Raw genomic sequence first — 57,525 nt, 5'->3', positions numbered from 1 at the left:
ACGAGCTTGTGCTTATCTACTACCCGGAAAAAGGCCTGTTGAAGCTGAAAGTGGGCGGCAAGGGCATGCGGAAAGCGGAGGCCATTGCTTCGTTATTTGCCACCAATATACTGCATCAGCGCGGCGACCACTTCAAGGCGGAGGAAATCGTCTGTTTTAATCCTTTATTGCGCCCCGGCTTTAATTTCCCCGTTCGGCCCACGGACGAGTTTGAATGGGCGAAAGTGGTCGGCATGAACTATACGCATGCGGGCGATAAAAACTTCCGGCACCAAATCACCTGCAAAGACACGATTGGAGGCACGCAGGATGTGATTGGCAAATTGCAGACTGGAGGCGTGCGGTTACAGGATGCGGATATCAAATCACTGGCAATACAGTTTCAGTTCAAAGGCGGCGGGCGCAAGAAACGCAAAACGGTAATGCTGACCAGACCGCATTACTACACGCTGGACGAAACGCCGCGCGACCGGCATATCGAAGAAGTTCTTATGCGCTGGGGGTTTATCAATGTCAACGCAAACCGCACTGTTGCTGTTGCAACGGCTTGACAGGGCTTTTTCGGCCCAGTTCCGCAGTAAAGAGCTGTCTGCGCTATTGCCCCAGACTGCCGCAGACAAGCTCTTTGACAAAGGCGTGCTGGTTATGGAAACCGAACCCGATACCGCGCCGTGTCCGCTTGGCGAACATGAAGGTGACGGTCTTGTGGCGGTTGCAAAACAGAACGACGGCTCTTTTACCGGGTTCTGTCTAGAGCATGGCAAACACGTCAAACTGCTTCCGGAAGAAGCGGAATGGGTTAAATTCGCCCCCGAGGCTTGGGTGGCCGCTCTGGCCAGCGCGAACGGACTTATAGAAAGCTCGCAGAGGCACGAGTCCGGTTTTCTATTTGCCGGGATACATAGAACCGGAAATAGAAAAGCGGGCGTGGCGATTGTGTCGGCTCACGCACAAGGAAACGCGCACGACTACAGGCCACGCGCCGTGGAAGCTGACGACTGGCTATATATTACATTGGACAACAGCCAGCCAAATAATGGCGAACGCTATGCCTATATCCCAGCCAGCGCGGCGTTTGGCTTGGACTTGCTGGCATTGGACAAATCGGCTCTCGGTACGGCGTTGGGCCAGCTTAAAAAAGCAGCCCCCGACGCTTATTGCCTGAAATATACCAGCGGGAGCAAGCAAGCTGCATGCCAATCGGAAGCAGAATATCAAAAGGCCATTGCGTCCGGCGAAACCAAGAAATATGCGCTGGTTGTAGACCTTATGGGCTGCAAGGCTTGGCGCTCCGGCAAGCGGATTACGCACATGGCGCAGAAAAAAGATAAGGGACGGCGAAGCGTCTTATCGCCGACTGGTCTGAAGCTCCTTGCGGAGTATCTGCGGCAACCGCGCATGCCATTATCGCCGTATAAGGTGGGACCGTATTTAGGCGACCGCGATTCGCGCGAGAAAAAAAGCGCGCAAACCATGCTCCTGAATATGTGCAGTACGCTTGCAGTAAAGGAAGTCTTGCAACTGACCAACAATCCCACGGATACAGTCGGCGACGGCTTGTATGAATTCAATCCGCCCGCCAAGTTCAAATACCTGCTGCTCGCCCCTCCTGACAACGAGTGACTCCCCCTACCAACTAACGCAATCAACCGCCCGGACCTAAAATCCGGGCGGTTTTTTGTCCATTCCTCCGACGGGATAAATTTGGATAAATCCGCGCTCCCTTGGCAGATAAACCGCGACTGCGAAAATAGTTTTGGAAGGGCAAAGACCCTCCCACAACTTATGCCAAGGAGGCAATCATGCAAAACGAAAACGCTGCCATTTCGGACTGGCGTTGCCACGCTTGCGGCAAACTGCTCGCAAAGCGGCAGGGAAACCAACTGCACATTCAAATCGGGGACAAGCACCGCTATGTGATAGACGGCAAAGCAACAAGCATCTGTCCGCGTTGCGGCGCATTGAACTCTGCGCAGACCGCAGAAATAGTTTCCGATAAGCAGTAATCGACAGAAAACAGAGGCGCGCGACGCCCATAAAATAGGCCAACAGGAGGTGCATAGACGCCCGGCCATCAGGAGGGCGTCATGCACAAAGCCTATAAGGCAGGAAGCAGTAACAGGTTCAGCAAATGGGAAATAGAACTGGCACAAGGCAAAGCAAAAGGGCTGGTCGGCAAATACGGTTTTACGGCAGCCGACCTGCCAGATATTGAACAGGAATTGCTGTTGGAAATACACCTCAAGCGCAATGTAGCAAGCAAATGGAGCAAGCGCACTGCCACAGACCGCACAATCCTCAGCCGCATTCTTGATAACCGCATTCGCCAAATAATCGAAACGGCTTCCGCAAAAAAGCGCTGCGCAACAATAACGGACTCGTTGGAAACTCCTGTAGGACTCAATCACGAGGGTGAAGAAGTCACGTTTGGCGATATTTTGGGAGACGACAGGATTGTGCGGCGCAGCCGCGTGCCTTCCGCAATCCATCCACAGGACCTACGGATAGACCTTTCGCTAAAAACCGGCAAATTCTCTTCGCTACAACTCCGCCTGAACGTGCTGTTCATGGAAGGCCGCAGCATCGCAGAAGCCGCCCAAATTCTGGGATTGCCGCGCACCACACTGCAGCATGAGGTGGCGCGTATGCGCGAGCTTTTCCGCCGGGAGGGATTCGATGCTTATCTTTGATTTTTTACGGGTTTGGTCACTTTTCCCGCGTTTCCGGTTTGTTTGTGGTGGAGGTGCTTATGTCTGAAATCTGCAAATTCAGTTTCAAACACCACATCAGCAGGAAAACGCTGGAGGAACGCATCGCGCTGGCTATCGTCACTGCGGAATGCGTCTACGGACAGGCAAAAGTCCGGCTGCACGCCGGTTATACGGCGGCGGACGGCAAGGCCGTGATAGATGTGTCCAGCGATGTCGGCGAGCATGTCGCGCAGGTCTTCACCGGCCTGATGATAAAACTGTTGGGCGAGGACAGCTTTACGCTGGAACGCATCGCCAAGGAGCCGCGCCATGACTGATATTCCTTTATACCGGCATCAGCGCGAGTCGGTTAGCTTCGCGGAAACGGTTGGCGGCAACTGCGCGCTGTTCCACGAGCCGGGCCTTGGCAAGACGCGGACTTGCCTTGAGATATTCCGGCAACGCCGCATCCGCCATCCGCAACTGCGGCTTTTGGTTGTCTGCCCGTTATCGCTGGTCAACGCCGCATGGGGCGAGGATATAAAACGATTCACCGGCTTCACTTCCGTGCCGTTCAAGGAAATGGGCGCGGCGGTGCCGGATATCGTGATTATCAATTATGAGGCATTGATATCCAAGCGGTATCTGGCTGCAATCCGCCGACTGATAACAGCACTACCGTTCATGTGCGTTTTGGACGAAAGCTCGCGGCTTAAAAACAACAAAAGTATCACCACCAAGACATTGCTGGAGCTTGCGCCGTTTTTTCAACACAGGATTGTTTCTTCCGGCACACCTATGCCGAATAGCGAGCTGGAACTATGGGGCCAGATTAATTTTCTGCGCCCGGAATACCTCAACAAGTCCTTCTACGCCTTTCGCAATACCTACTTCCATCTTGAGCGCAACGGGCAAAGAATGCGGCTGTCCGGGCAGAGCCTTAGCCGCGAGTATATGCGCGAAATTCTCAGCTCCGGCTGGCGTTACGCAATCACTGACGAGAACCGCCAGCGGCTTATGGAGCGCATCCGCCCGCTTGCAAGCTGGGTAAAAAAAGACGACGCGCTGGACCTGCCGGAAAAGATTGACGAAATCCGCGACGTGGTTTTATCCCCCGAAGAGCGCAAAGCCTACGAGGACATGCGGAAATATCTGGTCGCCGAAATCAACGGCACGGAAATCACCGCGCAGGTCGCGTTAGCAAAACTTATGAAACTGCGTCAAGCCACCTCCGGCTTTTTCTATGCGGCGGATGGCAAGGTCGCGGAAATCGGCAAATCCAGCAAGCTGCGCGAGCTGGAAAATGTCATTGAGGAGCTTGGCAGCCAGCCGGTCATTGTATGGGTGCAGTTTCACCAAGAGGTGGAAGCCGTCCAGAAAATGCTGTCCGAGAAATACGGCGCGGAGCAAGTCGTCACGCTCTACGCCGATGCAAAGGACAAGGACGACTCCATCTGGCGGTTCAAGACAGGACAGGCGCGGTATCTTGTCGCGCATCCGAAATCGGCTGGGCACGGGCTTACCTTCGTTAATTGTTCTGTCATGGTGTTTTACAGCCTTGATTATTCCTACGAAACCCACACGCAGTCGCGGGACAGAATCCACCGCATAGGCCAGCATCATAGCTGTCTTTACATCTATCTGCTCGCCAAAAAAACCATAGACGGTCATCTGCTGAAAGTTTTGCAGAAAAAGCAGGGATTGCAGGAGGCGGTGCATGCGCTTATCCGAAACGAGGCTTAAGCAGAAGGTGCTGGCGTTTTTGAAAGCTGAGTATCCCCGCGCGTGGGTCTATAAGGCGGCAGACAGGTGGACCTCCGGCATCCCGGACATTCTGCTGTGCGTGGACGGGCGGTTTATGGCGATAGAGCTTAAGGTCGGCAACAACCAGCCGACAAGGATTCAGAAATACGTGCTGGCAAAAATCCGCGCCTCCGGCGGCATGGCAACAGTCTGCCGGAGCGTGGAGGAAGCCAGAAACTTCATGAAAGGAGGTGATAGCGATGGTCAGAATCGGCGATAAGGTGCTGGTAAAAGTCGAGGTATACAGAATTGTCGAAACCAAAGACGGCGTAACCTACGGCGTGACGCTTGTGGGCGACGATACTCTCTGCAATACCCTCGGCATCAAAGACAAACACATAATCTCGCTCGCGGAGCGATAACGGAGGAATCATGCCGGACGAAAAAGTATGCGAAAAAGACTTGGTAGCGCGCTTCAAGGAAGCGAAAGAGCGACGGGACCACCAGAAAAAAGAACTGGAACAGTCGCAGAAGGAATACGAGGCGGCGGAAGGCCGGCTCATAGAGTATCTGGAATCCAGCTCCGCGACAGCCACCGCCACTTACGAAGGCATCGGCTACGCGCAGTTGCAAAAACCCCGGCTCTACGCCAACTGCAGGCAGGAGGACATGGACAAGTTGTTCTCATACCTCAAAGAGCGTGACCGGGCAGACCTGATAAAGACGGTCGTCATGCCGCAGACGCTTTCCAGTTTTATCTCGGAATGCGTGGAAAGCGGCAATGCCGTGCCGGAGTTTATCAGCTACTACCTCAAGCCGTCGCTACGGCTTTACAAATAGGAGCAACACAATGGCAAAAGACCTCGCAGTAAAAAAGAAACTGGCAATGCAGCCCGCCGGGCAGCAGCGCGGCTTTGAGGCGGGCGTGACGCAGGAAGACCTCATCATCCCCCGCGCCAAGCTGATACAGGCGTTGTCGCCGGAGCTTACGCAAGGCGTGGAGGGTATAAAGGTCGGCTCAATAATCAACTCGCTGACCAAAGAGCAGCTTCCCCAAGAGTTCATCCCGGTGTTCATGTTCAAGAACTTCATCCGGTTCAACCCGCGCTCAAAGGAGGACCCGAACTACGATGCGGATTACGAGCCGGGCGCGGTCATCTGGAAATCCGGCGATATGGACGATTCCAAAATCGCGGAAGCGGCAAGGTTCGGACCCAATGGCGAGAAGCCGGTGGCGACGGCGTTCCTTAACTTCTTCTCGTACTTCCCCGGCGTGCCGATGCCCGTCATAGTCAGCTTCTCAAAGACTGGCTACAAAACTGGCAAGCAACTGCTCTCGCTGGCGCGGTTCTGCGGCGGCGATATGTTCAGCCGAAAATACAAGCTCTACTCGCAGGCCGAGTCCAACAGCGTGGCGACCTATTGCGTGCTGAAAGTGTCGGCGGCGGGCAGCGCCAGCCCGGAGGAATACAAGACCTGCGAAAAGCTGTGGCGGGACTTTTCCGCTAAGGCAAAGGATATACAGGTGCATGACGATGACGCAGCCGAGGAAGCGCAGGACTCCCGGCCTTACTGAACCTCAAGGGGGCGGTGGCAAAACTGCCGCCCCTTCCATTTTTTCGCGGGAAGGTGCGCATGATAGAGCAAGCGTTGGCTTATGCGGCAAGAGGCTGGGCGGTATTGCCTTGCAAGGGCAAGATACCGCTAACGCCGCATGGCTATAAAGATGCCTCAAAAGAAGCGGAAGCGGTGAAGCGGCTGTTCGCAAATCACTACGCGAATATCGGCATAGCCACCGGCAAAGTGTCCGGCATTTTCGTGCTGGATATAGACATCAAAAACGGCGCGGGCGGCGCGGAATCGCTTGCGGAACTGGAGCGTGAATACGGCGCGTTGCCGTCCACCGTGGAGGCCAAGACCTGTTCCGGCGGGCGGCATCTGTATTTCCGCTATCCCGAGCAGGGCATAGGCTGCAAGACCGGCATCCGCAAGGGTATCGACGTGCGCGGCGACGGCGGTTATGTGGTCGCGCCGCCAAGCGTTATTGATGGCAAGTCCTACGACTGGCTCACCGGGCCGGATGCGCCGATAGCCGACGCTCCGGCATGGCTGCTGGATATTCTTTCGCCCAAGGATAAAACGCCCGACCTGTCCGACAAAGACGCGCTCATCACGCAGAACCGCAACAACACGCTTATGCTGATGGGGGTGAACCTGCGGAAAATGGGTCTTGAGCAAGCCGAGATAGAGAAGAACCTCCAGTCCATAAACGCGGCTCGTTGTTCGCCGCCGCTGGACAAGGCCGAGGTTTCCAAAATCGCCAGAAGCGTGTCCCGCTACGACAAGGACGGCAATTTGTCCGGCCCGCTTACCGATACTTGGAACGCGCAGTTTCTTTACTCCGGCTACGGCGGCGAGTTGCGTTACTGCGACGCGCTTGGCGGCTGGTTTATTTGGGACGGAACGCGCTGGCAGAAAGATGAAGCGTTCCAAATCATGAAGCTGGCGCAATCGGCTGTGCTGGATATGCGGGGCAAAGCTAAGTCGGCTAACGACAAGGATTTAGCCAAGCACGCCGTGCGATGCGAGGCCGAGTCGCGGCTCAAGGCGATGGTGAACCTTGTCCGGTGTGAAGACGGCATTACGGTAACGCCGGATACTTTTGACGGCGATGTTTACCTGCTTAACTGCCGCAACGGGACGCTGGACTTGCGGACCGGCGAGTTGCGCCCGCACAGCAAGACGGATTATATCACCAGGCGGCTGGAGCTGGACTACAAGCCGGAAGCGCAATGCCCGGAATGGCTCAAGTTTCTTGATAGCGTGTTCCTCGGCGACAAGGAAATTATCGGCTTCATGCAAAAAGCCGTGGGATACTCGCTGTCCGGCTCAATGAAAGAGCAATGCGTGTTCATACTTTACGGCGTGGGCATGAACGGCAAGTCCACGTTCCTCAAGCATATCTACCGGCTGCTGGGCGAATACGCGATGAACACGCCCGCCACTACGCTGATGGAAAAATACGGCGAGTCTATTCCTAACGATGTGGCGCGGCTTAAAGGGGCGCGGTTTGTTACCTCCATAGAATCCGGCAAGGGCCGCGCGCTTGCCGAGGCGCAAATCAAACAGTTGACCGGCGACGACCCGATATCGGCACGGTTCCTGCACCGCGAGTTCTTCGACTTCTTCGCCACGTTCAAAATATTCCTCGCCACGAACCATAAGCCGAATATATCCGGCACAGACAAGGGCATCTGGCGGCGCATCATGACTATCCCGTTTGAGAAAGTCATAACGCCGGAGGAGCGCGATGCCGTGCTGGACGACAAGCTCGCCAAGGAATATGAGGGCATACTGGCGTGGGCGGCGCAGGGATTCAAGCTGTGGCAGAAGGACGGGCTTGGCGAGGTAGCCAAAATCGCGCAGGCGACAAACGAATACCGCGAGGAGTCCGATATCATCGGAAACTTCATCACGGAAAACTGCGTTGTAGCGGAAGGCCAGCAGGTATCCGCCAGTGAAATACTTAAGGCCATACAGCTATGGGCCAAGGACGGGGGAATGCGCTCCATAAAGCGCACTGAGTTCATTGATTACATGCAGAAGCGCGGCTTCAAGCGCGACAGGATTACGGGCGGCAAGACCTGCTGGTTCGGCATAACGCTGAAAGGAAGCGAGCAGGAAACACTGCCTATGGACAATGGCGGCTATGAGCCGGATGCGGACGAAAGGCCGTTTTAAGCGGTTTGCGGCCTGTTGAGGGCATTATTACGCCCGGTTAGTGACGATAGTGATGATTCAGTGACGAAACTTTTAAGGCATTATCACTGCGGTTTGTATTGGAGGAAACTTAAAAAAGTGACGAAAGTGATGAAACTTTTCTTTTTAGCTCAATTAGGAAGAAAAAAAGAAAACAAATATATAGCAAAAAGGAAAAAGGACAATCGTCACTAAGTTTCGTCACTAAATGCCGGGAGGGTTATGGATACGCATGAGAATTACAAGCGGCTGTTGAAACGGAAACTGGAAGGCCTACGCTGGCTCAAGAAGCAGGAGGCTTTGGGCAAGGACACGGCCCAAGACCATACTGTGTTTGAAAACGAGGTCCTGAAGCCGTTGGCGGCCCTGAGGCAGGGCTTTACGCAGGAGGACGCCGCCGCATGGGACAGGGTGGAGCATATCGCCGAAATGTTCAACGGCAAAATCATTCTGGAAAACGGAGGCAGGGTATGAAACGGAAAAAGCGGGTCAAGAAGCCGGGCATCCGGCTGTCCACGCTGATGCGGGACAAGGAAATCCTAAAGCGGCTCAAGCAGGGCAAAGCCCCGAAAGAGGTCGCCTATGAGATGGGCCTAACGTCGGTGTGGATAGCTTACGATACCGTAAGACGATTCAAAAAATCTAGAACGGCATGTCGTCATCTGGAGTAGTTTCTGGTGCCATGTTCTCAACTGCTGGCTCTAACTCTTCTGGTATAGATGCTAATTCTAAAACTTTTGCTGCTTCTGCTTCCGGCAACTGTTCAACCTGCTTTAGCTTGCGTTCCATTACTCTAGTTCTTGTGCTTGTTTCATCAATTGTTTTGGTGGCAGTAGCAAGTTGCTTTTTTACTTTATCCAGCACTCCACCGAACTTTTGAAATTCGGTTTTGACCGCTTCCAAAATCTGCCAGACTTCACTTGCGCGCTGTTCAATAGCCATAGTTTTGAAACCCATTCTAAAACTATTGAGTATCGCAATAAGAGTGGTTGGGCCAGAAAGAATTACATGATATTGTCGTTGCAATTCTTCCATAATATCTGGATATCTTAACACCTCCGCGTATAAACCTTCTATGGGGAGGAATAATAAAGCAAAATCTGTTGTGGTGGGCGGATTTATATATTTATCATGGATGTCTTTCGCGGATTTTTTTACAGCAGATAATAATTTTTTCTTTTCCTCTTCAATTTCCGCGACATCGCCTTTATCAAAAGCATTGAGAAGTCTTTCGTAACTTTCCCTTGGGAATTTTGCATCAATCGGTAAAACAACTTTATTTGAATCGCTGCCGGGCAAAATAACAGCGTATTCTACGCGTTCCGCAGAATCAGATTTTACTTGGACATTTTTATCATATTGTCCCTTGGCCAATATCTGCTCTAGTATATTCTCAAGTTGTATTTCCCCAAGAACTCCGCGCGCTTTAACATTAGAGAGTACTCGTTTTAATCCGCCGACATCGGTTGCTAGGTTTTTCATCTCCCCTAAACCACTATGCACCTTTTCAAGCTGTTCGCTTACGGTTCTGAAGGATTCCCCAAGCCTTTTCTCTAAAGTGCCCTGAAGTTTTTCATCAACCGTTTGGCGCATTTTCTCCAGTCGCTCCTCATTGCTTTTTTGCATGGCTGTAAATTTTTCTTCAACACTCTTTTGCAGGTCGCCCATTGTTTTTTGATTTGATGCCAGCAACTGCTGCAATTCGTTTTTTAGCTCACCCTTAAGTCTATCCAGTGTGCCCTGAACCGTGTCAGTGTTTGTTTTCAAATTGGAGGAAAGCGAGCCTCGCGATTCTGCAAGGTTTGTATCTAGCTTTGTCTGAAAACTATTGATGGCCTCCTGTGTCGCGCGTTTAACTTCGCCCAACTGCTTGCCCATATCGGAGAGTGTGGTTGTTTGTACATTTTGAACGCTTTCCAAAGTTGTTTTAATCAATTGAGTATTTGCTTCTAGCGCAGATGCCATTTTGGTGTCTACAACATTGCGGATAGCATCTAGTTTTTCTTGAGTTTTGTCGACATTTGTTGTAAGACCCATCGTGATTGCGTTTTTCAATTCGCTAGCTTGAGTGGCATATTTATCCATATCTTCTTTAAGATTATTTCGAAACTCGGGCACAACTTTCCAAATCAAGTAAGCCATCATTGCTAAAACCAGAGATAGTAGTAATATCGTCATAAAAACCTCCGCCTTGCGTTCTGTCGTGAGCTATATCGGAGAAGAAGCCTCTATCTTCAATTATATGTCCAAAATTATCCAAAGTAAAACTCGTGACTTAAAAACAAACATCCGCTAGACTATTAATGTCGAGGTATACGCCGGGAGAACTATGGCGAATACCTCGATTTCTTTTTGCGTAAATTTAGCGTATACCTCGACAATATACGCCCTGCTCTGCGCCCTGAAAAATGGGCGCAGGGCTTCTTTTTTAGGCGGTAGCGCGGGCACACACATACATAAATGCTCGGCCCGGACGGATGCCGCCTCTCTTTGCGCCGGAGGGATATATGCTTAAGCCGGAATATATCCCCGTCGGCAAAATCAAACCCAACCCGCAAAATCCGCGCGTTATCAAGGACGAGGCGTTCAAGCGTTTGTGCGCCAGCCTCTGTGAAGACCGCGATTATTTTGAAGCGCGGCCCATACTCGTCAACAAAGACATGGTGATATTCGCGGGTAATCAGCGTTACCGCGCCGCCGTAGAAATCGGCATGAAGGAAGTGCCGGTTATCGTGATGGACAACCCGGAAATGGAAGCCAAGCGGATGCTGCGCGACAACATATCGGCGGGCGACTGGGACATGGATATACTTGCCAACGATTTTGACGCTGACTTCCTGCGCGATGTCGGGTTCTCGGACGACGAGTTAGGTGCGCTCGGCAACGAATCATTGCTGGACGAGGACAAGTTGGACGAAGTACCTGACAAGCCGGAGACAGCTATCACCAAGCCCGGCGACCTGTGGTTGCTTGGCGACCATCGCCTGCTTTGCGCTGATTCAACCAGCAACGCTGCCATTGCCCGCCTGATGGGCGGTGCCAAGGCCGACATGATATTCACCGACCCGCCGTATGGTATCGCCTATGTCGGCAAAACCAAGAAACGCCTGACAATACAGAACGACGCGATGTCCGACGCGGACTTCAGCGCCTTCCTCGGCAAAGCGTTCAGCGCCATGCGTAAGGTCTGCGATGGCGGGACGCCTTATTATGTGTGCCACGCGGACGGCAAGACGATGCTGTTCCGGCAGGCGCTCATGGACAACGGCTTTGAGGTCAAACAGACCGTTATCTGGGCCAAACAGAGCTTTGTGCTGGGCAGACAGGACTATCAGTGGCAGCACGAGCCGATACTGTACGGCTGGGCGGCAGGCGCAAGTCACAAGTGGTATGGCGGACGGGCAGAGACCACCGTCTGGGAAATCAACCGTCCCACGCGCAGTGAGGAACACCCGACCATGAAGCCCGTGGAGCTTTGCGCCCGCGCGATACGCAACAGCAGCCGCAAGGACGACACAGTGCTGGACCTCTTCGGCGGGTCAGGCAGCACGCTCATTGCGTGCGAGCATACTGGACGCAAAGCCTGCCTCTGCGAGATAGACCTTTTATACACCGATGTCATAGTCAAACGCTGGGAGCAGGCGACGGGCAAGAAGGCCGAGGTGCAGCATGCCGCATAAGCCTCTGCCGCCTTGCTCCTATCCCGGCTGCCCTGCATTGGCGGAGGAAGGCGTGCGATACTGCGCGGCGCACAAGGCGACGGCTGACAAGGCGGAGCGGGACAGGCGCGGCACTTCAACACAACGTGGCTATGGCTCGCGCTGGCAGAGATTAAGACTGCTCATCTTGGCGCTGGACCCGGTGTGCAGGCATCCGGGCTGCGGGCAGCTATCAACGGACGTGGACCATATAGTGCCCAAGTCCAAGGGTGGCACAGATGAGGAAAACAATTTGCAGGGGCTGTGCCACGAACACCACAGCCTCAAGACGGCGCAGGAAGACGGAGGATTCGGTCGATACAGGCCATAGGCCTATGAAATCCTCCCAGCTTTTCGGTTATAGACCGATGCGCGGCTACGCGTGAACGCGTCCATAATTCGCATAGGGGGGTAGGCAAGGAAAATATGCGCGGAAGAAAGCCGATACCGACGGAAATAAAGCGGAAAAAGGGCACTTTGAAGCGGTGCAGGACGAACCCTGCCGAACCGAAGCCCGGACCCGCCAACAGCGAACCGCCGGAATTCATGGACGACGAGGCTAAAGCCAAATGGCGCGAGCTGTTCCCGGAGCTTGCCGCGCTGGGCGTTATCAGCTCCATAGACCGCGACCTGTTCATGCTTTATTGCTCGGCGTATTCCAACTGGAAGCGGGCGAACGATGTCATCAAGACCAACAAGCAGGTTTACAAAACGCCCAACGGCGCGTATCAGCAAATCCCGCATGTGTCTATCGCGCGGGGCTGGATGCAGATGATGACGAAGCTGGCGGCTGAGATGGGTATACCTGCCACCATGCGCGGCAGGGTGATACCCAAAAGCAGCGATTTGCAAGACGAGGACACTGAGTACTTCGGCGAATGATTATGGCACAGGAAACGCAAGACTTTTATTTTGACAAGAAAGCGGCTGACAGAGCGGCGCGCTTCTTCGAGCGTTACCTTGTCCATATAAAAGGCAAATGGGCGGGCGAAGCGTTCACGCTGGAGGGTTGGCAGAAGGAAGACATTGTATATCCGCTTTTCGGCTGCAAACGCCCGGACGGCAGCCGCCAGTACCGCACCTGCTATATAGAAATCCCGCGCAAGAACGGCAAGTCCAGCCTATGTTCGGGCATCGCCCTGTATCTTCTGTACGCCGACAAGGAAGCCTCGGCGGAGGTCTACAGCGCGGCGGCGGACACCAAGCAGGCGGCGATAGTGTTCAACGTTGCAAAAGGCATGGCGATGGCTTCCAAATCGCTGATGTCGCGCGGGCAGGTATACCGCAATTCCATATTTATCCCCCGCACCGCGTCCACATATCAGGTTTTAAGCGCGGACGCATATACGAAACACGGGCTGAACGCGCACGGGATTATCTTTGACGAGCTTCACGCGCAGCCGAACCGGGAACTGTGGGATGTGCTGGCAACCAGCACAGGCGCACGCAGCCAGCCGCTCACTGTGGCGATTACCACGGCGGGATTTGACCGGAACTCAATCTGCTGGGAGCTGCACGAATATGCCCGCAGAATCAAGGAAGGCGTTATAGAGGACGACAGCTTTTTGCCGGTCATTTACGCGGCGGACGAGCAGGATGACTGGCGCGACCCGAAGATATGGCGCAAGGCCAATCCGAACCTCGGTGTTTCCATCAGCGAGGATTACCTCAAACGCGAGTGCGCCAAGGCCGGGAATGTCCCCGCCTACGAAAACACCTTCCGGCGGCTGCACCTCAATCAGTGGACGCAGCAGGAATCGCGCTGGCTGCCTATGGCGGCGTGGGAAGCGTGCGGCGGTCAGGTTATCCCCGAAATGCTCAAGGGCAAGCCGTGCTACGCCGGGTTGGACCTGTCCAGCACGACGGACATCACGGCTCTGGTGTTGGCTTTCCCCGTGGACGGCGCGGTGAAGCTGCTGTCTTACTTCTGGATACCGGGCGACGACCTGCACGAGCGTTCCAATCGCGACCATGTGCCGTATGAATTGTGGGTCAAGCAGGGGCTTATAAACGCGACGGCTGGCAACGTGATTGATTATGGCTTTATCGTCGCCAAGATAACCGAACTTCGCAAGCAATACAACCTCAAAGAAATCGCATTTGACCGCTGGGGCGCGGCGAAAATCGTGCAAGAGCTGACCGAGCTGGGCATCACTGTGGTGCCTTTCGGTCAGGGTTTTGCCTCAATGGCCGGGCCTAGCAAGGAACTGTTGCGGCTGGTGCTGTCCGGGAAGCTGCACCACGGCGGCAATCCGGTGATGCGCTGGATGGCGGACAACGCCGTAGTAAAGAGCGACCCCGCCGGGAATATCAAGCCGGACAAATCAAAAAGCACGCAGCGCATAGATGGCATCGTAGCCGCTGTCATGGCATTGGACCGGGCGATGCGCCACGGTGCGGGACACAGCGTCTACGAGAATCGCGGGATGGTGATTTTATGAATTGGCTTAAAAAGATTTTCAGTTTCGGCGGGCGGAAGATGCAAAGCATGCAGCAATTCTTTGCCGACGTGTTCCTGCCGCTTTCGGACACGCAGAGCGGCGTAATGGTGAACGAAACGCTGGCGTTGAATCTGTCGTCGGTATACGCCTGCACGCAGGTGCTGTCGCAAACGGTGGGCAGCCTGCCGCTCCACGTCTATCAGCGCACGGCGGACGGCAAGAACCGCACTGCTAATCACCCGCTTTACCGGCTGCTCCACGACGCTCCGAATCCTGAGATGACCTCCATGAGCTGGCGGCAGGCCATCATGTTGCACCTGTGCATGTGGGGCAACCACTATTCGGAGATAGAGCGGCGCAACGGTGAGCCGGTTGCATTGTGGCCTATTACGCCTTGGCGGGTCGCCTTAAAGCGCGTGAACGGGCAACTGGTCTATGCGGTCGCGCTGGATTCGGGCGTGGTGAACGTGCCGTTTGCGGACATGCTGCATGTCAAAGGCTTGTCCTATGACGGTCTTATAGGCCTGCCGCCGATGCGCGCGGCGAAGGAAGCTATCGGTTTGGGTCTGGCGGCGCAGAAATACGCGGCTAAATTCTTCGCCAACGACGCTCGTCCCGGTGGAATCCTTGAACATCCGGGCCAGTTGTCGGACGAAGCGTCGGCAAGGCTCCGCAAATCTTTTGAAAAAACGCACGAAGGACTGGACAACAAGTTTCGCGTTGCGGTACTTGAGGAAGGCATGAAGTTCAACGCGGTGGGCGTGCCGCCGGAGGACGCGCAGCTTTTGGAAACCCGCAAGTTCGGTGTGTCGGAAATAGCCCGCTACTTCCGCATGCCGCTGCACAAGATTTCGGACCTTGACCGCTCGACGAACAACAACATCGAGCATCAGGCAATTGAATTTGTGACGGATACGATACGCCCTTGGCTGGTGAATATCGAGCAGGAGCTTTCGTTCAAGCTGTTTTCCGGCGACTTCTTCCCGGAGTTTCTCATCGAAGGCCTTCTGCGCGGCGACATCAAGACGCGCTACGAGGCCTACGCCATAGGGCGGCAATGGGGCTGGCTGTCGGCGGACGATATCCGCGAGCGCGAGAACATGAACAAGCTGCCGAACGGTCAGGGCGGTCAATATCTTGTGCCGCTCAATATGGGTTCTGGAGGAAACAATGGACAGGCAATTCAAAATACTGCCGATTGAAGGCGGCAAGATAACGCAGGAAAACGGCGCGGTCTTCTTGGAAGGCTACGCGAACACCAAAAATCAGGCCGACAGATATGGCGATATCCCGACGGTCTATAAGGCCAAACGGGATTACGTTTACGACTTAAAAGAGTATCTCAAAAACCCGGTGCTGCTGGTCGACCATGTAAACGCGGTTGACCACATTGCGGGTTCGATGACCGAAATCCGCGAGGACGGCAAAGGTCTTTACTTCAAGGCCAAGTTCTCGGCCTCGGATTTCCCGGTGGTGGAACACGCCCGCCAGATTTACACCGAGGGCCACGCCAAAGGCATATCTATTGCCGGGCGGTTCCATTATGAGAACCCCGACGCGCCGAATCAGTTAACCCTCGCCGAGATATACGAGATTTCGCTGGTGGCGGTGCCCGCCGACCCTGACGCATTGGCTGAGGCGGTGAGCAAAGCCCTGAAATCGCTGGAAACAGCAAAACCCAACGGAGGTATCAAGATGGAAAACCAAGAAGCGGCAGGCTCCATAGCGGAGCTTCGCAAGACCTTGGAGTGCAGGCTGGACGACTGCCTCACCAAGGAGAAAGCCGAAAAGCTGGTGGAGGACGTGGTAAAGCGTCTGCATCCCCAGCCGAGCGGCAGGCAGGTCCCGCCCCAGAGCCCGGAAGAAGTGATGGAACGGGCGGAGGCGTTCAAAAACTCGCCCAAAAACACGGCTGAAAAGCCTTGGACGAGCGAGTACGGCAGAAAATTCGGCAGCATGCGTAATTTCCTGCTCGCGGCGAAGGAGCGGCACCCCATGCTGGCGGACGCTAAAGCCATCATGACGGAAGGCACGCCCGCGACGGGCGGCTATGTCGTCCCGACCGAGTTCAGCTACGAGGTTATGCGGCTGCTCAAGGACGCTTCGCCCATAATGCAGCTGGCCAACATTCTGCCGATGTCCACATGGAAACGGCAGCTGCCGCGCCAGTTGACCAGCGTGTCAATCGGCTGGGTGACGGAAGGCGGGACAAAGCCGACCACGAACCCGACATTCGGGCAGCTGGAGCAGGTCGCAAAAGTGATGGCGGCGGTCATCAAATGCACCGACGAACTGCTGCGCGACAGCGCCATCAACCTGACGGCGTTCCTGTCCGAACTTATCAGCGAGGCTATGGCGCTGGAAATCGAGCGCGTGGCTTTGCTGGGCGACACAGGCGCAGGCGACCCGTTCACCGGCATCATCAAGGCTTCGGGCGTGAATGTGGTCAGCATGGCGGGCGCGTCGGTCAGCTTCGACGATATCGCGGAGCTGATATTCTCGCTCAACGCGGCGAACTCGCAAGGCGCGACAATCGCCTTGAGCCGCACCGGCCTCAAGAAGCTGCTCAAGCTCAAGGACAACCAGAACCAGTACATCTGGCAGCCGCCGACCGGCAATATCCCGGCGACAGTGTGGAACGTGCCGTATGTGATATGCCCGACGATACCGGGCAACCTCGGCGCGGGGACGGACTGCACCGTTGCGATATACGGACGCTTCAACCGCGCTCTGCTGATATCGCCGCGCGAAGGACTGGCGGTGAAGGTGTCGCAGGACGCATACGACGCGGGCGACAACAGCAACGCGTTCATGCAGGACCAGACCTGGCTGCGCTTCACGCAAGCCTTGTCCATCGACGTCGCGCAGGGCTCGGCGTTCTCGTACATGCTGTTCAAATAGGGAGGCAAGCAAAATGGAAACGAAACTCTACAGGGTGAAAAAGCCGTTCGGCGGCTACGCGGAAGGCGCGGTGATACAGCTCAGCGACGCCGACGCGGAGCGGCACAAGGACTTCATCGAGCCGCTCAAGAAGGACAAGAAAGCGGACGCGCCTAACGGGAAATAGTCTATGGGGACATTGCTTCTGGCGGGGCCTGCGGTGGAGCCGGTGACGCTTTCGGAAACGAAGGCGCACCTGCGGGTGGAGTTTGCCGATGACGACGCGCTTATCACGGGGCTTATCAAAGCCGCCCGCGAGTGCGCCGAGTCCGCGACCAACCGCAAGCTCATCACGCAGCGATGGCGGGTTTTTGAGGATAAAATCCCGTCCCCGCCGGAGTTTTGCCTCCCCTTCGCGCCCGCGCAGTCGGTTGATTGGGTGCGCTTGTGGGATTCGGCGAATAACGGCATTGTCCTACCGACGACAGCGTATTCCGTGGACGCGATAGGCGAACCGGCGCGGGTGTATCTGAAAGACATTCCGGCGGCGACGCTTCGGCGGTATAACGCCGTGGAAATAGCGTTCACCTGCGGCTACGGCGCGGCGGCAACCAATGTGCCGGAGCCGATAAGGCAGGCAGTGAAGCTGTTGGCGGCGCACTGGTATGAGAACCGCATCGCCGTTGGCGAGGCCAGCCAACTGAAGTTCGAGGAACTGCCGCTAGGCGTGCAGTATCTGCTTGCGCCGTACCGGCTCTGGGGGCGGCAATTATGAACCCCGGCAAGCTGAACCGGCGGGTAACGCTCCAGCGTCAGGAAACAGCGCGGGACGAGATGGGCCAAGCCAAGTCGGTCTGGACGGATGTTGCGACGGTATGGGCGGCGGTGCTGCCTTTGCGGGGTCGGGAGTATTTCGAGTCCGCTAAGGTGAACAGCGAAATTACGGTGCGGGTGATAATCCGATACCGCGCGGACGTAAAACCGAGCTGGCGCGTTGTCTCCGGCGGGGACGCATACGACATCGTAGAAATCATCAACCCCGCAGACGGGAAGCGGGAATTGCAGCTTATGTGCAAACGGGTGGCGTGATATGGGCGACATGGTGACGATACAACTGGACGGCATACCAGAGCTTGCGCTTGCGTTGAAGAACATACGCGGCGCGGAGCTTCGTAAGGCCACCATGCGTGCCGCCAAGAACGGCGCGGAAGTGATTCGCGCCCAAGCTGCGGCGAACGCGCCGCTTGATGCAGGCACGGACAACCTGTTCCCTGAAGGCCACAAGAAAGCGGGCTCGGCGGCGCATCTCAAGGACAACATCATGCTGACGGTCAGCACCGACCCGCTCAAAGGCGAAGTGCGGGCAAGGGTCGCGCTTCACTGGCGCGTCTGGTATGGCCGCCTCGTAGAGTTCGGCCATGCGCTGGCTGTCCGTTCCCATAAGTCCGGCAAGCGATGGGTCTACAAGCTCGTGGGCCGCGTTGAAGCCAAGCCATTCATGCGCCCGGCGTTTGATGCGAAGAAGGAAGCAGCAATCCAAGTCTGCGACGCGGAATACCGCAAACTGGTGGCGAAATACGGAGGCGAAAATGCCGATTGAGCGGACCTTGTATGACCTGCTCCGGCAGGACGCGGCTGTGTCGGCGACAGTCGCCGACAGGATATACCCGGTCAGGCTGCCTGACGAGGTAATCCTGCCCGCTATGGTCTACGCCAAAGCGTCGTGCATCCGGTACGCCTCGCACGGCGGGCCGTCAAAGCTGGCGTCGTCGCGGTTCCAGTTGGACTGCTACTCGGCGGATTACTTGGAGGCGAAGCGGCTGGCGTTGGCGGCGGTTGCCGCGCTTCACGGCAAGAAGGGCGGCGACATACAGGCCGCGTTCAACGATAACGAAACGGACGGATTCAGCGCGGACGACGGAATATTCCGCGTCACGGCTGACATCCTGATATGGCACAGGGAGGATTAATATGGGCGAAGGAATAAGCGCGTTCGGCACAACGCTTAAAATCGGCGACGGCGCGACGCCGGAAGTATTCGCGGCGATAGCCGAAGTGACCAATGTGGGCGGACCCGGCATGAGCATGGACACGGTGGACATCACCAGCCACGGCTCCGCCGGAGGCTGGAAGGAATACGCGGGCGGATTGCTCGACGGCGGCGAGATAAAGCTGGAGCTGAACTTCCTGCCGGGCAATACAAGCCAGCAGTCGCTTTCAGCCGCGCTCGCAGCGCGGGCAAAGAAAAACTTCAAGCTCGTGTTCCCGGACACCCCGGCGACCACATGGAGCTTCGCGGCGTTCGTGACGAACTTCGAGCCTAGCGCTCCGGTGGACGGCAAACTGGGCGCGAGCGTGACGCTTAAAATAACAGGCCAGCCGACGCTGGCATAACGGAGGAAGCAATGCTTCTCAACAAAGAACAGATAAAGAGCGTTTCCGACTTGGAGACGCAGGACGTGGAAGTCCCCGAATGGGGCGGCACAGTCAGGCTTAAATCGCTGACTGGCGCGGAGCGCGACAGGTTTGAGGCGGGCGTGGTGCAGGGGCAGGGGCGCAACACCACGGTGAACATGCAGAATCTGCGCGCGAAACTGGTGGCGCAGTCGGCAATCGGCGAGGACGGCAAGCCGCTGTTCACCGAAGAGGACGTGAAATGGCTCGGTGAAAAGTCGGCGAAAGCGCTGAACCGGCTGTTCAATGCGGCGCAGCAGCTTTCGGGACTTAGCGAAAGCGATGTGAAGGAGCTTGCCGGAAATTTCAAAGACGCCCGGAGCGAAGGTTCTACTTCCGCTTAGCCCTTGCTCTGGGCATGACGGTAAGCGAGTTGTTAAGCCGGGTCAGCTCGCGGGAATTGACGGAATGGCAGACGTATTACGAGCTGGAGCCGTTCGGCGAGGACAGGGCGGACCTGCGGGCCGGGATAGTGGCCTCCACGGTGGCGAACGTGTCCCGAAAAAGCGGTACGAAGCCGTACAAGGCGCAGGATTTCATGCCGAAATTCGGCAAGGAAAAACAGGACTGGCGGGAACAGTTGGAGATGGTGAAGGCGATAAACGCGGCACTCGGTGGAACAAATGGCGACGATAGGCAACCTGATAGTGAACCTGACGGCGAGAACAGCCAGCTTTGAGGAAGGCATAGCCAAAGCTGAGAAGACGCTTGCCCGCGCGGGCAGGCGGTTCACGACGCTCGGCAAGGAGATAACCTACGGGCTGTCGCTGCCGTTCGCCGGTGCCGCGCTGTCAGCCGTCAAATTCGCCACCGAGTTCGACGACAGTCTGGACAAAATAGTCGCCATACTCGGCGTGAGCCGCGAGGAAGTGGACGCATGGCGCACGGACATACTGAAACTGTCCACGCAGACCGGCAAAGGGCCGAAAGAACTGGCGGACGCGATGTATTCCGTGGCGCAGGCGGGCTTGCGCGGCTCGGACGCGCTGGAGGCATTGAAAGTGTCGGCAATGGCTTCGGCTACAGGCATGGGCGACACGAAAACAGTCGCTGACGCGGTAACCTCCGCGCTGAATGCCTATGGCCCTGCCAATCTTAGCGCGGCTACGGCTACCGGCGTTCTGGTTGCCACTGTCAAGAACGGCAAGATGCAACTGGATGAGCTTGCGCCGGTCATCGGGAAGCTCTTGCCGGTATCGGCCCAGTTGGGCGTCTCGTTCGGCGAAGTATCGGGCGCGGTGGCGGCGATGTCCCGGCTGGGCATGGGCGCAAGACAGACGGTATCCGCGTTGCGCGGCGTATTCATGACGCTGCTGAAACCGACGGACCAGACGCGCACGGCTATGGAATGGGTCGGCCTGTCGTTTGACGGACTGCGCCGCCAGCTAAAAGAGGAAGGCTTGTTGTCCGTACTACAGACACTCAAGGAACACTTCGGCGATAACGAACAGGCGATGGCGCGGGTGTTCCCGGAGGCCGAAGGGCTTGTCGGGCTTTTGAACCTCATCGGCAAGAACGGCGAGGCAGCGCGCGCGGTAATCGCCAGCGTGGCGAAGGCGACGGGGCAGGACCTCAAAAACGCCTTCAATATCGCCAATCAGGACGCCAGCCAGCAGTTCGCCAAGGCGCTGTCCGTGCTGCAGGTCGCGCTGATAAAGCTGGGCGATATAGCGTTGCCGACGGTAATCAAGCTGACCCAAATGCTGACTTCGGCGGTGCAGAAAGCGACGTCATTTATCGCCGGGTTGGATAAACCGACAAGGGACTGGCTGGTTGCCTTGGGCCTGATTATCGCGGCGCTCGGCCCGGCTGTCTGGGCTTTGGGGCTGTTTCTGTCCGCGCTGAGCGGGCTTGCGCCCGTGCTTGGCTGGGTAATCGCGGCGTTCAAGGCGGTTATCACGGCAATAGGCGCGTTGACCGGGCCGGTGGGATTGATTGCCGTTGCCCTTGTTGCCGTCGGGTTGATTGTCATAGACAAGTGGTCGGTAATTGTAAAAACATGGGAATCGCTTATGCGGACTTTCCGCGAAGTCTGCAAAAGCTACATGGACGACGTACTGACCATAGCGGACTTCTTTGTGCAGTTCTTTCAGGATAAATTCCAAGCCCTGAAGGACTATTTCAAAAACTGGGTGCGGGATTTCATGACCGTGGCCGAGTATCTGCACCTCGATTCGGCTGTCAGCGCGATAAAGAAATTCGTTGACGACACTTCGGACGCGCTGGGCAGCTCGAAAGTCGGTCAGTCGCTAAAGGGCGTGGCGGATGACGTGAAAAAGTGGGGCGGCATTATCGGCGAAACCGCGCTCAATACGGGCAAGGACATAGCGCAAAGCGTCGCCGACGGCTACGGCAAGGCGCAGGACTTTGTCGGCGGCAAACTGGACGCGGCGAAAAGCGTGTTCACCGGCACAGTGGCCGCGCCGAAACTCAATATGCCGCAATCCCCGGAGATGCCCAACCTCGCGGCGGACGCGCCTGAGCAGGCCGGGCAGTTCGCGCAGGCGTGGCAGGACGCCTACAACCAAGTGTTCGTGTCGGCGACCATGCTCAAGGACAATCTTGCCGCCACATTCAACGCGGCGATATCGGCGCTGTCCGGAGGGTTCGAGGAACTGTTCGTCGCCATAGAGCAGGGCACGGTGAATCTTGGCGACATTATGGAAGGCGTGTGGCAGGCGTTCAAGGCCAGCATTTACAAGATACTGGCGGAAATCCTCGCCAAGAAAGTCGTGATGTGGACGCTGGAAAAGGCGCAGGCTGCCGCATTGGCCTTGTTTGAAACCAGCACGACTACGGCGGTATCGGCGGTCAAAAGCGCGGCGACGGCAAAGGAAGTCACAGAAAACGCGGCTGCGGCCCATGCCGAGATAGCGCAGGCGGCGGCTGTTGGTCAGGCGAAGGCGGTCGCGGCGCACGCAGGTATCCCGTTTGTCGGGATTGCTATCGGTCTGGCGGCAGCGGCGGCAATACTGGCGATTATTCTCGGTTTTTCCGGCGGGTTCGCGGCTGGCGGCAGGCCGCCGGTGGGGCAGGCCGCGCTTGTCGGCGAGAACGGCCCGGAACTTTTCGTGCCGGACACGGCGGGAACGGTGATACCCAATAGCGCATTGTCCTCCGGCGAGGGAGCGAACCAGCACAACGTTTTCAATATCAACATGACCCTGCAGGTGTCGGATTTGAACGCCTCCGAGCGCGAGCGCGTGCTTGGCGAACTGGCGGAACAGATACGCAGGCGCACGCCTAACGCTTTGGCGTTTGCGGTCAACAGCCGGGACGCGGCCTCGGACAACAAACGGAGGGCGGTATGAGCGATTATCCCGTCTTTTACGGTCCGAACGCAGTCAACGAGAACAACGCGATAAGCGTTTCCGGCGGCGACGCGGTTAAATACCGGCTCTATGACCGCGACTATAACGCGCTCTGGAAAACGGCAGGACAGAACAGCGACGCCTCCACCGCGTACATTGAAATCCTGTTTCAGGAAAACGGCGTATCCGCGCTCAAGACCGTAGACACGGTGATACTGCAAAATTGCAACGCGGTGACCGCCGTGGTCGAGTTCTACACCGGGTCTGGCTGGGGCAACGCCATAACGCTTAACGCAATCAATCGAATCGGCATATCGCTCAAGGCGCAGTTTGCGGCGAAGCAGGCTTACGGAATCCGCATAAGCTTCAGCCAGACGCAGACCCCGAACCAAGAGAAACAAATAGGCGAGGTGTGGGTTTTGGAAACGCTGCTTGCCGCGTCAAAAGGTTTTTATGGCTACGAGCCGGGCTTCTCGGCGACGGATATTTCCACGCAGATGATGGACGGCGGCGTGAAAACCGCGCTGGTTAAATGGTCGGGCGACAGGGTAACGCGCTGGGGCGCAAGCCTTGCCTTCGCGGGACTCAGCCAAGCGGAGGCCGACGCATTGCTGGCGGTCTACAGCCTCGGCGAGTTTGTCGTTTACCCGGAACCGGAGGCACTGCCGCAAGCGATATATAGCGTCTCCGCGCTAAAAGACAGCCTGTCCTGCGGCTATGTGAGCAAAAGCAAATCCGGCGGACTGACGGTCAGTTTCAAGGCGGCGGAGTCATGATAACGCTATCGCAAGGAATACTGCAGGCGCAAAAACTGAACACCGCCAAGGTGCGGCGGCTGGTGGCGTATCGCCGCCGGTACTGGGATATTGAGGCGCAGGCATTTGCCTACGAGACGCAATGGACTGTCATCCCAGAGAAGAATATCCGCGACATCAGCAAAACCAAAGAGGAGCTGGACGCCGTCCGCCTAAACGAGTTCCGCACCGGCTCGCTGACGATGCGGGTTTATAACGGCGCGAACGAATGGCTGGAGCGCGCGGATTACGGCGTGTTTAAGAAAGACACCCTTGCACGGTTGGGCTACACGGCATACCGGACAATGTTCAAAGTCGCGGCGGTCTACCAATTTTCCGACGGCACGGAATCCGAAGAAGTCCGGCTGTTCACGGGCTATGTGTCCGGCATATCTTTTTATTCCGACGACAAGACGGCGCAAATCAGTCTCGACGCGCCGCATATTTTGCTGGACGACGCTGACGCGGAAAACTATTCCACCGCAATCACCGGCGAAGTCTTGGGCATCGGCGACGGTGTCACCAAAGAGTTCACCACTTCCGGCAAAAACGTGGGCCGCATAAAACGCGTCACGGCTGGCAGCGTGTTCAAAGCGCCGGGCACGGATTACGAGATTTCCGACCTCAGCACATACGATACGCCCGCCAAAATTGCCTTCGTGTCCGCGCCGTCGTCCGGGCAGGCGGTTGTCGCGGATTACCTTTGCTGGCACACGAACCTGCAAATCCACGAGGTTGTGAACGGACTGCTGGACATGGCAGGCATAACCGACCGCACCGTTGAGGACGTGATATTCCCGAACAGGGTGTTCAAGAAAATAACGCACGCGCACTCCGAGGACAATATCCGCTACGAATGCGACGATTTGCCGCAGAACTCCAGCCCCGAATGGGAATTGTTCGAGGACACCGGCTCTTACACGGCGGAGATAGACACTTACTGGCCTTCCGGGACCGGCGGCGGTAGCAACATTCTGACGGTTTACACGCCTAATTATACTGCCTCCACCAAACGCTGGCGCAGGACCATAGGCGCGGCGGGAAGCGGCTGCGTAATGGCATTCGGCGTTATATCGGGCTACGCCAACGAATACGCCTATTTCGCGCTTTCGCACGGCGCGGACAGGGCCGAAATCCGGCAGGGTTACGCGGTGGGCGGCTCCGGCATCCACTGCCAAGTATTGCTTAACGGCGCGGCGATATGGGGCGGCGGGGCTCCCGCCAACGCGCAGTATGTGCTTTACCACAAGCCGGGCCGCGTGGTGGCGTTTGTCGGCGGCGTGAAGGCAGTGGATTACACCTACACGCCCGGCGCAGGTGCGGTTCCTGTGGCCGAGTTCGGCTGCTGGACTACCGGTACGCCCAGAAACGCGCCGGTCTACATAGATTATGTGCGCGTCTGCGGCGAGTTCGGCGACCTGCCAGCGTTGCCCAATCTGCCTTTGCTGGGGAGCAAGCTGTACGACGCGGACGACTTGTCGGCTGACGTAACGGCGTTCGAAAGGCTGGACGAAACAGTTACCCAGTACAACGGCAGCTCAACGAGCTACAGAACGCAGACCTCGCTCAATAACGCGGCATATACGTCGCTGGAGGCGGTGGAAAACGGGCGCATCGCAAGTCCGGCGTTGCGGTATCTCCGTATCGAACTGACGCGCAAAAGCTCGGACAGCGGTCAGGATTTCCCGGCGGTGGCCGAGCATAGCGTAACTTACGCCACACTGACTACGAAACTGCGGCTGGTGGATTGCTCCGGCCTGACGGTTCTGGACGCTATCGAAAAGCTGGCGGAAATCGCCTCCTACGAGTTCGGATTCGACCGCATGGGCAAGTTCTTCTTCCGGTCGCGCGAATCCGGCGTAGCGGCTTTGTGGCTGTGGGGCGACGAGGGCGTTTACTGGGGCGACGAGCGGGTATTTTACTACGACCAAGACATAGCCGGAATGTTGTCCACGCGCATAGCGTTCCCGCACATTACGCTGACGAACCGCGACATCAAGGAGATTTCCCGCGTAAACGACGGGCTGAAGAACGTCTACAACAAAATCATCTCCAATTACGGCGATTACAGCGTCATCGCGGACCCGGACACTTTCAACATGCCGAGGCCCAATTCGCAGACGCTCTATGGCGTGAAGCAGCTCTCCGTGGGCGGCTCGCAGTTCCTTTTGGAACAGGACGCGGATATCGCAACCGGTACGGCGCACGGATACTTCCGGCTCTACTCAAAACCACACAAGGAATATGAGTTCAAAACCTGCTTCCTGCCGCAGTTGGAAGCCGGGGATATGGTGCGGCTGCGCTACACGGACAAATATCCGGGCAATCCGAAAAAAGCGTGGCATATCGGCGACACAGCGGCGTATATCGGCAAGCCGGACATACACCTGTGGGGCCATGAGGGACAGTCGGCTTATGACGTGGTGGGCAAGGTTTTAGAAGCGGCGCATGACTGCGTCCGCATGGAGTCCGAGCTTACGGTAAGGGAGGCGGCGTAATGGGCGACAAGCGGATTCCGGTTATCTTTCAGGACAGCGCGGCTGAAATACCGTCGGCGTCGAAGTTCAACAACAATTTCAGCCATTTGAATCTTGTCCCGTGGAACCTGATAAACAACGGCGGCATGGAGCAGTGGTCCGGCGGTGCAAGCGTCGCGCCGGACGACTGGACGCTGTTCGGCAGTGGCGCGTCCATAGCCAGAGTGACCGACAGAAAGCAGGGCGATTACGCCGTCGCGCTGACCTATGGTTCGGCAGACGCGTATCTGAAGCAATCCAGCGCGGAACTTGCCGGGCTCAAAGGCCACACGGTGAAAGCATGGGCTTGGGTTAAATGTTCCACGCCGAACGCGGCACGACTGCGGATACGGGACGGCGTTGGCAGTTCCGTTTCGGCATTCCATAACGGCACAGGGCTTTGGGAGTTCATCTCGCTGACGCACGAGGTGGCAAGCTCGGCGACGGAGCTGTCGGTAGAACTGCACATGGAATCCGGAGGCACATCGTATTACGATGCGGTGGTACTGGTGGATTACGACGATATAACCGGCTTCTTTCCCAGCGGAAAGGATTTGAGCGGCGAGCTTACCGCAACCGGGCTGGCGAGCCTTTCGGCGGACCAGACCTTTACCGGCGCGAACGCATTCAACGGCGCGGTGAATCTCAACGGGCAGGGAAACAACGTCCCCGCTTGGGAGAAATTCACCAAGAGCTATTCCGATTTTGTATCGGCGGGGTACTCGAACACGATTACGCTGTTCACGCTTCCGGCTGGTGGGGTTATACACGGCGTGAAGATAAAGCACAGGAACTGTTTTTCGGGCAATTCCATAACGGGCTACACGATAAGCGTCGGCATAGACGGCGCGCTGGCCAAGTACGCCTCGCCTTTTGACGTGTATCAGGTCTACGGCGACGACGTGTTCGAGATGGCGGTGGGCCTGTTTTCGGAAAGCCACGCCAATGCCACGCTGGTCAGGGTTACAGCCGCGTCGGTCAACGGCACGCTGAACATGGGCACGCAGGGCGTGGTCGACATCTGGGTTTTGAAATCGGTGGCAAAGTGAGGTGATTTATGACGGTTTCGGTTTTGAACATGGTCGGCAGAATGAAAAGCCAGGTATTCGCGGCTTCCGGGACATGGACGCGCCCTGTGGGCGTGGATTACGTCCGCATAACGCTGGTCGCTGGCGGAGGCGGAGGCGCGGGAGGCGGCAATTCCGGCGCGAACCAGTATGCGGCAGCTGGCGGAGGTGGCGGCGGAGCCGGAGGGATTTATCAGGGCATTGTCGCGGTCAGCGGGAATGTTGCGGTTACAATCGGCGCGGGCGGAACCGGGGGTACGCGCGGAGCTTCGACCCAGAAAGGCGGAGACGGCTCGGACGGAGGGAACTCGGCATTCGGGTCCATAACCGCTTACGGCGGGAAAGGCGGTCGCGGCGGGATGCCCAGCAACAATTCCAGCTATCCCGGCATAGGCGGTCAGGGCGGGGCCGGTTCCACATACGGACAGAAAGGTATGGACGGTTCCGAAGGCGGTGCTGCAAATACGCAATATGGCGGCGCAGGCGGCGGCAACAGCGTTTCCGGTCAGTTGGGTGGAAACGGAAGCCCCGGTTGCACTGCGGGAGTCGCGGCATCGGCAAACAGCGGCTGCGGAGGCGGTGGCGGCGGTTCTGGATGGGAATACACGAGCTATATTCCCGGCGCTGGCGGGGCGGGCGGCTCCGGCTACTGCGAGGTCGTCTGGTGGGAATGATTTATGGCTAAACCGGCTGACATAGAAAACGGGCAGAAGCCCGACGCTACGAAGCTGATGGCGTGGCTCAGTTGGCTGGCCGCTGGCAAAGGCATCGCGTCCGGCGCGTCGGCGGCTAAAGGCACACCGGAGGATTGCCAGCTCTACTGGGCGACGGACAGCAAGCAGCTGTTCTTTTACACGAAGGATTCTTCCTTGGGGGCGAACGGATGGATAATCATAGGCTGAAAATAATAGCCGTTCTTGTAGTCGGGTTCGCGGCTTTGGCGGTCGCGGCTAACTCGCCGTATTACGGCGTGAAGCCGGACGAAATAGCGGGCACGGCGGAAGGCCATATATCCGGCAAATGGGGCATCGCGGCAAGCTCGCAGACGGCGGACAGTTACACCATAACGCTGGACGGGCCTGTGGGCAAAGGCACCTTCTACACGGTGGAATCCGGCACGGCGACGGCAAACCATGTCCAGTCGTCCACGCTTCAGACCGGCACGGCTGCGGTTAGCAATACGCTGACGGTCGGGCAATCGGCGACCATCGGAGCAAGCGCGGCGATAGGCGGCAACGCCAGCATCGGCGCGGATGCGAATGTCGGCGGCAACACTTCCGTCACCGGCAATATATCGGCACAGGGAAATCTTTCAGTTCAGGGCACGGGCAACGTAACCGGTGCGTTCACCGGCAGCACCGGCACATTCAATAACGCGCTCGGCATCGGCATTGCTCCCACGGCACGGTTTAACGTGCATAACGGCAACATGGTAATGACCGGCGTGTCCGTCCCGTTCCAGTTCCCGTCCACTACGCGCATAAGCCTCAACCTGAATACGGATTTCTCGGACGCGCTCGGCTCTTGGAGTGGGTCAAGCGGCGGCAGCCCGACTATAAACTCCGGCGATTACCGGTTCGGCGGCGGGTCCGCGTTCTTCCAGCTCTATCGCGGGTTGCGCCAGTCGTGGAGCGGCGACTACAAGCTGACCCCGCTCACCGAATTCACCCTGTCGTTCTGGGCCAAACGGTTGTCCAACGACGATTCATTCTTTTTCTACTGGATAGGCAATCCCGACAGCTATCGCTGGTTCAGCTTCGAGTGGCGCTACAACAATAACAGCCCGTATTTCACCATGCACCTGCGCGACTGGTACTCCGGCACCAGCACCCAGCAGGCCAGCGAAGTGACGCAGCGGTTCACCGCCAACGAGTGGCATTACATCGTCCTGCAATATAACCACCAAAGCTCGCGCAGGACCACGGTCTGGATAGACGGGACCCGGCTGGCCTGCTCCGGTTCCACTTCGGATGGCGGCGTGCCCAATTTTCTTAGCGGGTTCATGAATATCGGCGGGATGACCGATGTGCGCGGCTGGTGGGGCAACACCTCGGCGGGGTTCTACGGCTATATGGACGAAATCCGGCTGGAATACGTCGCACGCTACGACTACAACGCCGCCAGCATCGCCGTTCCCACAATGGAATGGGGCACGCCCACTATAAACAGCAAGTTCGGCATACATACGACCAACCCGCAGGCGCGGCTTCATATCGGCAATGTTGACTCCAAGACGGACCAGATACTGGTTGAAGGCGGACGGCATAGCCTGTTCAACCAGTCCGGTGGCGTGGGCATAAACGTCGGCACCGTGGAACCCACCGCCAAGCTGGACGTGGTGGCGGACGCGCAATATCCGTATGCCCTGCGTGTAAGTTCTACCGCGCAACAGAACCTGCCGATACTGTCGGTCAGCACGGGGACATGGTTCGTTGGCGTGAGGAAGGCCAACCCGCAGGCGGAGCTGGACGTAAACGGCACCGCCAAGGCCAACCTGCTGTCGGCGACAACAGCGCAGGTGTCGCTTATCCAGTCCACGACGGTTCAAGCCGCGCTGTCGCAGGCGACTACAGGCCTATTCGCGGTCATGAACGCCACATCCGCCATCCAGCTCAACGGCTCGAATATCAATACCGCCGGAACGCTGGGCAACGTGGCCTACAGGAATCAGGACAACGGTTTCACGGTTACGCAGACCTTCCAGTCCTCGATGACCGTGCTGTCCGATTTCGAGGCCAGAGGGACGGCGAAAGCCGCTTTGCTTTCTGGAACGACGGTCTACGCCGGGCTGGCTCAGGCGACTACCGGACAATTTACCGTGGTGAACGCCACCAGCGCAATTCTGCTCAACGGCGCGGACATAAACGGCACCGGCACGCTGGGTAATATCGCCTACAAGGGGCAGGACAATAACTTCACCGCGCCGCAGACCTTCCAAAGCTCGGTCACGGCTAAGGACGTATCGGCTGACAGCGTAAAAGCCAGCGCGGGCATGTTCACCTCTATGGGTATCGGCGGGGCAGCTGTTCCTGAGGCCTATGTCGTGGATATCACGACCAACGCCTCAATCCCTCTCGGCGCAGTGCTTCACGTAGAGAACACCTACCCCAACCAGACCGCAATTGCCGCCAGAGGCTCGGACAACGACGGCATGGGCGTATCCGCGCGGGCCAAGACGGCTTTCGGCGGCAGCATGCATGACGGCGGCGCAGGGCTTAGCCTTACCCAAGACCCCAACAGCAGCCATGTCCGCTACATCCGTGCGAACCTGACCGGCTATGGGACGGATTTACCGATATACGACACCTACCAGTACACGGCGAACGCCGTATCCTCGGACGTGTACCACGCAGAGATGGGTATAAACGGCCCGTTCACCGGCAAATTCGTCAACTTCATAAGCACCGGAACCGTCCGGTTCGCGGTGGAGAACACCGGTGCGGTTTATTCGGCGGACACCATTACCGCCGCCTCCGGTGTTAACGCTTCCACCATCGCGGTTTCGGGCATGGCGTTGCTGGGCGGTGTCGCGTTCTACGGCGCGAAGACGCACACCGAACTGCAAACTTTGGCCTGCGAAACAATGCCGTGCATGGCGGTGTCGTCCGATTCGCCGTATGAGTTGTTCGTAGCGACGGGAACGGAGTCGGGGCAATGGCAGGGACAAACCAGCGGAGGAGGGCCTTAACATGGGCAAGATAGACGAAGTCATAGAGCGGCTTGCGCGGATGGAAGCCAAGCAGGACGCGCATCTGCAGGCATACGAGGCCGACAAGGCTCGCATAACCAAACTGGAGCATACGGTCAATGGCAACGGGCAGGTCGGGCTTGCCGAGGAGCTTCGCGCCGTCAAGACCAAGATTTCATGGATAGTCGGCGGCATAACGCTGGCGGTCAACGCGCTGTTCCAACTGGGGCTTAAATGGAGCGCCAAATGAACGACTTCAAATTAAGCGAGCATTTCACGTTCTTCGAGCTGACGCGCACCGACCGCGCCGGATTTCAGGAACTTAACCGACGGAAGGGGCTTTGCTATCCCGCCGAGCTTACCGGCCTGTGCCGGATAATCCTTGAGCCGGTGCGGGCGCATTACGGCAAGGCAGTCATAGTGCATTCCGGGTTCCGGTGCTTCGAACTTAATACCGCTGTCGGCGGTAGCGCAAACAGCCAGCACATGCTGGGCCAAGCCGCCGACTTCCATGTGGAAGGCGTGAGTATAGACGATGTATTTGCGTGGCTCTGGCACGAGTCCGGCATCCCGTTCGGGCAGCTTATAGACGAGCGGCGCGACGGCGAACGCTGGATACACGCAAGCACCGGCGGCAAGCGCGAAGTGCTGGGCTTCAGGGACGGCGTATATGCCCGGATGGCTTGAAAGAATTTTGTCGCTGGTCATCGGCAAAAGCGGCGACACTAAATGGCGGATAAGCTGGAGCTTTGATTTGCCGCTATTCAAAAACAGGAGGCAGTATGGACTACGAAAAGAAGGCGAAGGAACTGCTGGACAAGCTGGGCGCGGTGAAGGACAAAATCAAGACGGTCAAAAGCCTTAAAGACGCGGCTGAGGCCGTGCCGGACGTCGTGAAGCTGGTGGAAGGCGTCGGGCAGGACGAGGATATCAAAGGCTCGGACAAAAAGGCGCTCGCGGTGGCGATACTCAACGCGCTTATCGACATCCCGTTCCTGCCGGAAAGCGTGGAAGGCATGCTTATCGGCTGGGCGATAGACGCGGTAATCGCCGCGCTCAACAAACTGGTCGGCAAGGACTGGCTGGCGCAGCTCGCCTGAGCATGAAAATGCCCGTCCGGTTTATGGGGCCGGACGGGCAGAAAATAAAGGGATTCCGCCATAAAGTCAAGGGCTGTTTCTCAGACGGTAAAATGGCCTCCGGAAAGGACTGGATTAATCGCCGAACTCATTGTATGTTCATGATGACAGCAGAAAGGGCCAGACGAAAGGGAGGCATTATGAAGACCAAAAAGCAGGCGGGGTTCGAGCTGATAGCGATAATACCGAAGACGAAAACGGACTGCACCATACACCGGGAACTGGGAAGCTTCAAAACGCTGGAGGCCGCTACCGGAGCGGCAAAAGAAAAAGCATTTTTGCCGGAGATAGCCCGCATAGACATCTGGCACGGCGACACGATGGTCGGGCGCGTATACTCAAAACAACGGAGGACTATATGAACGGCAAAACGCTGAAGTCGCGCTACCTGAGTCTCAAACAGGACGGCGAAGAGATGTATGTCGAGGACGTGCCGGTGACCGGCAAGACGGAGGACTATATCCCGCTTGCCCTCAAGAAACTGGCGGCGGTCCGCAAGGCCCTGCCCAAGGCCAAGTGGAGCATCACGATAGAGGAGCAGTTCATAAACGGCTTCAAGCCAAGCAACATGCGCTATTTCACGATACGGGACGCCGAAACCGGCGAAACCAAAAACTCGGAGTATTCGTTATGAAAACCAAAATCACGCTGGAGCTGGAAGTCAAAATGGGCAACCCCGGCCTTGTAGGAACCGGGTTTGTGGGCCGCTTGCCGGACGGCACGACTTACAAAGAGCTGGTGCGCGTGTTCGGGAAGCCGCAGCAGGGCCTGTCCGCAGACGGCAAAATCCAAGCCGAATGGACCGGCAGCATAAATGGACTGGCCTTCACGATTTACGACTACAAGGCCGAAACCTGCCCCAAAGCCAACAGGGACTGGCATATAGGCGGCAGAACGCAGGTCGTAGCTGATTTGGTAACAGCCTATTTCATGCAAGCCGCACGATTGGGTAGAAAGATAATACGTCGTGGATGAAGACCAGACTTCCTTTCTTTTGAGATTTTCGGTATAGTATTTAATACCGTATTAAGAGCGATATGTGAACGCTAGAGGTGATTGTAATGGGAAACGGCGTAGTCGTTACATCTAACAATTTGAGAAGTAGCTATAATGATGAATCAATTCGTCCCACCACCATTGGGCACAAAGAGCAAATTCCAGATAGAACCATAGGCAAGAGATGGGCAGAACACATAGCCCTTGCTCCGGTCAATATTGAACGATGTTTGCCAATATCGGAACAACTTTCAAAGGAACAGCTTGGGAATTCTATATTTGAAGGGGATTGCCTAGATGTTTTGGAGAAATTTCCCGCACATTCCATAGACATGGTTTTATGCGATTTGCCCTACGGAACGACTCAAAACAAATGGGACAGCGTTATTGATTTAGATAAGCTGTGGAAAGCTTATCACAGGGTGGTTAAGCCTAATGGTGCAATAATTTTAACTTCGCAGGGTATTTTCACCGCGAAATTAATCATGTCGAATGAGAGTTCATTTAAGTATAAGATAACATGGGAAAAATCCAAGTCCACCAATTTTCTCAACGCAAAAAAACAACCGCTCCGCAAACATGAAGATATCTGTGTTTTTTATCGGAAGCAACCCACATACAACCCGCAAATGGGGACGGGGGTAGCATACGATAAAGGGATTCGAAAAAGCCAATTTTCAGGCAGCTATGGAGACTTCCTTCCCGTGCATGTAAAAAGCGACGGGGATAGATATCCTACCGATGTAGTTTATTTCAAAACAGCTGAAAGCGAAGGCCCTGTGTGGCACCCAACCCAAAAACCTGTTGAGTTAGCCCGGTATCTTATTCGTACCTTCACCAAGCCGGGGGATTTGGTATTAGATAACGCTTTTGGGAGTGGAAGCTTTCTCGTAGCCTCCGCACTTGAAAACAGACGATTCTGTGGCATTGAAAAAAATCAGGATGTCGCACTCTTTAAAAAAAGCTCCATTGATTACATTCAAGTGGCTCTGCAGCGGTTGTCCAATATCGCTAAAAATCAAAAGTTTGTAAAGAAAATTCGTCTTTACTGCCCCAATAGAGGTATTCTCAACAATGCCAACGACTTCGCCAAGATATAATGAACGCTCGTGGGCAATTGATGTCATCACAGAAATCAATCAATACTGCGCCCTACGCACTCGGGCGATAGTTAGAGCTGGCGGGGAATATACCCTTTCCGGACAAGCTGGGAGCTTGTTCCCGGATGTGTTATTGTTCGGGGACAAAGGCGGAAGCATTGTCCAACAGGGATGGGAACTGAAAATGCCGGACACCCCCATCACCGACACGGAACTCATTCAAAACGCAGAGCTTAAAGCTCGTCGACTGGGCCTCAATAGTTTTTTACTATGGAATGCAGACGAAGCGGTTCTGTATTTGAAAACTGCACAAGATGTTTTTGAACCTAACAAAACATGGCCGAGGACTAATATCAGCCGACGCGCAGATGTTTACATACAAAAAACAGAATGGATTAGATTGTTGCATCAGATTATCGATGATATAAATGGCCTACTAGAGAGACAAGCTTTGCAGGGTGCAACTCCGTCGGTGGCCATTAGCAATGCCTTGTTTCTAGACTATCTTAACATCTTCACATCACCAGTTTCAGATAAGTTACAGCACGCATATCAACGCAATGCGTCATTTGCTGCTGAAACCGATTTATGGTGGGAAGTTAACAAATTGGAGCATCCTGACTGCTCTAAATATGAAGGCCTAGCTAGAGTTAATATAATTAGTTGGATAAACAGATTTTTGTTTGCTCACTACCTAAAACGATTTCATGCACCCTCTGTTCAAGTTGAAACCATAAACCACGGAACAACAATAACACAGGCAATTGCTGTTTTTGAGTCTATTTCAGCCGCCTGTGACTTCATGAACGTCTTTCACCACGTGATAGGGCAAGAATCATTGGATTCCACAACATGGTCGGCGCTAGTTGACTTGAATAAATTTTTAACCGACTTTAAACTGGAAAACATATCGCAAGAGAGTTTCCATCAAGTAATAGAAGGAGCACTTTCTTACTCCAGAAAAAAACTTGCCGGACAATTTTCGACCCCAAAACCATTAGCGGAATTATTAGTCCGCATTGGAATAGAAAATCGCATATCCCCGATAATTGACCCATGTTGCGGAACGGGAACGATTGCTCGAGCGGCTTACGACTTGAAAAGACAAGTTGGGTTGCCGATAGGTACTGCCCTTAGCTCAACATGGGGCAGTGATAAATTTGCATTTCCTCTTCAACTTTGCTCAATAGCCTTATCTGACCCGCTTGGGATGGGCGAAGTAATTCAGGTTTTTCGCCATGATGCCTTAGAATTGTCCGTTGGAGAGGTTATTGTATTCACAAATCCAACTGGTGGAACTGAAGTGGAACGCCGTCTTCCAGAAATGCATGCCGTGATTTCGAATCTCCCTTTTGTGCGGTTTGAGAAAAGCAGCAACATGAATCCCCTCATATCCAGATGTGCGCAGGATATACACCAAGACACAGGACGCGACCTTAGCACAAGAGCAGACCTTTATGCCTATTTACTGCTGCAACTTCGGCATTTGGTTACAGTATCAGGCCGCCTGTCTTTCATAGTCTCCAATTCATGGCTAGGAACAGATTGGGGACAGGAATTTCGTCAAATATTATTGCGATATTTTAAGGTCATAAGAGTTGTCATTTCCGGTTCAGGGCGATGGTTCTCTAACTCGGATGTAGTAACAACTATCGTCATTTTAGAGAAACGACCTTCTCAAATAGACCCACCAGACGATGAGTTTATAGAATTCATCACTACTACAAATCGGATTGAAGATTGGGCAACAACAGGTGGTGGCGTTGATTCATTAGCTAACGCGATATTAGCTTCTGTGCCCAATATTACTGGCGTAACAAAATTTTCGCATACCATCTCTCGCATAACGCAATTAGAATCTATTGGGCTAGGGTGGCCCTCATTTTTTGTCAATCTTGACTGGGTCGCAGCGATTGAAAATAACTTAGTCCCCATGCATAATTCTTTCGAAATTAAACGTGGGGAACGACGTGGGTGGGATGCGTTGTTTTATCCCCAGCAAGAACACGGTGTTGAATCACGATACATAAGGCCAGTATTAATGTCATCGCGAGATATTGATGGTCTAATCGCCCGAGCTGACAAAGAAGCTTTTTGCTGTCCTGACGACTTAACAAAACTCCAGCAACTGGGAATGCGGGGAACTCTGGCATGGATAAGACGTTTTCAACACGAAACCAACGGAACGGGACGACCATTGCCAGAGGTGCTAGCACGAGCAGGACATCATTGGTATGAAATGAGCCCGTCAACGCTTGCAGATTTTGTTATACCTATGAATCCGGACAAGCGACTTTGTGTTCACCGACTTGCAGAAAGGTCATTTGTAAACCAAAGACTTATACGTCTTACGACCATAGCGAATAGTGTTGATTTGGATTTATGTCACGCCCTTATGAATTCCATAATAGGCATGTTTTTTATTGAGGCATCCGGTTTCGGCAGGGGGCTTGGAGCACTTGACCTTAACGCAAGCAAACTAAGTGCCAATCTGCACATGCTTAATCCCGCGGGTATATCGCCGCGACATCGCAATAGTATTTTAACAGCATTCGGGCATCTTCTTCTGCGGAATGTTTTGGAACTACCGGCAGAACTGGCTTCACATGACCGGATTGCTTTTGATTCTGCCGTTCTGTCGGCTTTCGGCATATCGCATCTTCAAGACACGATATATGCGTCACTGCTCCAGCTATTTAATATACGACAAACTGCACGCAATAACGTATAGGCTCGACCATGAAATACCAACTCATTTTCCAATCCCCAGACAAATCGTTCCCACACACTATCAAGAAATCGTTGGAGCTACTCGCGTCTAAAAATTCTTGGGACACATTATTTGTTGCAATGGCATATGCAACGGTCGCTGGAGTTCGTAATTTGCTTGAAACTTATCCAAACATGGAGTATAAATGGATTTTGGGCACAGACGATTTTATAACTCAACCGGACGCGTTGCGCTTATGTAAAAATTTAGCGAACTCGTCTTTGCGAATTATATCCTTTGCTAAAAAGGGTGCGAGATTTCACCCCAAGACGATAGTGTTATCATCAAAAGATAATGCTTCTCCGACCACGTTAATTACTGGGTCATCAAATCTGACAATATCAGGATTGACACGCAATGGAGAAGCAATATTTATAGCATCATCTGAATCCGCCGATGAAAAGGCACATTTCAAAGAATTTGCGAATACTATATGGCGTATAGGACATAACCCCACCTCGAACGAGATTGAAAATTATGAACGAGAATACTGTAAACACCGGAAGCCCTTGCACGGGCCAAAAGTACCACAGAAAGGTAGGGAAATATTAAAAGATGATGATTCCGAGAAAGACCCCAGCCTATCAAATACGTGTTGGATTGAATTAGGAAAGAATACGGCATTAGGCAGAGAGTTAGAATTTAAATCGGAACAAGCCCTATTTTTTGGGCTGAATCCTCATGGTGCAAGCTCTGTAGAAAAAAGCTTTAAAACTTCTGATGGAAACATCATTTCCTTGTGGCTAAAATACCGGCAGAATAATGGTATGTGGCGACTGCAATTGAGTAGTGATATTCCAGAGGTTGCCAACGGTTTGAGACCAATTATCAACGGAAAGCTTGGGCGGTCCCCATTTGCAGCAGTATTTACACGCACCAAAATTTCAGGATTATTCAAGCTCCGCTTGTTAGATGTTAAGTCAGCGAAATATCAAGCCATCCGGAAACAGTCCTTAAAGTTCGGAACTTTAGGAAAAACATCTGCGCGAGAATATGGATGGTATTAATGTCTATGAGACAAACACAGACGAGAATACAGAAAGGTTGGACAGAAGAGGAGCAACAACGATTCGACCAAGGGCTTCGCATGCTGGCCCGCATGATTGCTGCTGATATTCTCAAGAAGCGGGCAGCCGCATACAAGAACGAACAGGAGTCCAAAAACACTACGAATCCGCAATCCGCGCAGAATCTCCCAGAAATTACCGCCGACATGACAGCAACAGCTCCCAGTCCCAAGAAACAAAGTCGCAAGCGCAAACCCTAGCCTTATTTACGAATAACCTGCACCTGCTTGCCGTTCTTCAAGACCTGCCAGCCTTTTCGCTTATACGATACCAGCCGGGCTCGGACATTTGCCTCAAGGTCTTTGCCTTTGGCATTCTCGCCCGCCTTCTGGCCCAATTCTGCCGCGATTTCCTTAACAGTGTGTCCGCCATCTAGCAATATGGGGTCTATGATAGCTGCCAAAGAAGCAGGCTTTTGTGCGCCGGACTTGCCGCTGGGGGCGGTTTTCTTGCCGGATTTGGGCGTGTGGCTAGGCTGGGGGTCGTTGATTGGCTTCAACTCGTAATCGCCATTTACCCGGATAACGCTGCCAGTCGTTGCCGATTTTAGCGATATTTTGCCGTCTTTTACGCTGACTACCGTAACCGGTATGCCGGTCCGGGTGATATACTTCTTGCCGATTTCTGCCCGCGCTGCGTTCATAGTAATGCCTCCTAGAATATATGAATTGCTCCGTCAGAAGGAAGGTTACAATGAATCGCGCCGGAAGCCAAGCTGAAAAAGAACGCATTCTACGCTCCGATAGCCAGTTGTAATCCCGTCGTTCTGTAAGACGGCGGGATTGGAACTTTTAGGGTATGGCGGGCGTAATCGGGTAGTCCAAAGCTTTCTACGGTTTCCGTAAGCAGCCTCTCACCATTGGCGATAATGCCGATTTGCAGGCCGCAAAGCAGGCTGAAGGCGGGCATAAGCGGTATTTCGCTATAGGGGAAATCGGCTTTTGCGGCTTCGGAACTGAATGAATCCGTCGTATTTGCGGGTTCTCGTCCCCGCCAGTCTTGACCAAATTCTGCTACCGGACTCCGGTGGCAGTTTTTGTTTAGAGAGGTTTTTACCCCCGCCGTTTGTTCTTTCATGTTTTCTCCTCATTACCCGTTTGAAACAATCGGGCATATTTGGGCGCGTCATTTCGCGCTGCGCCTGTTGCAAGACCTGTCCGGTCCCGCAACAGGCGGTTCACGCTTAATTTTTGACTACGGAAATGCGTCCGGTCTCGGTCTTGACAATCACCGGAATCCCGGCGGCATCGGCCTCAAATTCGTTCACAATTTTGCCTGACGCTGAAAGCTGCGAACTCAGTTTAGCGGTTTTCGGAAAATGCAATTCCACGTCGCCATTGCCGGATTCAATTTCCACCTTTCCCGAGGCGGGCGCGGCATCCCACTGGAGATTTACTGCGCCGGACCCTGACTTGATGTAAACGGCATTGTGCAGTCCTTTCAAACGCACCGAGCCGGATTCGGCATCTATGCTTATTTGATTGGATTTCAGCGCTTCTGCCGTTATTGAACAATGGTCCGATTTGACAGTCAAATCCCCGGCGAGTTCCTTCACATTTATAACGCCGGAATCGTTTTCCAGTTTCACAGTGGATTTCAAGTCCGAAATGTCTATGTTGTTGTGGTCGGCTTTCACGGTCAGATTTCCTGTCAAATCCGCCACATGAATGACACCGGAACCGTTCTCCAATTTGATGTTGGATTTCGCGCCTGAAATATCAATGTTGCTGTGATCGGATATCACAGTCAAATCTCCCTCCAGCTTTTTCACATTGATGACACCGGAACTGTTTTCCAGTTTCACAGTGGATTTCAAGTCCGAAATGTCTATGTTGCTATGGTCGGATTTCACAGTCAAATCCCCAACCAGTTCCTTCACATTTATAACACCGGAATCGTTTTCCAGTTTCACGGTGGATTTGACGCCTGAAAGACTTATGTTGCCATGCTCCGCCTTTATATCCACGCCGCCGTTTATGGCTGAAACAACCATATTGGCCGATTCGGCGGTTATGGACACAAGCATCGTGGATGAAATATTGACCTTGAACCCAGTCTTATATGTCCAATCATTGTGCGAGTTGGATTTTTTTCGCTCGGTGATTACCAATTTGTCACCCTTAACCGCCATGGTTATATCGCAAGCTGCCGCATTGTCCGGCAAATCTTCCACAGTGATTTTATCACCGGCTGTCCCATCTACACTTATCGCGCCAACTTCAACATCCATTTTCAGGCTGGTTATTCCTTGTGAGGGGAATGTGTGAATTGTCGGCTCATTGGCGACGGCAACCGCGAGCGGCAATCCGCACAACATTGCTGCAATGATTTCTTCTTTCATGGTATCTCCTGTTTTTATACGAGGCTCGGCGCGGCTTTCGCGCTGATTTCCGCGCCTGTGCTTTTTAATTCTTTCCATTCCTGGCGGGTTTCCTGCAATCTGCGCAAGCCGCCCATTACTGCCATTATTACAAAATACCCGCCTAAGTTTTGTTCGGCATTATTTCGCAAAAAATTGTTAACAGGGAAAGGTCAGTAAAACGTTATGCAAAACATCCGGGTTAAAGGAAGGTCAGAATTTGCGGGAGAGTGTGAACTGGTGCAGCGCGGGCAGTTCGCGCGCGCCGCCGTAACCGTAATCCAGCCCCCAGCCGGATTGCTCCACCCCCGCGCCGAAGGTGGCCGTCTGCACCTCGCGCCCGAACATGTATCCGGCGCGCAGCGCGAAGTACATCTCGTCTCCGGGCTTCATCCCGATTTCCACGCCGGACTGGAAATAGCCGTCCTCGCCGAGGGTTTTGGAATAATCCGTGGCCGCCGTAAAATCAATATCCGAGAAATCGGATGTGCTGTCTATCTTGTGCCCGTTTATTTTGCCGCGCCAGCAAAAGCCCAGACGCTGCGTCAGCGGCGCGGGGTCGGAGACATCCTCGTATTTGATGCTGCCGCCCGCGTTCTGCAGCGCGGCCCCGGCCATAAAGCCGTAAGGCAACTCCGCCATCGCGCCTATGTCCCAGCTTGTGCCGCGCGCCGTGGCCGACTGCGCCAGCGAGCTGCTCCAGTATTTGAACGCCGCGCCCACAGCCAGAAACTTCAGCGGTTTTGCCGAGGCGGCGGCTATCAGCATGGTGTCTTCCTCGGCTGTTACGGTTCCGCGCGTGCCGTTTGAAAGATTAAGGTTCATTGTTCCGGCGTTGTAATAGAATATCGCCGGCGTCAGCACAATGCCGCCCAGCGGCGCGGCAAAAGCGGCAAAGCCGGTGGAATCATCGGCATAGCCGCGCAGATAGTCGGCGGAGGCCGTGCGGCTGGAGATATAAATCGTGGAGGCCGGGTTGAACAGCAGCCCGTCCGCCGTTTTGGCCGGCAGCGAAACCGCCGCCTGCCCCATGGCCGCAGCGCGCGCGCCCAGCGGCCTCAGCAGAAAAGCCGCGCCCGACGAGCCGTTTTCGGCCCGGGCCGGCGCGGTCAGCAGTGTCAGGAGCGCCGCCGTTATGAATCTCATTTCACAATCACCACTTTTTCCAGCTTGTCCAGCTTGGGGCCTTTTACCGTAACGAAGTAAAGCCCGCTGGCGGCCTTGTTGCCCGCGTCCGTGTCGCCGTTCCAGATTATGGCCGGCTGGACGCCGGAGGCAATGTCGGCATCGTAGATTTTCTTTACCGGCTGGCCGTTTATGGTATAGGCGCGCAGCGTCAGCCGGCCCGGATTGTAAACCGCCACGTCAAATTTGCAGGTTTCGCCCCTTAGCGGGCGGAACAGATTGTCGGTTATGGTTTCCGTGCCGGGGGGATAGTCCACAATCAGCGCGTTTGCCAGGGCGGACTGCTTGCCGTTATCGTTGATTATTGTAACCGTATAGCTTCCCAGCGGCGCGCTTGCCGGCTGCACCGTGAAAGCGGCGGAAATATCCGAATTGCGCGTTACGGAGGCCACATATATGCTGTATGAGCCGTTGCTTACGGTTATGGTGGATATGGTCTGCGAAAATACCTCGCCGGAAAGCGTCAGGTCGCGCGAGGAATCGGTATAGTAAACGACGTTTGGCGATACCGACACGGCATACGGCGCGTCGGACAGGGCGGAGGCGATATAATTGGTCGCGCCGGTTTTGACCCCGGCCAGCAGCCGCCAGCTGTATACCTCGGACGAGCGCGCCACCGCAAAGTCCGCAAATTGCGACGTGGAGGTTGTTGTGGAAAGCAGAACTCCGGTCTCCTTTGAAAAATAAAATCCGCCGCTGGAGCTTATATAGCTGGAAATGGCGCAGGGCGCGGTTCCCGTGGAGGTGTAGGGGGCGGAATAATAAAGCCGCACCCTGCCGCCGGTAAGCGTGGAGATGTAAACGGCGAAGGCATTGTCGTCTTTCAACTGCGCGGCGGCGCCGAAGCTGACTCCGTGGTCGCCGCTGGTGGAATAATAAATCCTGTAATCGGACGGATTGCCGGCCCCGCCGGAATCCGTTATGTAAAGCAAAAGCAGGCTTCCGTCGGAGCGGAGCAGCGGGCGCGGGCTGTTCATATAAGCGGCTGAAACGGCGGCGGTGCTGACCATCTCCCAGTTTATCTGGTCGGTGGACCGGGCGGAGAGCAGGTAATAGCCGGTTGTGGGCAGCGTGGTGTTTGCGGCGGCTAAAAATCCGCGGTAGTGATAATTTCCCAGCGAGGGGCTGGGATCGTAATACATTCCGAAGCCGCCCAGAACGTTGGCGCCGCCTATGCCGGAAGTGCTGATGCGCACGCCGGACTCCATGCCCCAGTTCGCCATGTCGGTGGAGGTGGCGCTGTAAATCTGCCAGCCGCCGTAGGGGTATGTGCCGGAGGAATAATACAGCCGCCAGGCGGAGCCGCCGTCATAAGGCTCTATATGCTCCGGCGCGAGCGAAGCGGACGAAACCGCGCTTTCGTAGTTGAAAGCCGGCGCGCAATAGCCGGAAGAAGTCGCAAACAGCGCGGCGGCAAACGCGAAAAAACCTTTCATCAGATAAACGCTACAAAAAGCGCGCGCGGCTGGCAACATTGAGTTGCGAAAACCAGACCGCCGAGCCTCGCATAAACGCGAGGCTCAATGGCTTCTGAGCGAAAGCTCACGCCAGAAAGTTGTTTTCCTTGCAGCCTATCATCCAGACCCGCAAGTCGTAGCTTTCAAACCCGCTTTTCACGAACGGGTCGACTTCGGCGATTTTTTGCGCCTCTTCGATGGAACCCGCCCTCACCACCACCATGCCGCCTTTATAGTTCAAAAACGGGCCGCAGATGACCAGCTTGCCTTCGGCGTCAAGTTTGCGAACATACGCCACATGCTCCGCAATAAGCGCGTCAGAGCGTTTGCTTGAATTCTTGTGCGTCAGCAGATATGCGTAAACCTTGAATTTGTCTTGTTCCATATAAGCGTCCTCCGTGCCAGTATTGCGCGAATCCGCGCCCGTTGGCATTATATCACACGACATCACCCATTTTTTCCGCAATGCCGTATTTTGTATTGCCGGAAACAGCCGCGCGAATGAAGAAACAAATGTCAAAATAGCGGCGTCCCCCATGAACGAAACACACGAAAATGGAAAGGAACAACTTTCCCCTTGTCAATCAACGGCATAACACGAAACACACGAAAAGGCTCTGGAACAAGGCGGGAGCAACTACCGGAAACTTTTTGTTCCCCTTTCGTGTGTTTCGTGGTTTGATTCCGTTTTCGTTGGCGTTTGCCAATACACCACAGCTTTTCAAAAAACGGGTGATGTCGTATGAGTTTGCAATTCAGCGTCCAAACCCCGCCATGGCGGAAATGCCCCAGTCATTGTCATGGAAACTGCGGGTGAATGTCAGGCCTATCGGCATGGGAAAGCGCCAGAACCTGTATCTGAAAGACAGCCCCGCGCCGCTTTGCGTCTGACGGGAAGCGCCGTTCCATATGTTCGCAAATTCGGCAAAAGGCTCGGCTATCAGCATCCCGCGTTTTGTCCGGCGCAGATGGTATGTGTAACCCGCGGTGGCCGCGAGAGCTTTATCCCCGCGCCAGTCCCGGTTGTAAGTTCCGTATAAAAGCTGGTTATTGGTGTTTGAAATCAGTTGCGTCAAAGGCAAATTCCAGCCTTTGAGGCCTTGCAGCGAGAGTGTGAGTTTGTCCCTGCCGGGGAATTCCCATATTTCCCCCGCGCGGACATGAACCAGCGTATACTTATAATCCGAACCGACAAATCCTCCGGCTTGCGCGAGTTTTACACTGAAACTATCCGTTCTTGCCGTATCGGGCAGGGGTTTGAGCATCTCATCCAGCCCCGAAAGGCCCATCCCGAAAATCACGCCGAACCCCGCCGGCTGGACGGAAGCGCCCCTGCGCGTGTCATGGTGGCATTCATAGGACAAGCCGAGCGCATTATGCGCGCCATGCTCCTCCGGCGGCGCATTCCCCCCTGAAAAATCATACTGCGCCTGGGAGAACGAAAGTCCGACGGAGTTATATTTGTTGAGTTTGCGCCCGACCGCAAGCGAGGCCATGGCGCTTTTCCTTGTATACGAGTTTGCCACCGGCGCCGCGCCGCTTGGCGCTTTGTTCCTGTCCAGGCTGTATGCGCCGTCGGCGTAAACCGTTTCTGTCTGGTTGGCGTCGCCGCCGCGGGCGTTAAAAAACCAATCGTCCCGCCTGTATCCCAGCATGCCGGATGAGGCGCCGTTTATTTTGCCGCCGCCAAGCATTATGTTCTCGCCCTGCCTGAACAAATTGCCCGATATGAGCATAAGCGACATGCCGCTTCCGTTGCTTCCGCCAGATATCAGGGGCAATGGCAGCAGAAACCAGCCGTCCCGGGCATTTATTTCCGTTACAACGGCATTCGCGGCGGCGTCATAACGGCTGGATATTGAAACTTTCTTGAAATTTCCCGTCCTGTTTAATTCGTCAACCGATTCGGCTTCCAGCTTTTCCGACCACGGCTGCCCCGCTTTCAGCGGGATTTTTTTCAGAATGATTTCAGGATTTATCCTGCAGCCCGTAACAGTGATTGTGGAAACGGAGCGTCCCTCGCGCGGGTCATCATGTGCGCGGCAATCCGTTCCGGGCATGAGGATAGCGGCGGATAGCAAAACAAGCCGATGTGTTTTTCCTGGCATCAACGGTATATATCGCTCATTCAGCCGGGCGCTTGCGCACGTCTGCCAAATGTATTCTGCGATTCGCGGCCCGCGCAAAATCCGGGTCATGTGCTGCCATGAGGATAGCGGAAAACGGGTTTATTTTCTGTTGCAGAGCAGTTTCAGCCATTCCACGCAGCGTCCCGCCAGGCCGGGCCGGGCGCGCGCTCCGCGCGGGAATTTCTGGCGCAGGGTGTCGTTTTTGCGCAGCAGATCCGCGATTTCATCCTCAAAGAAGGAGAATTCGGAGCGGCCAAGCCGTTGCCGCGCGCGGTAGAGTATGCCGGAATCGGCTATTTCGTCGGTGGAGAAGGCGGGGAAGCCGCAGAAAGCTTGGACGTAGGGATTCTCTCGCAATTCGGCGACGGCTCGCTCGTCCGAATAATTCTCAAGCCATTTGATCATCAGCAGCCCGCAAACCAGCCGCGCGTCTTTCGCCGGCCTGCCGAAACGGCTGAAATGCCGCATGTACACGTTTTCCATCTCGGCCCAGTTGACCAATGCGGCAAGCCGCAGCCAGCGGTTGTTTTTGTCCAACTGGCCGTATAGCGCGAAAGGCTGCGTGAACAGCGGCGCGGTTTTGGTGTCCCTTGGTTTATACATTACACCCGCTCCCACACCCAATTTATAGCATAAAGCGGGGCTTGTTTTCACCAGTCTGCAATTGCCGTTTCGCAACAGGCTCCCCAAACGGGTCCGGATAGTGTATACTCTTTTCGGGAAACTTATCCGGCATACAAATGTCGTACCCGGCGGCAACGGCTGGCAGGCCTTTTGCAAAGCGGCATAACGTATTCTTTTCATGCCGGGCATGGCCTGCTTAACAGGAGAACTTCAAATGCGGAATAATTCAGCAAAAAATGTTCATACGGCGGTGAAGGAACGCTGGCCTAACAGGAACAGATTTCAGACTGAGACCGGAGGGGAAATCTGGCAGATGCGGATCCAGCTTGAAACTCTTCTGAAGGAAGTCAGCCGGAAACACCTGCGGGCGGGAGAACTGCTCAAGCTTAAAAGCAGGGAAAGCATTAACCTGCATACCCAGTTCAAAAAGGCCTTCAAAAAGCATGCGGGGCCGGAGGCGCAAAGAGCGCTTGCGAAGATGAACGCCACGTTGGCAAATCATTTGCGCGGCGTGGAGCGCGAACTCGGCGCAACAAGGTCGGATATAACCCGGCTGAGCAGCAAGGCGCAGACGCTGGCCAAGTTGTTAAGAACAAAAGCTTAGGCTTGACGTTTCTTAAACAGGCGTAACACCGTGGACACGGATTCGTCGTCATCCTACGAAACGAACAGCGCGCGGCTGGACAGGCTTGTTGCCGGCAACGCCCTGACGCTGGGTTTGGTATCCGCCATGGCCGGAGACAGGACGCTTCTGGATCCCGAAAAAATATTTGTTGAAGACATCCACAATAAAAGAGGAAAGATGTTTTTTTCCGACATCCTCTTTTTAATCACCCACCAGTATTTTCCGCCTGAAGTCGCCGAGGATGTGTGGGGCCGGATTCTCTCGCATAAATTCAACCTGTCCAGGGAATTAAGCAGGAACGTCAAGCTGGTTGTCGCCGCTTTGGACTACCTTTCAAATTCCACGTCGGAGATGAAGGATGTAACCCTCATTACCGAAGCCGATGTCGGCGACATTATCAGGCTTTCCCAGTATGATAACCTGACGGGGCTTTTTAATCACGCGCATTTGTATCAGAACCTTGACATGCAGGTGGGGTATTATACCCGCTACGGCACTCCCGTCACTCTGTTGATAATTGATATTGACGATTTTAAGAAATTCAACGACAAATACGGGCATCAGGAGGGAGACGTTCTCCTCTCGCTTCTGGGAACTCTGCTGCTGCAATCAACAAGAGATGTGGATATTTGCTGCCGCTACGGCGGAGACGAGTTTGCGCTGATTCTGCCTTTGAGCGATATAAAGGCGGCGGATATTGTGGCCAAAAGGATACAGTCAAAATTGTCTTTCATGTCGGCCCGTTACAGGGTAACGGTCAGCATGGGCGCGTCCGCATGCGGTAAAAATGCGAACACGGTCGTATCGCTTGTGAAAAAAGCTGACGAGGCCTTATATCAGGCCAAAAGAAAAGGGAAAAATCAGATAGTAATAAACGCCTGACACGCGCCGCGCCCGCCTTAAATTCCGAAAACGATTAACCTGAAAATTTCAGTTGATTGCGAGAACCGAGGCGAAAAAGCGCAAAATAATGCCGAACAAAATTATCCGCGCGTACATCACTGTACGAAAGGATAATTTCAGAGCCTGTTGCAAAACTGGGTGTTTTTGAAAACCGGCGGAGGTTTCTGCGTCGGACTGTCCGCGCCAGCTGCCGCCTCGGTCCTCGCGCCAACTGAAACTTTCAGGCTTGCGGGTATGCTCGTCAAATTCCGCGATGGATTGCCTGCTGTCCGTCGCCCCGGTTACCGCTGCCAACTGCAAGTTCCGGGCTTGTGAAGCGATTTGGCAAACATGCAATTTTATGTAGGGATATTACTGCAAAAAACACACAATGTAATGGAGGTGGATTGCTGTGTGTGGGTTTATGTGGCAAAAATGAAAAAAGAGATGATACAATTTTAACTAATTCTTGACTATTCCTTGCTGAAAGGGCTTCTATAGTATGGATATATGAAATGCAGCGTTTCCAGTTTTCCGAACCACCTCAGAACGCGGGCCCGCGGCGCGCCGCGCCGCGGTTTTGCCGCGCTCGCGGTTCTTGCGGCTGGCCTGTGTCTGGCTGCCGGGCGCGCGGAGGCGGGGTGGGAAATCATAGATTCTTACATCGGCACCCTGGGCCGCTCGGAAGTGACGGTAAACGCTGGCGGGAATACCTATACGCTGGCAGACACTTTCGGCGAGCCTGCGGCATGGGATAATCCGCCGCAGGCCAGTTCTCAGATAACAAGCGGCTATCTCTCCCAGATGTTCATAGACCAGAACCCGCTTGCGCTGGCTTCGGATGGCGGGTTTGTCGCGTCCACCGCCACGTTCCGCGACGGAGCCGTCGTAGGCGCGCTGTCCACCGATAACTTGGGCGTGTTGTTCACCGTAGATATAGACACGGCCTCCGTTGCCAACGGCGTCTTTGTGCGGGAAATCACTGACCACATGGATTTGCCCGTGGCTACCACCGCCCATTTCAACATCGCCTCCGGCGGGCAGTATGTGATGGAGCTGGATATTGAGTCCTCTTCCGGCGCCTGGCGCAAGGGCAGCACCTACGAAGTCCGCTTCACCACCGGCCTTGTGTCTATTCTCGGCGAGCAGATACAGTCCGAGGAGGTCCGCCGCTTCACCGTAATCCGCGACCATGCGTTTGACAACCGCCGCGTTGACGAGGGCGACTCCTCCACCAACGTGACGCTTCCCTCCGGCGCGCTGGCCAGCGATTTTTTCCTCTCGCTGTCATCATCTACGGGCGGGCCCGGAACCGGGGTTGCGGCCACTCCGCTGCCCGGCGGCAGGACTTTGCTTAAAACCCTGGCCGCAAACATCTATACCGCGCAGGGCGCGCGCTTCCCCAACGATCTGGCCAAGCCGGCGGTTTATTCGTTCTCGTATCAGGCCGACGGCAAGGGCGTGCTCAGCGGCGCGGGGCCGGTGCGCTATTCCAAGGACCTGTCGGTGTGGTGGTACAACGGAACGCAGGACCGCTGGGCCAGAATGCCGCAGTCCGGCGTGGATCCCCAGGCGCAGAGCGTAACGTTGCAGACAGTCCTGGTTTCCACCTACGCGATGGTCGCGTCTCTCAATACCGACGTGTCGCCGGTGTTTGCGTATCCCGTGCCGTTCAGGCCCAATGCGGGCGACGCGGCCCGCTACGGGCGGTGGTCCGACGGAATCCGCTTCGCCAACGCGCCGTCGGAGGGGACGATACACATTTACACGCTTTCCGGCCGTCTGGTGCGCAGCCTTGATGTGGCCTCCTCCATGTGCGGCTCGCCCGCGACCGATGTGTGCTGGGATGTGAAAAACAGCGGCGGCGTGGTGGTCGCCAGCGGCGTCTACATCTGGGAAATAATGTCCGGCGACAACCGCAAAACAGGCAAACTGGCGGTGATAAAATGACCTCTCGCCCGTCCGTCAAACTCGTTCGCTCCGCGCTCGCTTCCGTGTGCGCGGCGGCGGCGTTTGCCGGAACGGGCTGGTGCGCCGCCGGAGAAGTGGCGGCGGAGTGGACGCGCATAGTGCAAAGCCCCCGCCTCTCCGCCATGGGCGAGGGCGGCGCCGCCCTGCCGGGCGACGTGCTGGGCGCGATGGAGTCCAACCCCGCCCTGTTCGCGCTGCAGAACTGGAAAGAGGCGCAGTTTTCGTACAATGCGTGGATGGAGGGCATCTCGCTGCAGGAAGCGGCCTACGCGCATCCGATGGGCCGGCATGGCACGCTCTCTCTGTTTGGCACAATGCTGAGAATGGCTCCCTTTGCCGGTTACGACAACAGCGGCAATCAGGTCGCCGATGTTACCGCGGGTGACAGCCTTTACGGCATTTCCTATGCCGGGCGCATCACGGGCCCCTGGGGCGACAGGAGCAAGGGCCTGTTCGCCGGCGCGGCGCTGAAGTACGCCAATCAGAGCATAGACACCGTGTCCGCCTCCGCGCTGCTCTACGATGTGGGCGTTCTGGGCATGACCAAATTCGGGCGCGGGATACTGGGCGTCGGCGCCAGCGCGCGTTCGCTGGGCGGCGGTTTCCAGTTTGACGCGGAAAAAGACCCCGCTCCCACCACCTACCGGCTGGGCATGAGCTATCAGACGCTTATATGGGGCGACCCGCTTACCCTCACGGGCGACATTGTCAAGGACAGCGATATGGACATGCGCTACTCCGCGGGTTTTGAAGTAATACTGTGGCGCTCGCTTGCCTTCCGGGGCGGGTATATGTCGGGGCAGGACCTTGGCAACGGGCTGCGCTGCGGCGTGGGGATGGATCTGAAGATATTCCGGCTGGACTATGCGCTTGCCAGCATGGGCAAATTCAATGTGGTCAACAGAATGAGCATAGCCGCCAGATTCGGCAAGCCCATAGAGGTTACCCCGCATCTGACCGAGGACGAGGAAAAGGCCCTCTGGCATTACGAGCGGGCCAAGAAACTCTCGGCGGAGCGGCGCTATTACGACGCGGTGCTGGAGCTTAACGAGGCTCTCAAGCTGGATCCGAAGTGCACGCAGGCGCTGCAGCTGATGGAGAAGCTGCGCAATATGATGGAGACCCTGCCATGAAGTTGATGCTGCTGGTCTTGTCGCTTGCCGCAGCCCCGGCCTCTTACGCGGGGTCGTACAGGGCGGAGTGGCTGTATCAGGAAAGCCTGGCCCTCTACAACGCGGGAAAGTATGAGGCGGCCCTGGTGGGTTTCATGGACGCGCTTCAGGAGGAGCCGGACCACGAAAAGGCGCTTGAATTCATGCGCAGGAGCGGGCAGAAACTCGCCGAGAAGGAATATGAGAGCGACATCTCCAGGCGCGACGAACTCTTTAAGGACGCGGAGATGATAAATGTCTACCTGCCGGAACTGCGCCGGAAAATCGAGGCGCGCCTGGCGGCGTGGCAGGCGAAGGCGGTGGCGGTTTCCTCAATGGCCGTTTCCGGCGAATCTCCCGCGCTGTGCTGGCAGGCTTACGGGCGGCTGATGGCGGCGGCCCCGGTTTCGGCGGACCCGGCCAATGCTTTCAACGCGCAGGCCTCCTCTTTGCGGTTGCTGCTGATGAAGGAAACCGCGGCGGCCTACCCGGCGCTGGCCGCGCCTCTTGACGAGATACGGAAAAAACCGCTTTCATACAAGGCGCCGAAGGATGCCGCCTATTCCGCGGACGAGCGCGCCGCGCTTGCCGCGATGCGCGGCGCCTTTGAAAGCGAGGGCAGGGCGCGCGCCGCCATGCTTTCCGCGCGGGACGCGATGGCGCTTTACCGCGCCGGCTCCTACGCCGAAAGTTCCGTTTCATGGGACGAGGTGCTGGCTTTTGACCCGTCCAACCAGCAGGCGCTTTTTTACGGGCCGCGCGCCAGAGGCCGGGTGTCGGGCGCGGTGGTTTCCTTGACTGGAGGCGGCGGCGTGTCCGTGCCGGACATCCCGCATTACGGCGAGGTGGCCTCCGCGGTGAAACCGGCGCCGGCGGCGCAGCCCGCAGTTGCGGAGGAAACCGCTTCCGCGCGGCCCGCTCCCGCGCCGGAGGAAAAGGCAGCTGTTGCGGCGGAACATGCCGCGCCGGAGGCTTCCGTTCCGGCGGTCAGCGCGGCGGCCCCTGCGGCGCCTGCCGCAATGAAAGCGCCTGCCGCTTCGGCTGAGGAGACGGCTTCGTCCAGACGTGCCGTTATTGCTGTTCCGGTGGCGCCGTCTCCGGCTTCCGGCCCTGCCAAGTCAAAGGTTGCGGCGGATGCTTTGTATGCCAAGGGACTCAGGTTTTACGCCAAGGGCGATTCGCGCGCGGCGGCGGCGCTCTGGCGGCAGTGTCTGGAAGCCTATCCGGCCCATCCGCGCGCGCTGCGCGCGCTGGAGCGGATAAAGCGGGAGATAGGGGAGTAATATGTCTCTCAGAATGAAATTCGCGCTTGCCATAAGTTTGACGATAGCCGTCGCCCTTGCGGTCAGCATGGGGTTCTACTACTTTTCGGGCCGGCAGTTTCACGAGGACGCCATGCAGCGCCAGAACGAGGCCGTGGTGGATTCCCTGGCAAAGATAGCCGAGGAAGGCCTGCTGGTCAACGACGACCTGCTGGTCCAGAATTTCACCGAGTACATAAAGCGCGCCAATCCCAACGTGGATTTCTGCTACGTTGTGTCGGCGGACGGCACCGTCCTGGCGCATTCCGATAAAAAACACATAGGGGCTAAAGCGGACGGGTTGAAGAACCCGGGCGCCGGCAGCGATGTTTTGTCGCGGGAGCTTTCCCATCAGTACCGCGGCGATTTCGTTGTGGTGGGATTTTCGCGCAACTTCGCCGCCCGGGAGATGGCGGACTACACCAACGAGCTGCTCTCCGGCGTGCTGAAAACCTTTATAATCACCATGCTGCTGGGTTACATAGTCGCCTATCTTATGGCGGTTTCGCTGACGCGGCCCATTGAAAAAATCGCCATGGCGCTTAAATCAGCCGGAGAGGGCGATATGGATGTGCGGCTGGAACTGCGCCGCAACGATGAAATCGGCTATCTGGCGGATGAGTTCAATTCCATGCTCGGCAGGCTCAAGGAATTTGAGCGGATGAAATACGATTTCGTCTCCGCCGTTACGCACGAGTTGAAATCCCCGCTTTCGGCCATAGAGTCCTATCTGGAGCTTATGCTCTACGAGCTTAAATCCCAGTATCTCCCCCACAACAAGTTTGAAGAGGACATAAAATATATAAAGAACAACACCTTCCGCCTGTCGCGTTTTATTTCGGACGTGCTGGACATAGCCAAAATCCGGCGCGGGCGCTTTGATATCAAAAAGGCTCCTTTTGTGATAGAAACACTGGCCTGGGACGTGCTGACCCTGTTCAAGGAGCGCGCGGATTTCCTTAAAATCTCGCTTGCCGGCCCGCCGGAGGGCAGCAGCACCCGCCTCCGCGCCGACGAAGAGCGCCTGCGCCAGGTGCTTACAAACCTGATTTCCAATGCCATAAAATTCACCCCCGAAGGCGGGACGGTGTCCGTCGCCGTAGCTTCTTCGGACGGGACGGCGACCATCGCGGTCAAAGACACCGGCGTCGGCATAGCCCCTGCGGACATGAACCGCATTTTCGGTTTGTTTGAACAGGGCAAGACGGCGGTTGTCCATTCCAAAAGCCCCAAGGGCACCGGCCTGGGGCTTTATATCGCCAAGTCAATAGTGGAGGCTCACGGCTGCAAAATATGGGTTGAAAGCCAGCTCGGCGCGGGAACCAGCATTTACTTCACCGCCGAGCTTGCGCCCCGAGCATAGATATGGGTATAAGACGCCTCTTAATGAAATTGTCAATGTGCGCAGCCGCGCTGCTTGCGGCTTGCGCCGGCATTTCGTTTGCGGCGCCGCCTGAAGGCGTAACCTATCAGGGCACGTTGCGCTCCAACTCCGCGGTATTCAACGGCAAGACCCATATGGTGTTCCGCATCACCGACCATACCGGCGGCCCCACCTATTGGACGTCCGGTGAGGTGGAGGTAACCGTCAGCAAGGGCGTATTCCGCTACATTCTGGGGCTGAAAAATCCCGCCGTTTTCGCAAGCATAAACTGGCAGGCCATAGACCCGTACCTGGAAGTTTCGGTGGAAGGCGCCGCGCTGCCGCTGGAGCGGTTCTATTCCACGCCCTACGCCCTCTACGCCAAGCATGTGGAGGAGGCGGTTCTGCTGGCCGACACGCAGACTTTCACCGGACAGAATTCCTTCGCCAATCAGACCTATTTCCTGGCAAACGCGAATTTCGGCCCCTCCTCGCTGTCGCCGCTGGGGTATCTTACTTTCGGCAATATCGCGCCTGAACCCGCCGCCGCGCCGGGCAGGCTCTATTACTCCGCGGCGGATGGCCGGCTGAAAGTCAGCTTGGACGGCCTGACCTATGTTCCCGTCACCACCGGCGCCAACGGCCTGCTTTTTGTCACCGGCGACGCCGCCCAGTTCTCCGGCCAGGGCACGGAAAGCTCGCCGCTGCTGCTGAACGCCTCCTCGGTTACCCTGCAGGGCAACATTTTCAATGTGGCCGGCAGGCTGGTCCAGCTGGATTCAAACGGCGCGCTGCCTGCTGTGAACGGTTCCCTCCTTGCCGGCATTTCCACCGCCACGGTGGAAGGCATATGGCCGTCTGCCAGGCTTAGCGGCGACGTTACGTTAAGGGGGAATGTCTTCAACGGCGTGGACCAGCTTGTCAAAGTTGACGGCGACGGCAAACTGCCCTCATTGGACGGTTCCAAACTCTACAACGTGGTGGCGGTGAATTTGTCCACCGGCTCAATTTCCAGCGGCAAATTCGGCGACGACAGGGTCGCGGTTTCAACCGCCGCGACGGTTTCCGGCCTGTTCGGCGACGACAGGGTTCTTGTCTCCACCGCGGCGGTGGGCGCGGGCCAGTTTACCGACGGGCGCGTTCTTATAACCACCGGCGCGTTTTCCGGCGGTTTCAATGGCCCGTATCAGCTTGTGCAGCTTGACTCTTCCGGCCTTATTCCGGACGCGCTGGTGTCCACCACGGCGTTTGCCACCGTCGCTGCATTGAATGCGGAAGCGCACGCCCGCGCTTTGGCCGACGGCAGCATTCTGTTTATCGTGTCCGAAAGCACCGGAACCTTGCGCACCGATGTTGACAACCTCAACAGCACCATGTCAGTGGTTGTGGTAAGCACTGCCGCGCTGCGCTCCGACCTGTCGGCTGAAACCGCGGCAAGAATCAGCGCAGACAACGCCCTGCAATCCGGCAAACTGGACGTAAACGCCCCCGCCGCCGGCGATTTGACGGGGACCTATCCGAACCCGACGCTGGTTACCACGGGCGTAACCAGCGGCGAGTATGGCGACGGCACGCATGTGGCGCAGTTCCGTGTGGATGAAAAGGGCCGCGTCATGTCGGTTGCCAACACGTTGATAACCGGCGCAATGCCCACCGGCGCGGCGGCGGGCGACTTGGCCGGGACGTATCCGAACCCGACGATAGCGGACAGCCATTATTCCGCTTCACATACATGGGGTGCGGAACAGACGTTCAGCAATTCCATAATCGGCAGCATCACGGGCAACGCGGCGACGGTAACCAACGGTATCTACACCACCACGGTTGCCTCCGGCGATTTGACGGGGACATATCCGAACCCGGAACTTGCCGCCACTACCGTAACCAGCGGCAGCTACGGCAGCGCGACGCAGGTAGCGCGGTTCGATGTGGACGCGAAAGGGCGCATCACCTCGGCGACGAATGTCAACATAGAAGCGTCGCCCGTAGGCGCGGCGGCGGGCGACTTGGCCGGGACGTATCCGAACCCGACGATAGCGGACAGCCATTATTCCGCGCCGCACAGCTGGACGGCGGAGCAGTCGTTCAGCCAGAGCATAGTCGGCAGCATCACCGGCAACGCGGCGACGGTTACCAACGGCATATATACCACCACGGTTGCCGCAGGCGATTTGACGGGGACCTATCCGAACCCGACGCTGGTTACCACGGGCGTAACCAGCGGCGAGTATGGCGACGGCACGCATGTGGCGCAGTTCCGTGTGGATGAAAAGGGCCGCGTCATGTCGGTTGCCAACACGTTGATAACCGGCGCAATGCCCACCGGCGCGGCGGCGGGCGAGCTGAGCGGCACCTATCCAAATCCGACGCTGGCGCTCACGCAGTCCGGCGAACATACCTGGAACGCGACGCAAGCGTTTGTGCAGCCCATAGTAGGCAGCATCACCGGCAACGCCGGGACGGTCACCAACGGCATCTACACCACCACGACTGCGGCGGGCGATTTGACGGGGATTTACCCGAACCCGACGCTGGTTACCACGGGCGTAACCAGCGGCGAGTATGGCGACGGCACGCATGTGGCGCAGTTCCGTGTGGATGAGAAGGGCCGTGTCATGTCGGTTACCAACACATTGATAACCGGCGCAACACCCACCGGCGCGGCGGCGGGCGAGCTGAGCGGCACCTATCCGAATCCTACGATAGCGGGCAGTCATTATTCCGACGCGCACACTTGGAGCGGGACGCAGACGTTCACCACTTTCATAGACGGCAGCATCACCGGCAACGCGGCGACGGTAACGAATGGTATATATACCACGACCAGCGCGGCAGGCGATTTGAGCGGCACCTATCCGAACCCGACGATAGCGGACAGTCATTATGCCGCGCCGCACAGCTGGACGGCGGAGCAGTCGTTCAGCCAGAGCATAGTCGGCAGCATCACTGGCAACGCGGCGACGGTTACCAACGGCATATATACCACCACGGTTGCCTCCGGCGATTTGACGGGGACCTATCCGAACCCGGAACTTGCCGCCACTACCGTAACCAGCGGCAGCTACGGCAGCGCGACGCAGGTAGCGCGGTTTGAGGTGGACGCGAAAGGGCGTATCACCTCCGCGACGAATGTCGGCATTGAAGCGTCACCGGTGGGCGCGGCGGCAGGCGATTTGAGCGGCACCTATCCGAACCCGACGATAGCGGACAGTCATTATGCCGCGCCGCACAGCTGGACGGCGGAGCAGTCGTTCAGCCAGAGCATAGTCGGCAGCATCACTGGCAACGCGGCGACGGTTACCAACGGCATATATACCACCACGGTTGCCTCCGGCGATTTGACGGGGACCTATCCGAACCCGGAACTTGCCGCCACTACCGTAACCAGCGGCAGCTACGGCAGCGCGACGCAGGTAGCGCGGTTTGAGGTGGACGCGAAAGGGCGCATCACCTCGGCGACGAATGTCAACATAGAAGCGTCGCCCGTAGGCGCGGCGGCGGGCGACTTGGCCGGGACGTATCCGAACCCGACGATAGCGGACAGCCATTATTCCGCGCCGCACAGCTGGACGGCGGAGCAGTCGTTCAGCCAGAGCATAGTCGGCAGCATCACCGGCAACGCGGCGACGGTGACGAATGGTATATACACCACGACCAGCGCGGCTGGCGATTTGACCGGGACTTATCCGAATCCCACATTGGCCTCCGTGCAAACTGGTGCCCACACTTGGGAGGCCTTACAGACATTCTCCAACAACACTGCACCGGGAGCCATTGGGCTTGCGCGTGGGAACGGCTTCGACGCCTTTGACAAGAACCAAATAGTTTTCGGCTACGATGGCACGCTCACGACCGCTCATGAGATTAAAACGCGGCATAACGCCGGTGCCCAGTCAGGCAATGCTATTGACTTCTACCTTTGGGACTTCGCCACCACCGGCACAAAACATGTGATGACGCTGGAAGGCACTGGCAATGTTGGTATAGGTACGACTGCTCCGTCAAGCGCCTTGCAAGTTGTGGGTACAGTCGCGGCCACCGAATTTTCAGGAAGCGGCGCCGGCTTGACCGGTGTCATACTCTCAGGGGGTGCCGCGGCTGGTGATTTGACGGGGACCTACCCGAACCCGACGATAGCCGCCGGTCATTATTCCGCCCCGCATACCTGGGACGCGACGCAGACGTTTAGCAATTCAATTGTGGGCAGCATCACGGGCAACGCGGCGACGGTAACGAATGGTATTTATACGACCACCAGCGCGGCGGGCGATTTAACCGGCACTTATCCGAACCCGACGCTGGGAACCAGCGGCGTTTCCTCCGGCAGCTACGGTAACGCGACGCAGGTAGCGCAATTTGTTGTTG

At 56.1% G+C, this 57,525-nt stretch carries 59 protein-coding genes (1 of these 59 only partly in view); 50 read left to right on the top strand and 9 right to left on the bottom strand.

The window, feature by feature from the left end; genetic code table 11:
• The 12 genes from WC421_06565 to WC421_06510 form a co-directional block, all read left to right on the top strand.
• On the top strand, window positions 1-551 hold the final stretch of the coding sequence (locus WC421_06565) for a hypothetical protein (GenBank protein ID MFA5161892.1). Its footprint begins 622 nt before the window's first position; the window shows 551 of its 1,173 coding nt (coding positions 623-1,173); the start codon falls outside the window, past its left edge; its stop codon occupies window positions 549-551.
• On the top strand, window positions 511-1,623 hold the full coding sequence (locus WC421_06560; protein MFA5161891.1) for a hypothetical protein: 1,113 nt from the start codon (window positions 511-513) through the stop codon (window positions 1,621-1,623). The genes WC421_06565 and WC421_06560 overlap by 41 nt, the downstream gene beginning before the upstream one ends.
• A 464-nt stretch (window positions 1,624-2,087) precedes the next feature.
• A complete protein-coding gene (locus WC421_06555; GenBank protein MFA5161890.1) occupies window positions 2,088-2,690 on the top strand; it encodes a hypothetical protein in 603 nt (200 codons plus the stop codon).
• Between the two features lie 59 nt (window positions 2,691-2,749).
• Complete coding sequence (locus tag WC421_06550) at window positions 2,750-3,028, top strand: hypothetical protein (GenBank protein MFA5161889.1); 279 nt, start codon at window positions 2,750-2,752, stop codon at window positions 3,026-3,028.
• Window positions 3,021-4,433 (top strand): DEAD/DEAH box helicase, encoded by a 1,413-nt coding sequence (locus tag WC421_06545; GenBank protein ID MFA5161888.1) that lies wholly within the window; start codon window positions 3,021-3,023, stop codon window positions 4,431-4,433. The genes WC421_06550 and WC421_06545 overlap by 8 nt, the downstream gene beginning before the upstream one ends.
• Window positions 4,408-4,713, top strand: coding sequence for a VRR-NUC domain-containing protein (locus WC421_06540; GenBank protein MFA5161887.1), 306 nt, complete (start codon window positions 4,408-4,410; stop codon window positions 4,711-4,713). Before WC421_06545 ends, WC421_06540 begins: the two co-directional genes overlap by 26 nt.
• Window positions 4,694-4,855: a hypothetical protein gene (locus WC421_06535; GenBank protein ID MFA5161886.1), complete on the top strand. Its 162-nt coding sequence runs from the start codon at window positions 4,694-4,696 to the stop codon at window positions 4,853-4,855. Before WC421_06540 ends, WC421_06535 begins: the two co-directional genes overlap by 20 nt.
• Before the next feature lie 10 nt (window positions 4,856-4,865).
• Window positions 4,866-5,273 carry a hypothetical protein gene (locus WC421_06530; protein MFA5161885.1) on the top strand — a complete coding sequence of 136 codons (408 nt, stop codon included), beginning with the start codon at window positions 4,866-4,868 and terminating at the stop codon, window positions 5,271-5,273.
• Window positions 5,274-5,283: 10 nt separating this feature from the next.
• Window positions 5,284-6,009, top strand: coding sequence for a hypothetical protein (locus WC421_06525; GenBank protein MFA5161884.1), 726 nt, complete (start codon window positions 5,284-5,286; stop codon window positions 6,007-6,009).
• Between the two features lie 59 nt (window positions 6,010-6,068).
• The gene (locus WC421_06520; protein MFA5161883.1) at window positions 6,069-8,174 is read left to right on the top strand and encodes a phage/plasmid primase, P4 family; all 2,106 of its coding nucleotides are present in this window, start codon (window positions 6,069-6,071) and stop codon (window positions 8,172-8,174) included.
• Between the two features lie 240 nt (window positions 8,175-8,414).
• On the top strand, window positions 8,415-8,666 hold the full coding sequence (locus WC421_06515) for a hypothetical protein (GenBank protein MFA5161882.1): 252 nt from the start codon (window positions 8,415-8,417) through the stop codon (window positions 8,664-8,666).
• Entirely contained in the window at window positions 8,663-8,863 is a 201-nt protein-coding gene (locus tag WC421_06510; GenBank protein ID MFA5161881.1) for a hypothetical protein, read from the top strand. The genes WC421_06515 and WC421_06510 overlap by 4 nt, the downstream gene beginning before the upstream one ends.
• On the opposite strand, the gene rmuC is transcribed toward WC421_06510, so the two are convergent.
• Window positions 8,835-10,370 carry a DNA recombination protein RmuC gene (gene rmuC / locus WC421_06505; protein MFA5161880.1) on the bottom strand — a complete coding sequence of 512 codons (1,536 nt, stop codon included), beginning with the start codon at window positions 10,368-10,370 and terminating at the stop codon, window positions 8,835-8,837. The genes WC421_06510 and rmuC overlap by 29 nt on opposite strands.
• 329 nt (window positions 10,371-10,699) lie before the next feature.
• Here rmuC and WC421_06500 point away from each other — a divergent pair, with 329 nt between their 5' ends.
• From WC421_06500 to WC421_06350, 31 genes are all read left to right on the top strand, one after another.
• On the top strand, window positions 10,700-11,872 hold the full coding sequence (locus WC421_06500) for a DNA modification methylase (protein ID MFA5161879.1): 1,173 nt from the start codon (window positions 10,700-10,702) through the stop codon (window positions 11,870-11,872).
• Window positions 11,862-12,221, top strand: coding sequence for an HNH endonuclease signature motif containing protein (locus WC421_06495; protein MFA5161878.1), 360 nt, complete (start codon window positions 11,862-11,864; stop codon window positions 12,219-12,221). Before WC421_06500 ends, WC421_06495 begins: the two co-directional genes overlap by 11 nt.
• 95 nt (window positions 12,222-12,316) lie before the next feature.
• On the top strand, window positions 12,317-12,772 hold the full coding sequence (locus tag WC421_06490; GenBank protein MFA5161877.1) for a phage terminase small subunit P27 family: 456 nt from the start codon (window positions 12,317-12,319) through the stop codon (window positions 12,770-12,772).
• A gap of 2 nt (window positions 12,773-12,774) precedes the next feature.
• A complete protein-coding gene (locus WC421_06485; GenBank protein ID MFA5161876.1) occupies window positions 12,775-14,331 on the top strand; it encodes a terminase TerL endonuclease subunit in 1,557 nt (518 codons plus the stop codon).
• Window positions 14,328-15,533, top strand: coding sequence for a phage portal protein (locus tag WC421_06480; GenBank protein MFA5161875.1), 1,206 nt, complete (start codon window positions 14,328-14,330; stop codon window positions 15,531-15,533). The genes WC421_06485 and WC421_06480 overlap by 4 nt, the downstream gene beginning before the upstream one ends.
• Window positions 15,502-17,232, top strand: a complete 1,731-nt coding sequence (locus tag WC421_06475; protein MFA5161874.1) for a phage major capsid protein — start codon at window positions 15,502-15,504, stop codon at window positions 17,230-17,232. The genes WC421_06480 and WC421_06475 overlap by 32 nt, the downstream gene beginning before the upstream one ends.
• A gap of 13 nt (window positions 17,233-17,245) precedes the next feature.
• The gene (locus WC421_06470; GenBank protein ID MFA5161873.1) at window positions 17,246-17,398 is read left to right on the top strand and encodes a hypothetical protein; all 153 of its coding nucleotides are present in this window, start codon (window positions 17,246-17,248) and stop codon (window positions 17,396-17,398) included.
• 3 nt (window positions 17,399-17,401) lie between these two features.
• A complete protein-coding gene (locus WC421_06465) occupies window positions 17,402-17,986 on the top strand; it encodes a head-tail connector protein (GenBank protein MFA5161872.1) in 585 nt (194 codons plus the stop codon).
• Window positions 17,983-18,300 (top strand): phage head closure protein, encoded by a 318-nt coding sequence (locus WC421_06460; protein ID MFA5161871.1) that lies wholly within the window; start codon window positions 17,983-17,985, stop codon window positions 18,298-18,300. Before WC421_06465 ends, WC421_06460 begins: the two co-directional genes overlap by 4 nt.
• A 1-nt stretch (window position 18,301) precedes the next feature.
• Window positions 18,302-18,811: an HK97-gp10 family putative phage morphogenesis protein gene (locus WC421_06455; protein MFA5161870.1), complete on the top strand. Its 510-nt coding sequence runs from the start codon at window positions 18,302-18,304 to the stop codon at window positions 18,809-18,811.
• On the top strand, window positions 18,801-19,181 hold the full coding sequence (locus WC421_06450; GenBank protein ID MFA5161869.1) for a DUF3168 domain-containing protein: 381 nt from the start codon (window positions 18,801-18,803) through the stop codon (window positions 19,179-19,181). The genes WC421_06455 and WC421_06450 overlap by 11 nt, the downstream gene beginning before the upstream one ends.
• Before the next feature lies 1 nt (window position 19,182).
• Window positions 19,183-19,605: a phage tail tube protein gene (locus WC421_06445; protein ID MFA5161868.1), complete on the top strand. Its 423-nt coding sequence runs from the start codon at window positions 19,183-19,185 to the stop codon at window positions 19,603-19,605.
• 11 nt (window positions 19,606-19,616) lie between these two features.
• The gene (locus tag WC421_06440; protein MFA5161867.1) at window positions 19,617-20,009 is read left to right on the top strand and encodes a hypothetical protein; all 393 of its coding nucleotides are present in this window, start codon (window positions 19,617-19,619) and stop codon (window positions 20,007-20,009) included.
• A gap of 14 nt (window positions 20,010-20,023) precedes the next feature.
• The gene (locus WC421_06435; GenBank protein MFA5161866.1) at window positions 20,024-20,344 is read left to right on the top strand and encodes a DUF4035 domain-containing protein; all 321 of its coding nucleotides are present in this window, start codon (window positions 20,024-20,026) and stop codon (window positions 20,342-20,344) included.
• The gene (locus tag WC421_06430; GenBank protein ID MFA5161865.1) at window positions 20,289-22,976 is read left to right on the top strand and encodes a phage tail tape measure protein; all 2,688 of its coding nucleotides are present in this window, start codon (window positions 20,289-20,291) and stop codon (window positions 22,974-22,976) included. The genes WC421_06435 and WC421_06430 overlap by 56 nt, the downstream gene beginning before the upstream one ends.
• Entirely contained in the window at window positions 22,973-23,752 is a 780-nt protein-coding gene (locus tag WC421_06425; GenBank protein MFA5161864.1) for a hypothetical protein, read from the top strand. Before WC421_06430 ends, WC421_06425 begins: the two co-directional genes overlap by 4 nt.
• On the top strand, window positions 23,749-26,268 hold the full coding sequence (locus WC421_06420) for a hypothetical protein (protein ID MFA5161863.1): 2,520 nt from the start codon (window positions 23,749-23,751) through the stop codon (window positions 26,266-26,268). The genes WC421_06425 and WC421_06420 overlap by 4 nt, the downstream gene beginning before the upstream one ends.
• The gene (locus WC421_06415) at window positions 26,268-27,335 is read left to right on the top strand and encodes a hypothetical protein (GenBank protein MFA5161862.1); all 1,068 of its coding nucleotides are present in this window, start codon (window positions 26,268-26,270) and stop codon (window positions 27,333-27,335) included. The genes WC421_06420 and WC421_06415 overlap by 1 nt, the downstream gene beginning before the upstream one ends.
• A gap of 8 nt (window positions 27,336-27,343) precedes the next feature.
• Window positions 27,344-28,027, top strand: a complete 684-nt coding sequence (locus WC421_06410; protein MFA5161861.1) for a hypothetical protein — start codon at window positions 27,344-27,346, stop codon at window positions 28,025-28,027.
• A gap of 3 nt (window positions 28,028-28,030) precedes the next feature.
• Window positions 28,031-28,255, top strand: a complete 225-nt coding sequence (locus WC421_06405; GenBank protein ID MFA5161860.1) for a hypothetical protein — start codon at window positions 28,031-28,033, stop codon at window positions 28,253-28,255.
• Window positions 28,237-31,041, top strand: a complete 2,805-nt coding sequence (locus WC421_06400) for a hypothetical protein (protein MFA5161859.1) — start codon at window positions 28,237-28,239, stop codon at window positions 31,039-31,041. The genes WC421_06405 and WC421_06400 overlap by 19 nt, the downstream gene beginning before the upstream one ends.
• 1 nt (window position 31,042) lies before the next feature.
• Window positions 31,043-31,291 carry a hypothetical protein gene (locus WC421_06395; GenBank protein MFA5161858.1) on the top strand — a complete coding sequence of 83 codons (249 nt, stop codon included), beginning with the start codon at window positions 31,043-31,045 and terminating at the stop codon, window positions 31,289-31,291.
• Complete coding sequence (locus tag WC421_06390; protein ID MFA5161857.1) at window positions 31,288-31,728, top strand: D-Ala-D-Ala carboxypeptidase family metallohydrolase; 441 nt, start codon at window positions 31,288-31,290, stop codon at window positions 31,726-31,728. Before WC421_06395 ends, WC421_06390 begins: the two co-directional genes overlap by 4 nt.
• 95 nt (window positions 31,729-31,823) lie before the next feature.
• Complete coding sequence (locus WC421_06385) at window positions 31,824-32,141, top strand: hypothetical protein (GenBank protein MFA5161856.1); 318 nt, start codon at window positions 31,824-31,826, stop codon at window positions 32,139-32,141.
• Between the two features lie 179 nt (window positions 32,142-32,320).
• The gene (locus WC421_06380) at window positions 32,321-32,542 is read left to right on the top strand and encodes a hypothetical protein (GenBank protein MFA5161855.1); all 222 of its coding nucleotides are present in this window, start codon (window positions 32,321-32,323) and stop codon (window positions 32,540-32,542) included.
• Window positions 32,539-32,814, top strand: coding sequence for a hypothetical protein (locus tag WC421_06375; GenBank protein MFA5161854.1), 276 nt, complete (start codon window positions 32,539-32,541; stop codon window positions 32,812-32,814). The genes WC421_06380 and WC421_06375 overlap by 4 nt, the downstream gene beginning before the upstream one ends.
• Window positions 32,811-33,155, top strand: a complete 345-nt coding sequence (locus WC421_06370) for a hypothetical protein (GenBank protein ID MFA5161853.1) — start codon at window positions 32,811-32,813, stop codon at window positions 33,153-33,155. Before WC421_06375 ends, WC421_06370 begins: the two co-directional genes overlap by 4 nt.
• 86 nt (window positions 33,156-33,241) lie before the next feature.
• A complete protein-coding gene (locus WC421_06365; GenBank protein MFA5161852.1) occupies window positions 33,242-34,276 on the top strand; it encodes a site-specific DNA-methyltransferase in 1,035 nt (344 codons plus the stop codon).
• Window positions 34,251-37,007: an N-6 DNA methylase gene (locus WC421_06360; GenBank protein ID MFA5161851.1), complete on the top strand. Its 2,757-nt coding sequence runs from the start codon at window positions 34,251-34,253 to the stop codon at window positions 37,005-37,007. The genes WC421_06365 and WC421_06360 overlap by 26 nt, the downstream gene beginning before the upstream one ends.
• Window positions 37,008-37,015: 8 nt before the next feature.
• Entirely contained in the window at window positions 37,016-38,053 is a 1,038-nt protein-coding gene (locus WC421_06355; protein ID MFA5161850.1) for a phospholipase D family protein, read from the top strand.
• A gap of 5 nt (window positions 38,054-38,058) precedes the next feature.
• Window positions 38,059-38,313: a hypothetical protein gene (locus WC421_06350; GenBank protein MFA5161849.1), complete on the top strand. Its 255-nt coding sequence runs from the start codon at window positions 38,059-38,061 to the stop codon at window positions 38,311-38,313.
• Window positions 38,314-38,315: 2 nt separating this feature from the next.
• Here WC421_06350 and WC421_06345 read toward each other — a convergent pair whose 3' ends face one another.
• From WC421_06345 to WC421_06310, 8 genes are all read right to left on the bottom strand, one after another.
• Entirely contained in the window at window positions 38,316-38,756 is a 441-nt protein-coding gene (locus WC421_06345) for a hypothetical protein (GenBank protein MFA5161848.1), read from the bottom strand.
• A gap of 89 nt (window positions 38,757-38,845) precedes the next feature.
• The gene (locus WC421_06340; GenBank protein ID MFA5161847.1) at window positions 38,846-39,190 is read right to left on the bottom strand and encodes a hypothetical protein; all 345 of its coding nucleotides are present in this window, start codon (window positions 39,188-39,190) and stop codon (window positions 38,846-38,848) included.
• A 106-nt stretch (window positions 39,191-39,296) separates the two neighbouring features.
• On the bottom strand, window positions 39,297-40,454 hold the full coding sequence (locus WC421_06335) for a hypothetical protein (protein ID MFA5161846.1): 1,158 nt from the start codon (window positions 40,452-40,454) through the stop codon (window positions 39,297-39,299).
• 231 nt (window positions 40,455-40,685) lie between these two features.
• Window positions 40,686-41,618 carry a PorV/PorQ family protein gene (locus WC421_06330; GenBank protein MFA5161845.1) on the bottom strand — a complete coding sequence of 311 codons (933 nt, stop codon included), beginning with the start codon at window positions 41,616-41,618 and terminating at the stop codon, window positions 40,686-40,688.
• On the bottom strand, window positions 41,615-43,093 hold the full coding sequence (locus tag WC421_06325; protein ID MFA5161844.1) for a hypothetical protein: 1,479 nt from the start codon (window positions 43,091-43,093) through the stop codon (window positions 41,615-41,617). The genes WC421_06330 and WC421_06325 overlap by 4 nt, the downstream gene beginning before the upstream one ends.
• A gap of 106 nt (window positions 43,094-43,199) precedes the next feature.
• The gene (locus WC421_06320) at window positions 43,200-43,499 is read right to left on the bottom strand and encodes a YciI family protein (protein MFA5161843.1); all 300 of its coding nucleotides are present in this window, start codon (window positions 43,497-43,499) and stop codon (window positions 43,200-43,202) included.
• A 370-nt stretch (window positions 43,500-43,869) separates the two neighbouring features.
• The gene (locus WC421_06315) at window positions 43,870-45,174 is read right to left on the bottom strand and encodes a hypothetical protein (GenBank protein MFA5161842.1); all 1,305 of its coding nucleotides are present in this window, start codon (window positions 45,172-45,174) and stop codon (window positions 43,870-43,872) included.
• Window positions 45,175-45,342: 168 nt separating this feature from the next.
• Window positions 45,343-45,846 (bottom strand): transposase, encoded by a 504-nt coding sequence (locus tag WC421_06310; GenBank protein MFA5161841.1) that lies wholly within the window; start codon window positions 45,844-45,846, stop codon window positions 45,343-45,345.
• Window positions 45,847-46,054: 208 nt separating this feature from the next.
• Between WC421_06310 and WC421_06305 the strand changes: the two genes are divergently transcribed.
• The 7 genes from WC421_06305 to WC421_06275 all read left to right on the top strand — a co-directional run.
• On the top strand, window positions 46,055-46,471 hold the full coding sequence (locus WC421_06305; GenBank protein MFA5161840.1) for a hypothetical protein: 417 nt from the start codon (window positions 46,055-46,057) through the stop codon (window positions 46,469-46,471).
• Window positions 46,472-46,501: 30 nt separating this feature from the next.
• Window positions 46,502-47,374, top strand: a complete 873-nt coding sequence (locus WC421_06300) for a GGDEF domain-containing protein (protein MFA5161839.1) — start codon at window positions 46,502-46,504, stop codon at window positions 47,372-47,374.
• A 510-nt stretch (window positions 47,375-47,884) separates the two neighbouring features.
• Entirely contained in the window at window positions 47,885-49,324 is a 1,440-nt protein-coding gene (locus WC421_06295) for a T9SS type A sorting domain-containing protein (protein ID MFA5161838.1), read from the top strand.
• The gene (locus WC421_06290) at window positions 49,321-50,478 is read left to right on the top strand and encodes a PorV/PorQ family protein (protein ID MFA5161837.1); all 1,158 of its coding nucleotides are present in this window, start codon (window positions 49,321-49,323) and stop codon (window positions 50,476-50,478) included. Before WC421_06295 ends, WC421_06290 begins: the two co-directional genes overlap by 4 nt.
• Window positions 50,475-51,779, top strand: coding sequence for a hypothetical protein (locus WC421_06285; GenBank protein ID MFA5161836.1), 1,305 nt, complete (start codon window positions 50,475-50,477; stop codon window positions 51,777-51,779). Before WC421_06290 ends, WC421_06285 begins: the two co-directional genes overlap by 4 nt.
• 1 nt (window position 51,780) lies before the next feature.
• Complete coding sequence (locus WC421_06280) at window positions 51,781-53,160, top strand: ATP-binding protein (GenBank protein ID MFA5161835.1); 1,380 nt, start codon at window positions 51,781-51,783, stop codon at window positions 53,158-53,160.
• A gap of 23 nt (window positions 53,161-53,183) precedes the next feature.
• The coding region (locus tag WC421_06275) for a hypothetical protein (protein ID MFA5161834.1) at window positions 53,184-57,525 on the top strand (4,342 nt) is incomplete at its 3' end.

It is taken from the genome of Elusimicrobiales bacterium (assembly GCA_041651175.1).
Classification (GTDB): domain Bacteria; phylum Elusimicrobiota; class Elusimicrobia; order Elusimicrobiales; family Elusimicrobiaceae; genus JAQTYB01.
The sequence above is the reverse complement of the archived record's forward strand: the minus strand, read 5'-3'. Positions and strand labels throughout refer to the sequence as shown.

Coding starts and splice junctions, on each gene's coding strand:
- WC421_06525 (MFA5161884.1), top strand. CDS start 5,284: ATGGCAAAAGACCTCGCAGTAAAAAAGAAACTGGCAATGCAGCCCGCC.
- WC421_06420 (MFA5161863.1), top strand. CDS start 23,749: ATGATAACGCTATCGCAAGGAATACTGCAGGCGCAAAAACTGAACACC.
- WC421_06390 (MFA5161857.1), top strand. CDS start 31,288: ATGAACGACTTCAAATTAAGCGAGCATTTCACGTTCTTCGAGCTGACG.
- WC421_06520 (MFA5161883.1), top strand. CDS start 6,069: ATGATAGAGCAAGCGTTGGCTTATGCGGCAAGAGGCTGGGCGGTATTG.
- WC421_06480 (MFA5161875.1), top strand. CDS start 14,328: ATGAATTGGCTTAAAAAGATTTTCAGTTTCGGCGGGCGGAAGATGCAA.
- WC421_06405 (MFA5161860.1), top strand. CDS start 28,031: ATGGCTAAACCGGCTGACATAGAAAACGGGCAGAAGCCCGACGCTACG.
- WC421_06290 (MFA5161837.1), top strand. CDS start 49,321: ATGACCTCTCGCCCGTCCGTCAAACTCGTTCGCTCCGCGCTCGCTTCC.
- WC421_06515 (MFA5161882.1), top strand. CDS start 8,415: ATGGATACGCATGAGAATTACAAGCGGCTGTTGAAACGGAAACTGGAA.
- WC421_06330 (MFA5161845.1), bottom strand. CDS start 41,618: ATGAGATTCATAACGGCGGCGCTCCTGACACTGCTGACCGCGCCGGCC.
- WC421_06425 (MFA5161864.1), top strand. CDS start 22,973: ATGAGCGATTATCCCGTCTTTTACGGTCCGAACGCAGTCAACGAGAAC.
- WC421_06545 (MFA5161888.1), top strand. CDS start 3,021: ATGACTGATATTCCTTTATACCGGCATCAGCGCGAGTCGGTTAGCTTC.
- WC421_06335 (MFA5161846.1), bottom strand. CDS start 40,454: ATGAAAGAAGAAATCATTGCAGCAATGTTGTGCGGATTGCCGCTCGCG.
- WC421_06440 (MFA5161867.1), top strand. CDS start 19,617: ATGCTTCTCAACAAAGAACAGATAAAGAGCGTTTCCGACTTGGAGACG.
- WC421_06375 (MFA5161854.1), top strand. CDS start 32,539: ATGAACGGCAAAACGCTGAAGTCGCGCTACCTGAGTCTCAAACAGGAC.
- WC421_06360 (MFA5161851.1), top strand. CDS start 34,251: ATGCCAACGACTTCGCCAAGATATAATGAACGCTCGTGGGCAATTGAT.
- WC421_06365 (MFA5161852.1), top strand. CDS start 33,242: ATGGGAAACGGCGTAGTCGTTACATCTAACAATTTGAGAAGTAGCTAT.
- WC421_06325 (MFA5161844.1), bottom strand. CDS start 43,093: ATGAAAGGTTTTTTCGCGTTTGCCGCCGCGCTGTTTGCGACTTCTTCC.
- WC421_06530 (MFA5161885.1), top strand. CDS start 4,866: ATGCCGGACGAAAAAGTATGCGAAAAAGACTTGGTAGCGCGCTTCAAG.
- WC421_06320 (MFA5161843.1), bottom strand. CDS start 43,499: ATGGAACAAGACAAATTCAAGGTTTACGCATATCTGCTGACGCACAAG.
- WC421_06355 (MFA5161850.1), top strand. CDS start 37,016: ATGAAATACCAACTCATTTTCCAATCCCCAGACAAATCGTTCCCACAC.
- WC421_06460 (MFA5161871.1), top strand. CDS start 17,983: ATGAACCCCGGCAAGCTGAACCGGCGGGTAACGCTCCAGCGTCAGGAA.
- WC421_06430 (MFA5161865.1), top strand. CDS start 20,289: ATGGCGACGATAGGCAACCTGATAGTGAACCTGACGGCGAGAACAGCC.
- WC421_06285 (MFA5161836.1), top strand. CDS start 50,475: ATGAAGTTGATGCTGCTGGTCTTGTCGCTTGCCGCAGCCCCGGCCTCT.
- WC421_06490 (MFA5161877.1), top strand. CDS start 12,317: ATGCGCGGAAGAAAGCCGATACCGACGGAAATAAAGCGGAAAAAGGGC.
- WC421_06395 (MFA5161858.1), top strand. CDS start 31,043: ATGGGCAAGATAGACGAAGTCATAGAGCGGCTTGCGCGGATGGAAGCC.
- WC421_06535 (MFA5161886.1), top strand. CDS start 4,694: ATGGTCAGAATCGGCGATAAGGTGCTGGTAAAAGTCGAGGTATACAGA.
- WC421_06540 (MFA5161887.1), top strand. CDS start 4,408: ATGCGCTTATCCGAAACGAGGCTTAAGCAGAAGGTGCTGGCGTTTTTG.
- WC421_06450 (MFA5161869.1), top strand. CDS start 18,801: ATGCCGATTGAGCGGACCTTGTATGACCTGCTCCGGCAGGACGCGGCT.
- WC421_06475 (MFA5161874.1), top strand. CDS start 15,502: ATGGACAGGCAATTCAAAATACTGCCGATTGAAGGCGGCAAGATAACG.
- WC421_06510 (MFA5161881.1), top strand. CDS start 8,663: ATGAAACGGAAAAAGCGGGTCAAGAAGCCGGGCATCCGGCTGTCCACG.
- WC421_06555 (MFA5161890.1), top strand. CDS start 2,088: ATGCACAAAGCCTATAAGGCAGGAAGCAGTAACAGGTTCAGCAAATGG.
- WC421_06435 (MFA5161866.1), top strand. CDS start 20,024: ATGACGGTAAGCGAGTTGTTAAGCCGGGTCAGCTCGCGGGAATTGACG.
- WC421_06280 (MFA5161835.1), top strand. CDS start 51,781: ATGTCTCTCAGAATGAAATTCGCGCTTGCCATAAGTTTGACGATAGCC.
- WC421_06370 (MFA5161853.1), top strand. CDS start 32,811: ATGAAAACCAAAATCACGCTGGAGCTGGAAGTCAAAATGGGCAACCCC.
- WC421_06310 (MFA5161841.1), bottom strand. CDS start 45,846: ATGTATAAACCAAGGGACACCAAAACCGCGCCGCTGTTCACGCAGCCT.
- WC421_06345 (MFA5161848.1), bottom strand. CDS start 38,756: ATGAACGCAGCGCGGGCAGAAATCGGCAAGAAGTATATCACCCGGACC.
- WC421_06470 (MFA5161873.1), top strand. CDS start 17,246: ATGGAAACGAAACTCTACAGGGTGAAAAAGCCGTTCGGCGGCTACGCG.
- WC421_06305 (MFA5161840.1), top strand. CDS start 46,055: ATGGCCTGCTTAACAGGAGAACTTCAAATGCGGAATAATTCAGCAAAA.
- WC421_06495 (MFA5161878.1), top strand. CDS start 11,862: ATGCCGCATAAGCCTCTGCCGCCTTGCTCCTATCCCGGCTGCCCTGCA.
- WC421_06295 (MFA5161838.1), top strand. CDS start 47,885: ATGAAATGCAGCGTTTCCAGTTTTCCGAACCACCTCAGAACGCGGGCC.
- WC421_06315 (MFA5161842.1), bottom strand. CDS start 45,174: ATGCCCGGAACGGATTGCCGCGCACATGATGACCCGCGCGAGGGACGC.
- WC421_06500 (MFA5161879.1), top strand. CDS start 10,700: ATGCTTAAGCCGGAATATATCCCCGTCGGCAAAATCAAACCCAACCCG.
- WC421_06385 (MFA5161856.1), top strand. CDS start 31,824: ATGGACTACGAAAAGAAGGCGAAGGAACTGCTGGACAAGCTGGGCGCG.
- WC421_06485 (MFA5161876.1), top strand. CDS start 12,775: ATGGCACAGGAAACGCAAGACTTTTATTTTGACAAGAAAGCGGCTGAC.
- WC421_06415 (MFA5161862.1), top strand. CDS start 26,268: ATGGGCGACAAGCGGATTCCGGTTATCTTTCAGGACAGCGCGGCTGAA.
- WC421_06410 (MFA5161861.1), top strand. CDS start 27,344: ATGACGGTTTCGGTTTTGAACATGGTCGGCAGAATGAAAAGCCAGGTA.
- rmuC (MFA5161880.1), bottom strand. CDS start 10,370: ATGACGATATTACTACTATCTCTGGTTTTAGCAATGATGGCTTACTTG.
- WC421_06465 (MFA5161872.1), top strand. CDS start 17,402: ATGGGGACATTGCTTCTGGCGGGGCCTGCGGTGGAGCCGGTGACGCTT.
- WC421_06400 (MFA5161859.1), top strand. CDS start 28,237: ATGGATAATCATAGGCTGAAAATAATAGCCGTTCTTGTAGTCGGGTTC.
- WC421_06445 (MFA5161868.1), top strand. CDS start 19,183: ATGGGCGAAGGAATAAGCGCGTTCGGCACAACGCTTAAAATCGGCGAC.
- WC421_06455 (MFA5161870.1), top strand. CDS start 18,302: ATGGGCGACATGGTGACGATACAACTGGACGGCATACCAGAGCTTGCG.
- WC421_06350 (MFA5161849.1), top strand. CDS start 38,059: ATGAGACAAACACAGACGAGAATACAGAAAGGTTGGACAGAAGAGGAG.
- WC421_06550 (MFA5161889.1), top strand. CDS start 2,750: ATGTCTGAAATCTGCAAATTCAGTTTCAAACACCACATCAGCAGGAAA.
- WC421_06560 (MFA5161891.1), top strand. CDS start 511: ATGTCAACGCAAACCGCACTGTTGCTGTTGCAACGGCTTGACAGGGCT.
- WC421_06380 (MFA5161855.1), top strand. CDS start 32,321: ATGAAGACCAAAAAGCAGGCGGGGTTCGAGCTGATAGCGATAATACCG.
- WC421_06340 (MFA5161847.1), bottom strand. CDS start 39,190: ATGAAAGAACAAACGGCGGGGGTAAAAACCTCTCTAAACAAAAACTGC.